Origin of the sequence: Leclercia sp. M-A074-M, assembly GCF_965195605.1 — a bacterium.
Taxonomy (GTDB): domain Bacteria; phylum Pseudomonadota; class Gammaproteobacteria; order Enterobacterales; family Enterobacteriaceae; genus Enterobacter.
Genome location: NZ_CBDAHM010000001.1, coordinates 168196 through 223261, shown reverse-complemented (window position 1 = coordinate 223261; position 55066 = coordinate 168196). Strand labels below are relative to the sequence as shown.

Genomic DNA, 55066 nt, shown 5'->3' with positions numbered 1-55066 from the left:
GGGGATTCGAACCCCCGATACGTTGCCGTATACACACTTTCCAGGCGTGCTCCTTCAGCCACTCGGACACCTCACCATATTGTCATCCCGTTGTTGCTGGGACGGGCGCTAATGTAAGGAAAAGCCTGACTTACGTCAATCAACTTTTTCAGTAAATTAGCGCGTTCAGACAAACTTCAGCCAACATGATTTTTAATTGCGCTGAAAGTGCCTTTTTTATCAGCAACGACCGCACTCGCAAAATTTGTTATGCTGCAATCCAGTTGATAATGAACATAAAACAGCGCAACAGAAGGCAATCGCAATGGATATTATTTTTTATCACCCAACATTTGATAACGCTTACTGGATAAAAACACTTTCGGCGGCGCTGCCAGGCGCCAGGGTTCGGGAGTGGAAGCGCGGCGATAACGAACCCGCAGATTATGCGCTGGTGTGGCACCCACCGGTTGAGATGCTGCAGGGGCGAAACCTGAAAGCGGTGTTTGCCCTTGGGGCAGGGGTGGACTCTATCCTCAGCAAGCTCAAGGCGCACCCGGAAATGCTGGCGGAGTCGATCCCCCTGTTTCGCCTGGAAGATACCGGCATGGGCCAGCAGATGCAGGAGTATGCGGTCAGCCAGGTGCTGCACTGGTTCCGCCGCTTTGACGATTATCAGGCGCTGAAACAGCAGGCCCGCTGGGAGCCGCTGGCCGACTATCAGCGCGAAGATTTTACTATCGGGATCCTCGGGGCCGGGGTGTTGGGATCGAAAGTGGCCGAAGCGCTGGCACCGTGGGGCTTCCCGCTGCGCTGCTGGAGCCGCACCCGCAAGCACTACCCTGGCGTCACCAGCTTTGCCGGGAAGGAAGAGTTACCGCAGTTTTTAGACGGCACGCGGGTGCTGATTAACCTGCTGCCGAATACGGCTGAGACGGTTGGGATCATTAATAAGGCGCTCATCAACCAGCTGGCGGACAACAGCTACCTGATGAACCTGGCGCGTGGCGTACACGTGGTGGAAGCCGATCTGCTGGCGGCACTGGAGAGCGGCAAGCTGAAAGGCGCGATGCTGGATGTCTACAGCAAAGAGCCGTTACCGGCGGACAATCCCCTGTGGGCGCACCCGCGCGTGGCCATGACGCCGCACATTGCGGCGGTGACGCGTCCGGCAGAAGCCATCGACTATATCGCCCGCACCATCTCGCAGCTGGAGAAGGGCGAACAGGTTACCGGGCAGGTCGACAGACAGCGCGGTTACTGAGTTATACCCGGCGATTGCCGGGTTTTTGCTGATAAACGCCCGTGATAACTGCTATCCTTTGGGAAACACGAGAGGAGAGAACGATGTACCCCGTTGACCTGCATATGCACACCGTCGCCAGTACCCACGCCTACAGCAACCTTCATGACTACATCGCCCAGGCAAAACAAAAAAACATTAAGCTCTTTGCGATCACCGATCATGGTCCGGATATGGCGGATGCGCCGCACTACTGGCACTTTGTGAACATGCGCATCTGGCCGCGGGTAGTGGATGGCGTTGGGATCCTGCGCGGCATTGAGGCCAACATCAAAAATACCCAGGGCGACATTGACTGTACCGGCCCGATGCTCACCTCTCTGGATCTGATCCTCGCCGGTTTCCATGAGCCGGTTTTCGCACCTCAGGATCAAGCCACCCATACCGAGGCGATGATCGCCACTATCGCCAGCGGTAACGTACATATCATCAGCCATCCGGGGAACCCGAAATACCCGATTGATATCCAGGCGGTCGCGCAGGCTGCAGCGGAGCATCGCGTGGCGCTGGAGATCAACAACTCCTCCTTTATTCACTCCCGTAAAGGGAGCGAAGCAAACTGCCGGGCAGTGGCGGCTGCGGTGAAGGAGGCGGGTGGCTATGTGGCGCTGGGCTCCGATTCCCATACCGCCTTCACGCTGGGCGATTTTAGCGAATGCCGCAAAATCCTCGACGCGGTGGACTTCCCGGAAGATCGCATCCTGAACGTCTCCCCGCGCCGGCTACTCGATTTCCTGGCGTCGCGTGGCATGGCGCCAATCAATGAATTTGCTGATTTTTAACTGTGTAATGGACTAAATAAATGAATGAGTTTTCCATCCTCTGTCGCGTACTGGGTTCTCTCTATTATCGCCAGCCGCAGGATCCGCTGCTGGTGCCGCTGTTTACCTTGATCCGCGAAGGCAAGCTGGCCCAGAACTGGCCGCTTGAGCAGGATGAATTGTTGCTGCGTCTGCAAAACAGCTGCGACATGCAGCAGGTCGCCGCCGACTACAATGCGCTGTTTGTTGGCGAGGAGTGCCGCGTGTCGCCGTATCGCTCTGCCTGGGAAGAGGGCGCTACCGAAGCCGAAGTACGCGCATTTCTCTCTGAACGCGGGATGCCGTTGACCGATACCCCAGCCGACCATCTCGGCACGCTGCTGCTGGCGGCCTCGTGGATTGAAGATCATGCGGCGGAAGATGAAAACGAGGCGCTGGAAACCCTCTTCGGGGAGTATATCCTGCCCTGGTGCGGGACGTTCCTCGGGAAGGTTGAAGCGCACGCCACCTCGTCCTTCTGGCGTACCATGGCCCCACTGACTCGCGATGCCATTGCCGCGATGTGGGATGAGCTACAGGAAGAGAATGAAGAGTGATTTAGATCACTATCTGTATGTAACAGCAAATATCAATCTGCATATTATGTGTTCCTGATCTCATTTCATGACCGCGTATCTGTTAAGATGCGCGCCATGAACATTCTACTTTCTATCGCAATCACGACAGGCATCCTCTCCGGTTTATGGGGCTGGGTTGCCGTCTCTCTCGGACTCCTCAGTTGGGCGGGCTTCCTTGGCTGCACGGCCTATTTCGCCTGCCCGCAGGGGGGCGTGAAGGGGCTGTTTATCTCGGCCTGTACGCTGATGAGCGGCGTGGCGTGGGCGATGATTATCATCCACGGCAGCGCGCTGGCACCCCATCTGGAAATCGTTGGCTACGTTATGACCGGCGTGGTGGCGTTTTTGATGTGTATCCAGGCGAAACATCTGCTGCTCTCGTTTGTGCCCGGCACCTTTATGGGCGCCTGCGCCACTTTTGCAGGGCAGGGGGAGTGGCGGCTGGTGGTGCCTTCGCTGGCGCTGGGACTGGTGTTTGGCTACGCCATGAAAAACAGCGGCCTGTGGCTGGCGGCGCGCAGGGAGAAAACGCGAAACGTCACGGCGTTGAGCGAATAAAAAAGGCGAGACCAGGGTCTCGCCTTTTTAATGCGCTTTCTGTCAGGATTCTGGCGGCGTCGACATCTCGCGGTATTTCACCAGAATATCGTTTTTCACTTCATTTTTGTTTTGCAGGTCCCACAATCCGCGATCGATACCGTCGTTAATCAGGAAGATCACCCCGGTTTCGATAGCAGACATCAGGCAGAGCATGACCGGCTCGTTAGAGGTATAACCGATTTCTCCCTCCAGCAGACGCTGGTAGTCGATGAAACGGAACACCCCGGCCTGCACTTCATACGAGAGAATGGTTTTGCTGGTGGTCACGGACGACAAAATTTCGCCGGTACTGACGTTGACCACACGCAGGTTCACCGCAATCTGGTCAAGCTGGTACTGCGTATCGCCGCCAATACCGAAATACCGGGCCCCCACACCGCCCGATTTCACGTTACTTTCGTAGCCGATAATCGAACCTTCAACCATCACGTTCGCCGCCGTGAGCGAATGCAACGGAATACGGTTGTTCATTGCCACGGTACCGTTATCCTGCGCAGCACGAATGATCTTACGTTCGTTGAGCAGGTTTTGCAGCCCCTGACGTTCCAGAGGAATAAACCAGCGAGAATCTTTTAACGCAGTGACCAGCATGGCGGTGGCGCTCTGCGGTACAGCCGTTGAGAAGTTACTTGCCGGATACGGTTTAAACTGCCCGGTTTCATCCTGAATATTATAAACCGACACGTAGATCTTACCCGTTGGCAATGGCAATTTGGTTAAATCACGATAGCTCTGGGCGCGAGGCATTAATGTCGGTTTCGCTGCTTCTTTCGGAGGAGCAGTTAAACAGCCGCTCAATAAGCACACTGCAACAAGGAGGAGAAAGCGCTGCATGATTATTATCCTTATCTCGACATTATTTAAAAGTCGGTAGAACCGCTTTGCAAGCCAGCAACCTGAATGGTGGACGTTTTCCCCGTTTTGCGGTCTGTCACGTTCAGCTGCATTTGTCCGTCCGCATTAGCGATGTCGACTATAAAGTCGCTGGTCACCATACGGCCGGGTTTGCCGGTGTTAATATTGGTCAGCAGCCCGCCCAGAACCTGGGCCTGGATTGCCTGGGTAAAGTTATCCAGCGCGCTCGGGGTTTCAAACCCGAAGTCGTCAGAATTTGGATCCGTATAAGAGTTTTGTGCCTGGGCCGAGTTTAAAAGAAAAGAACCGTTATTAGGGTTTCCACCAAAGTTCGGGTTGCGGAACTGGAAGGTCATATTTCCGGCCCAACTCAGAGATGGAATAAGCATTAAAGCTACAACTGCATGGACAACACGCATGGATGCCTCCGAATTAAAATTCGTCTGGTGCTAAATCGCCCGTACCCAGCAGAGCTTTATCGATCTGCAGGCGATTTAATGCCTCTTCGGTTTGAGCCAGAGCAAAGACCACATTTTTATCCAGGTCAGTTTTCGTGGGGTATAAAAAGGTCTGGAAAATAACGTCCTGATTAACCGTTATGGTGATCCAGCTTCCCCAACGTGCGCTGGGCCGTTCACTGATAGTTAAGTTACCGGGATAATCACTTTCCCATTTGTCGCTGAAGCCGCGATAAAAAGCATGGCCGACTGCGGAGACGGTGTGGTCAGTTAACAATCCCGGGATCTCTACTTCAACCGCATGAAGATTCCCGGCAGCAAGCCATAAGCCTGCTGCGGCAATCCAACTCACTGTGCGTTTCATAGGGTTAACGCCTGAGGTTATCATTTGCCCATGAAACCGCCTGAGTCCGGTTTTTGACAGCTATCTTCTTGAAAAGATTGTAAAGATGAGTCTTAACCGTATTTTCGCTGATAAATAACGAACGGGCGATTTCATTATTTGAAGCACCGATACGTAATTTATTCAGAATCTCTTTTTCGCGGTGGGTCAGCAAAGCGGACTCTGAACTGTTATAGCGATAATTTCCGGAGTGCGTTATGAGGTAGCTGGCAAGTTTCTGTGAAAAGTAACATTCACCACGCAGAACCCCCTGCAAGCCTTCAACCACGCGGGTTTCATCCTCATTGACGTAAAAGACGCCATTGATATGTGGCCAACTTTCAATATCCCTGAAGGGGTATTCTTCGGGCGTATTTAACAACAACACACGGATATTGTTGTTTTTCCTGCTTAAAATATCTTGCCAGTATTGGATAAGTTTTTTATCCGCTTCCATCATATCGAAAAGAATAATGCTGCCAGGCGCAATGTCATCGAAAGAGCGTTGAATGCTATGCAATTTTCCGCTCAACGTTAAACTATGCTTTAAATGCTGTAGTAAAGCTGTCGCTTGTAAAGAAGGTTTGGTCACTAACAATAAACTCTGACCATGCAAGCTATGGACTTCATTAAACATGATGAAACCCCTTTTTATGAAACACCTGGCAGTTGCCCCCAATATATTATTGGGGGCACCAGAAGTACTGACAGATGTTGCACTGCTGTGTGTAGAAGAAAGACCATATCCCTTAGAGAGAAGGGAAAATTAATTCGCAATGCCGAACTTCTGTTTTCAATCTAGCTTTAACGTTTTTTAAAGCAAGTGTTAAACGTGTAACAGGATGTAAAAATCAATATTACTTTGTAAAAAATGAGTTCATGAATTGATTAGAAATCATCAAAAAGTTGTACATTAAGATATTGGTGCACACATTTTAAAAGTCATACAAATTGTATTAAGTTATTGATTTTTATAGGTCATATAAATTTTAGGCTATTAGCGATAAGGTATGAGCCAGGGCAAAACGCTAAGCCTATTTTTACAATGTGTAAACGCCTTAAGAAATCACGGACTTTGTCACGCAATCATGGATATATTCCGTTTTCTCTCTTCTGGACCAGCGAAACGGCAAATCCACGCATTTGCGGTTTTCCATTTCTGCAAAGTGAAAATGGTCCTTGCTGACCCTCTGTAAAATCGTTGTATCGCCACGGTATTTAATTTTAATTAATACTTTGGGGTGAACGAAAGAATAAAAATACAACTGGCGGGTGAGATATTAAAATTGTTTCGGCAGACATACTCTTCATCGTAACGCCGGGTTAACAAAATATTTGCTCTTGTTAACGCAGTTATTATACCACCAGGTCCAGGGTGATAACATGAAGAACAAGTTGTTATTGATGTTGACATTACTGGGTGCACCTGGATTTGTTTTCGCAGCGACTGATTTAGCTTCGGCAGAATACAATTTTGCGGTTAATGAGCTGAGTAAATCCTCATATAACCAGGCTGCAATCATTGGACAAGCTGGCGTAAATAATAACGCTAACGTTCAACAACACGGCCAGAAATTGTTGTCTGTCGTTTCTCAGGAGGGCGGAAATAATCGGGCGAACATTGATCAATCAGGGAGTTATAACCTTGCCTATATTGATCAAAAAGGGAACTCGAACAATGCGAGTATTAATCAAGGTGCATATGGTAATACCGCAGTGATTATTCAGAAAGGTTCTGGTAATAAAGCGAATATTACGCAGTACGGTACGCAAAAAACGGCAGTTGTAGTACAGAGACAGTCGCAAATGGCAATTCGCGTAATCCAACGCTAGCTATTGAGCGATAATTAATCAATCCGATGGGGGCTTTACAATGAAACTTTTAAAAGTGGCAGTAATTGCAGCAATCGTGGTTTCTGGCAGTGCTATGGCTGGTTCTGTTCCACAGTGGGGTAATAACCATGGTGGTAATGGAAATAACAACGTCAGCCCAGAATCGCTGACCGTTTATCAATATGGTGGCCGTAACAATGTGGACGCTTTGCAAAGCGATGCCCGTGGCTCTGAAATCACCGTTCGTCAGAATGGCTTCGGTAACGATGCCGATCTGTCTCAGGGTGCTGACAGCAGCGAAATCAGCCTGACCCAGCGTGGCCAGGATAACGACGCAACCATCAGCCAGTGGAGTGGCCGTAACCTCTCTGCAACTGTAAGCCAGTCTGGTGGTCGTAACGAAGTCGATCTTCGTCAAACTATGAACGGCGCGTCTGCTAACATCACTCAGGTTGGCTTCGGCAACACCGTGACTGCTGGTCAGCACTAATACTGCCGCTGTACGTCGAAAAAACAGGGCTGAGGCCCTGTTTTTTTTTGGGGAGAAGATGATGAATACACTTTTATTACTTGCCGCGCTGACCAGTCAGATTACCTTTCAAACCACCACCGAAGGTGAGAACGTGACCATTATTCCTCAGGTGACCGTCACAGAACCGTGTTTATGCCAGGTGCAAATCCTCACCTCGCGCAGTGGCCCAGGCGGTCAGAGCACCTCGCGTCAACAAAACACCGTCTCATTACCGGCAAATAAAACGGTCAACCTTTCCCGTATGACCCTGAACTCCGGACCCAATGACAAGATAAACGTCATTGTGACGGTCTCGGATGGTAAGTCGTTGCATCTGTCGCAACAATGGCCTCCGTCGAAAGCCTGATGTTCAAAACATTCATGAAATCAATATATTGATTAAAGTAGCGCGGATGTTATTCCATTGTTATTCTCATGTTGCTGGTGTCGCCGATGCCAGTCGACAGCCCTCCATGAGGGGCGTTGTTTAAGCGTCAGGGACGATATCAATGAGGATTACAATGATGGTTTCGTCCCATATCACCCTGGCCGCAGCCTTTGTTGCTGCGGTTACGCTTACGCCAGTCTGCACGGCCAATGTTATCCATTTTATCGGCCGGATTGTCGAAGAGCCTTGTAACATCACCCCTGATGCGCGCGCCTTAACCGTCTCCTGTCCGCAAAATAATAGAATGTCTGTTCAACAGGTCAGCTATAAAGAGGCGCTTGACGGCAGGGTGAATGCCGCAGATCTCGCCACTGTCAGCATGAAGTACATCAATCCGGAAAAATCGCTCGCCATCGTGCAGGTTGATTACCGCTGAGGCAGGGCCGTTTTCTGTCAACCGGACTTCCACAACCCAACCTCTGCGATACACTTAAGAAAAAACGGTATGCAGAGGTTGATTATGTACTCCCGAATTGAAGTCTTTCATGGTGATATCACCACGCTGCATGTGGATGTGGTCGTTAACGCAGCCAATCCTTCATTAATGGGCGGTGGTGGCGTGGACGGGGCTATTCATCGGGCGGCAGGACCCGCCCTGCTGGAGGCGTGTAAGCTGGTTCGCCAGCAGCAGGGCGAGTGCGCCCCGGGGCAGGCGGTGATTACGCTTGCCGGAAACCTGCCCGCCAAAGCGGTGATCCACACCGTTGGCCCCGTCTGGCATGGGGGCGAACATCATGAAGCACGGCTCCTGGAAGAGGCCTACCGCAACAGCCTGAACCTGGCGGCGGCCAACGGTTATCAGACTCTCGCCTTCCCGGCAATCAGTACTGGCGTTTATGGCTATCCCCGCGCGGCGGCGGCTGAAATCGCCGTTAACACGGTTTCGGATTATCTCACCCTCAAGCCTCTGCCGGAGCGGGTATACTTTGTCTGCTATGATGAAGAAAATGCCCGACTATACAAGCGACTGCTTACCCAACGAGGACAGGAAACCGACGCATAACACGCGACTGGGACGCGCGATTGCACCGGTCAGCTCTTCACATCCTGGCCTTTGTGGGCTTCTCCCTCTTGATAACAGTCTTGACGCCTTCGCCTGCCGCTACCGGCTGGCGGAGATGGCGGAAAAGACGCTGGATGTGCAGTACTACATCTGGGAAGACGACATGTCTGGACGCCTGTTGTTTTCCGTCTTATTGTCCGCCGCCATGCGCGGCGTCCGCGTGCGCCTGTTGCTCGACGACAACAATACCCAGGGGCTGGACAGCATCCTGCGCCTGCTGGACGCGCATCCTAACTTTGATGTCCGGCTGTTCAATCCCTTTTCGTTCCGCTCCCTGCGCGCGCTGGGCTATCTCACCGATTTCGCCCGTCTCAATCGCCGGATGCACAACAAGAGTTTTACCGTGGACGGCGAGGTCACCATTATCGGTGGGCGAAACATCGGTGATGCCTATTTTGGCGCAGGTGAAGAGCCGCTCTTTTCCGATCTGGACGTGATGGCGACTGGCCCGGTGGTGCAGGATGTGGCCAACGATTTTGAGCGCTACTGGAACTGCGCCTCGGTCTCCACGCTCCAGCAGGTGCTGGAGCTTTCCGAGGCGGAAATTGAAGATAAAATTCATCCCCCCGAAGAGTGGTATCGCGACGACATCACCCGCCGATATCTGGATAAATTACAGTCCAGCGACTTTATTACCAATCTGGAAGCGGGCAATTTGCCGCTGATTTGGGCCAAAACCCGGCTACTCAGTGACGATCCGCGTAAAGGGCAGGGGCGGGCAAAACGGCACTCGCTGCTGCCGCAGCGCCTGATGGGGGTGATGGGCTCGCCAGTGCAGCAAATCGATATCATCTCCGCTTATTTTGTTCCGACCCGTGCGGGGGTGGCGCTGCTGCTACAGATGGTGCGCAAAGGGGTGAAAGTCGCCATCCTCACCAATTCGCTGGCAGCGAACGACGTCTCCGTTGTGCATGCCGGTTATGCCCGCTGGCGAAAAAAGCTGTTGCGCCACGGCATCGAGCTTTATGAACTAAAGCCCATTCAGGATGGCGTACCGCCGGCGCACGATCGCGGGATCACCGGGAACTCCGGCTCCAGCCTGCATGCCAAGACGTTCAGCGTCGACGGCGAGAAAGTGTTTATCGGTTCACTTAATTTTGATCCCCGTTCAACCATGCTCAATACCGAGATGGGCTTTGTCATTGAAAGCGAGAAGCTGGCAAGGATGATCCATACCCGGTTCGTGCGCAGCCAGCGCCATGAAGCCTGGCAACTCCGGCTGGATAAAATGGGCCGTCTGAACTGGATTGAGCGTAAGGAGGGGCAGGAGATCGTGCATAAAAAGGAGCCCAAAACCCGCTTCTGGCAGCGGATGCTGGTGCGTCTGGCCTACTGGCTGCCGGTAGAGTGGCTGCTGTAATGACGCGCCAGTTCAGCGACCGGCGCGCAACGGCTTAGCTGGTGACCTGCGGTGATTTTTCCGCTTTGGCGGCCGGTTTGCCGGAAAAGAGAAAGCGCAGCAGCGGAATACGCAGATGAATTTCGTATAGCGCAATGGCAATGCCTACCACAAACACCAGCCCACAGATAAAGCCAAGCAGATTTGAGCTGATATGCGGCGTAATGTAGGCGCCAAAGAAGAGCGTTAACGGATGGTGCACCAGATAAATGAACAGCGAGGCGTTGACGAAATAGGTGACGCGCGCCGATTTAAAGTTCAGCAGGCGGTGTCCCAGCGCAAAGACCACATTCACCATCCACAGCCCCAGCAGCATGGTGATCACGCTTTCGGTTTCATACATCCAGGCATCGCCGCTGCCATAACGCTGGTTGAGCAGATACGCGATAAATGCCAACAACGCCCCGAGGGCGCAGCCGCGTGACGGCGTGGTAAACAGCGCTTTCAGCTTCGGATGCACAAACGCCAGGGCGCCAATCAGGAAGAAGGGCAGGTAGAAGAGCGTCTGCATTACCACAAAATTAAACAGGCCGTCGCTGAGGATCGGTGACCAGACGAGTAAAAGCGTGCGGCGCAGCGCGGCATAGATGATACCCAGGATTAAAAACAGCACCGACAGCTTGCCCCAGGTGATATCGCCAAAAAAGGCGTCCGACCGGGCGCTGAGATGCTGGCGCATGCGGCTGAAGAGCCACAGGCTGACCGTGGTCATCACCACCAGCACCAGCAGGAACCACAGATGAGAGACCAGTTCCCAGGCGAGGGTGTTGTATTTATCGTACAGCGACAGGGTGTGCCAGCTATCCGCTTTGCCTTTGACATGTTGCAGCATGATGAATTGCGGCAGCGTCAGCAGGGGGATGGCGGTAAGCATCGGAATACCGACGCGCTCCACGCGCACTTTCCACCAGCGTTTAAGCGGGTAGCGCAAAAAAAGCATGTAAGAGAAGTAGCCCGAAATAACGAAAAAGACCTGCATCCGGAAGGAGTGGATAAAATCGTTAAACAGCGTCAGCCACCACGACGACTCCGCACTATTGACGTGCCAGACGTGGCTCGAATAAATCAAGGAAATGTGAAAAGGGATCCCCAGCAGCATGAGCCATGCCCGGATGGAATCAAGGAAATATTCGCGTTGTGCGGGTACGGTACTCATATAACGTTGCGCATTCTCAGACTTTTCGTCTTATCCCTAAGACCAATAGTGTTTACATTCGGTGCCAACCCTACACGAAGTCTGACACACTGTCTCCAGGATAAGCACGCAAAGTGAAAACGGGTTACTTTCACTTGCTTAAACCATGAGCCAGCACGCTGAACAAAGCGGTGATTATGTTGTCGGAATGCCTGATTTTCCATTAAAATGGATCGGATCGATATAAGCACACAAAGGGGGAAGTGCTTACTTATTATGAAACATAAACCACAAATGATGAAAATGCGTTGGTTAGGAGCGGCAGTCCTGTTGTCTCTGTATACCTCATCGGCCCTGGCCTTTACCATCGACGATGTCGCAAAACAGGCAAAATCGATGGCCAGTAAAGGGTACGAAGCGCCAAAAAGTAACTTACCCTCCGTTTTCCGCGACATGAAATATGCGGACTATCAGCAGATCCAGTTTAATCACGATAAAGCTTACTGGAATAAAATTAAAACCCCGTTCAAGCTCGAGTTTTATCATCAGGGGATGTACTTCGACACGCCTGTCACCATTAATGAAGTGACCGCTAACGCGGTACGCAAAATCAAGTACAGCCCGGACTACTTTAATTTCGGCAATGTGCAACACGATAAAGACACCGTGAAAGATTTAGGCTTCGCGGGCTTCAAAGTGCTTTATCCCATCAACAGTAAAGATAAAAACGACGAAATTGTCAGCATGTTGGGGGCAAGCTATTTCCGTGTGATTGGCGGCGGCCAGGTTTATGGCCTCTCTGCACGCGGTCTGGCGATTGATACCGCGCTGCCTTCCGGGGAAGAGTTCCCACGCTTTCGCGAGTTCTGGATCGAACGTCCAAAACCAACCGACAAACGCCTGACCATCTATGCGCTGCTGGATTCCCCGCGCGCAACGGGCGCCTATCGCTTTGTCATTATTCCTGGCCGCGATACGGTGGTCGACGTGCAGTCTAAAGTCTATCTGCGCGATAAAGTCGGCAAACTGGGCGTTGCTCCGCTGACCAGTATGTTCCTGTTCGGGCCAAACCAGCCTTCTCCTGCCACCAACTTCCGCCCGGAACTGCACGACTCTAACGGTCTGTCGATTCTTGCTGGCAACGGTGAGTGGATCTGGCGTCCGCTGAACAACCCGAAACACCTGGCGGTAAGCAGCTTCAGCATGGAGAACCCGCAGGGGTTTGGCTTGCTCCAGCGTGGCCGTCAGTTCTCCCGCTTTGAAGATCTGGACGATCGTTACGATCTGCGCCCAAGCGCCTGGATCACTCCGAAAGGCGAGTGGGGCAAAGGCAAAGTGGAGCTGGTAGAGATCCCAACCAACGACGAAACCAACGACAACATCGTCGCGTACTGGACGCCGGACCAGCTGCCGGAAGCCGGTAAAGAGATGAACTTCAACTACAGCATCACCATGAGCCGCGATGAAGACAAGCTGCATGCGCCGGACAACGCGTATGTTCTGCAAACCCGCCGCTCAACAGGGGATGTGAAACAGTCCAATCTGATTCGCCAGCCTGATGGCACCATCGCGTTTGTCGTTGATTTCACCGGCCAGGATATGAAGAGCCTGGCACCGGAAACCCCGGTCACCGCTCAGGCGAGCATTGGTGACAATGGTGAGATCGTTGAGAATAGCGTGCGGTATAACCCGGTCACCAAAGGCTGGCGTTTAACCCTGCGCATTAAAGTGAAAGACGCGAAACAGCCGACTGAGATGCGTGCCGCCCTGGTCAACGCCGATCAGCCGTTGAGTGAAACCTGGAGCTATCAGCTACCTGCCAATGAATAAGATAACTGAGTATATCGATGCCATGCCGCTGACCGATATCGAGAAGGCGGCACTGCCGAAGGGTGACATCAGCGCGGTTCACACCGCGCTGGATGCCGATCATCATCCGTTCACGCGTGAAGATGATACCCCGCTGGGCTCGGTTAAAAGCCGTCTCGAACAGGCCTGGCCCGATTCACTGGCTGAAGGCCAGCTGATCCGCGATGACGAAGGGCGCACCCAGCTTGAGGCGATGCCGAAAGCGACGCGCTCCTCCATGTTCCCGGATCCCTGGCGCACCAACCCGGTGGGCCGTTTCTGGGATCGCCTGCGCGGCCGCGACACCAATCCGCGCTATCTCTCTCGCCTCTCTAAAGAGCAGCAGGCCAGCGAGGAAAAATGGCGTACCGTTGGCAGTATTCGCCGCTACATCCTGCTGCTGTTGACCATCGCGCAGACCGTCGTCGCCACCTGGTACATGAAGACGATTCTTCCCTACCAGGGCTGGGCGCTGATCAATCCGGCCGATATGTTCGACCAGGATCTGCTGGTCTCGTTTATGCAGCTGCTGCCTTATATTCTGCAAAGCGGCATCCTGCTGCTGTTCGCCATCCTCTTCTGCTGGGTATCGGCCGGTTTCTGGACCGCGCTGATGGGCTTCCTGCAGCTGCTGATAGGCCGGGATAAGTACAGCATTTCGCACTCTACGGTGGGGGATGAACCCCTCAATCCTGAACACCGTACCGCGCTTATCATGCCTATCTGTAACGAAGATGTAGATCGCGTTTTTGCCGGCCTGCGCGCCACCTGGGAGTCGGTGAAAGCTACCGGTAACGCCGAACACTTCGACGTTTACATCCTGAGTGACAGCTACAACCCGGACATCTGCGTGGCAGAACAGAAAGCGTGGATGGAGCTTATTGCCGAAGTGCAGGGCGAAGGGCAGATCTTCTACCGCCGTCGTCGTCGTCGCGTGAAGCGTAAAAGCGGTAATATCGATGACTTCTGCCGTCGATGGGGCAGTCAGTACAGCTATATGGTGGTGCTGGATGCCGACTCGGTGATGACCGGTGAGTGTCTGACGGGCCTTGTGCGCCTGATGGAAGCGAACCCGAATGCCGGGATCATTCAGTCTTCGCCGAAAGCGTCGGGCATGGATACGCTGTACGCGCGTTGCCAGCAGTTTGCGACCCGCGTCTACGGGCCGCTGTTTACTGCCGGTCTGCACTTCTGGCAGTTGGGTGAGTCGCACTACTGGGGGCATAACGCCATTATCCGCGTGAAGCCGTTCATTGAGCACTGTGCGCTGGCGCCGCTGCCGGGTGAAGGCTCGTTCGCGGGCTCGATCCTGTCGCACGACTTCGTGGAAGCTGCGCTGATGCGCCGTGCCGGTTGGGGGGTGTGGATCGCCTATGACCTGCCTGGCTCCTATGAAGAGCTGCCGCCAAACCTGCTGGATGAACTGAAGCGTGACCGCCGCTGGTGTCACGGGAACCTGATGAACTTCCGTCTGTTCCTCGTGAAAGGGATGCACCCGGTACACCGCGCCGTCTTCCTGACCGGCGTAATGTCCTACCTCTCCGCGCCGCTGTGGTTTATGTTCCTGGCCCTGTCGACTGCCCTGCAGGTGGTACATGCCCTGACCGAGCCGCAGTACTTCCTGCAGCCGCGCCAGCTGTTCCCGGTCTGGCCGCAGTGGCGCCCTGAGCTGGCGATAGCGCTCTTTGCCTCGACGATGGTGCTGCTCTTCCTGCCGAAGCTGCTGAGTATTGTGCTCATCTGGTGCAAGGGCTCGAAGGAGTACGGTGGTTTCTTCCGCGTGACGCTCTCCCTGCTGCTGGAGGTCTTATTCTCCGTGCTGCTGGCGCCGGTGCGTATGTTGTTCCACACCGTCTTCGTGGTCAGCGCCTTCCTCGGCTGGGAAGTGGTCTGGAACTCGCCGCAGCGTGACGATGACTCTACGCCGTGGAGCGAAGCGTTTATGCGTCACGGTTCGCAGATGCTGCTCGGTCTGGTCTGGGCGGTGGGCATGGCGTGGCTGGACTTGCGCTTCCTGTTCTGGCTGGCGCCGATTGTCTTCTCGCTGATCCTCTCCCCGTTTGTGTCGGTGATTTCAAGCCGTTCGACGGTGGGTCTGCGCACCAAACGCTGGAAGCTGTTCCTGATCCCGGAAGAGTATTCACCGCCGCAGGTGCTGGTTGATACAGACAAGTATCTGGAGCTCAACCGCAGTCGTTCGCTGGAAGATGGGTTTATGCATGCGGTGTTTAACCCGTCATTCAACGCCCTGGCCATCGCTATGGCGACTGCCCGTCACCGTGCCAGCCGTGTGCTGGAGATCGCCCGCGATCGTCACGTTGAGCAGGCGCTGAACGAGACGCCAGAGAAGCTGAACCGCGACCGTCGTCTGGTGCTGCTAAGCGATCCTGTCACCATGGCGCGGATGCATCATCGTGTCTGGGCCGCCCCGGAGAAATACTCTTCGTGGGTGAACTATTACCAGACGCTGAAGCTGAATCCGCAGGCATTGAAAGCGAAGTGATGTGTCGGAAGGCGCTACGCTTACCCGGCCTACAAAATCTGTAGGCCCGTGCAAGCGCAGCGCCGCCAGGCAAATAAATACCGGCCCTGGAGCCGGTATTTTTATCTTTTGAGGTACTGGATGAGATTTTTCATCGTCATCACAATGGCGCTATTACTGAGCGGCTGCGGCAGTATCATTAGCCGGACGATCCCAGGTCAAGGACACGGCAATCAATATTACCCGGGCGTGCAATGGGATGTCCGTGACTCCGCATGGCGCTACCTGACGATACTCGATCTGCCGTTCTCCCTGGTCTTCGATACGCTACTGCTGCCCATCGACGCTCAGCACGGGCCCTATGAATAATTAACGTTCGTCCCACTCATCCGCTGCGGTTTGTCCCTCTTCGGTATCCAGCGGCGGCTCAAGCTGGAATTCACCCTCATCCCATTCATGCAGGGTGTTCTCTTCCAGCCACTCCTGACGCAGCTCAATCTCGTCATAATCGCCATCAAACACCGCCTGAGCCGCTTCGCCGCTCAGTACGGGCAGGCACTCGCCGTCTTCGCCGTCATCGGCAAAAAATTCGGCCTGCCACATAATGTCCCCATCCTGCATGACATATTTCTGGATATTGAGTTGCTCAATATTCGCGTCTTCTTCCTCAATGCCGGGATTATCGGCGAGAAACTCTTCGCGCGCGGCATCAATCGCTTCCTCTAAAGTGGCAAACATAGTCATCGGCGTCTCCCTGTGAATTGACGTGGTGTTCAGGGAAAGAATAGCTGATTCTCCATAATTGCAAGTATGAAAGCGGCAAAAGCCTTCACGCAGCGGTCTTAATCGGCGGCAGAGACCTTATCTGATTCCGGAATAGCCCTGGGTCGGCGCACGGCACGGGACAGACTGAACCACGAATAGATCGCGTTGAATAGCACCACGCAGGCGGTGACGATAAATACCGCGCGAAAACCGTAGCTGGCGGCAATACCGGCCCCCAGAAGAGGGCCGGTGACGTTGCCGATATCGCGGAACGACTGGTTGTAGCTGAAGATTCGTCCGGCAATCTGATTGGTAGAGTTATAGACCAGCAGGGTCTGCACCGCAGGCAGCAGGGCACCATCGGCCGCCCCGAGTAAAAAGCGCAGAACACCCAGCTGCCACGGGGATTGCACAAATGACATCGGGATGAGGAGCAGCACGGAGATCACCAGCGCGACGATCAGGATCCTTTCCGGACCAATCCGATCGCCCAGTTTCCCTAGTCGCGGGGCGCTGATCAGGGCGGCCACGCCGGGCACCGAGGCAATCATGCCGCTGATAAAGGCGATATTGCCCACATGCCCGGCCAGGTCGCGCACGTAGAGCGTCAGGATCGGCGCAATGGAGCCGGTAGCGACCTGAATAATCATGGTGGTGACAAACAGGCTGATGACCAGGCGAGGATTTTTAAGGGAGGCAAAGACCTCGCGGGCATGCAACATCTCTTTTTTCGGCACCGGGGTAAAATTTTCCCGGATGCAGAATAAGGTCACCAGGAAGCAGGCAAACAGTACCCCCGCGGTGATAAAAAATACTGGCCGCAAACCGTAGCTGTCCGCCATTAAACCCCCGGCCAGTGGGCCGAGCAGGGCGCCGCTTACCGCACCAGTAGAGAGTGTTCCCAGCGCCCAGCCGCTTTTATGGCGGGGGATCTGCGTGGCGATAAGCGCGTTAGCATTAGGCACAAAGCCGCCCAGCAGACCCAGTAGCGCGCGCAATACCAGAAACTGCCAGATGTTTTGCGCCAGCCCCATCAGCAGCATGATGATGGCCATTCCCAACGCCGAACGCAGCAGCATAATCTTGCGCCCTTTGCGGTCGGCCAGCCCGCCCCAGAAAGGGGAGGCGATAGCGGAGAAGAGAAACGTGATGCTGAATACTAGCCCGGACCACATATTGAGCGCGCTGTGGCCGCTGACGCCGAGTTGTTCTACGTAGAGCGGCAGAAAAGGCATCACCAGGCTAAAAGCGGCGCCCGTGAGAAAGCAGCCCAGCCAGGCAACCATAAGGTTCCGCTTCCAGTTTATTGGCGTTTCTGAGGGAGACATAGCTATCCGCGTTATGATGCGCGACGGCATCATTTATAAAAGAAGGTAATAAGCCTGCTAATTATGCGCCTGGGTGATGGTTGCTGCAATGACGGAGAGCATTATAAGCTTAAAGAGCAGTGCGGCCCGGAGGCCGCAGGGGAGGATTAATAGCGGGAAGGGACACCTTCCGGACGGGTTTTAAAGCGGCGATGCAGCCACATGTACTGTTCGGGCGCCAGCAGAATGCACTTTTCCACCACCTCATTCATCCACGCGGCAGTGGTTCTGGCATCATCCAGCGGCGGGGAGCACTCCGGTTCCAGCATCATCAGCTCGTAGCCCTTGCCGTCAGGTTTGCGACGCGGCACAAAAGGAACAATCGCCGCGTTCGACAGACGGGCCAGCGTCCATGTGCCGGTGGTGGTAGCTGCCTCGTCGACCGCAAAGAAGGGCACAAAGACGCTGGCGGTTGGGCCGTAGTCATGATCTGGCGCGTACCAGATCACCTCCCCGGATTTCAGGGCGCGGATCATCCCCTTGAGATCTTTACGGTCGATCATGCTCTTGTTGGAGCGCATCCGCCCCCAGGTCTGCAGCCAGTCGATCACCGGGTTGTCGTTCGGGCGATAGACGCCAATACCGGGCGCCTGCATGCCAAACATCCGCGCGCCGATCTCCAGCGTCAGAAAATGGACGCCGATCAGCAGAACGCCAGTTTTATTGGCCTGCAGATTGTGCACCGGATCCATGCCGGTGCCGGTCACTTCCGTCCAGCGCGCCATACGCTTATTGGACCAGAACCAGGCCATTCCGGTCTCCATCAGCCCCATGCCAACGGATTCAAAATTTTTCACTACCATGGTGTCGCGCTCGTGCTCGCTCATCTCCGGGAAACAGAGTTCCAGATTACGGCGGGCAATGCGGGCGCGGCGGGACATAAAGCGCATCGCCAGTCGACCCAGACCGCAGCCAAGACGGTAGATCAGCGGGTAGGGCAGCTGCACCAGTAACCATAATAAACCGATGCCAGTCCAGGTCAGCCAGTAACGAGGATGTAGAAGCGCAATGGAAAATTTAGGGAGTTGAGTCATGTCGTTCCTGTTTGTGATACGTCCTGTTGGCGTAGTGTCGCATTTTTCCATTGATAACCAAAATGCATCGCTATGGAATGGTCATGAATAGAGCAAATGTTATACCCTCGGCATTTTAACGTGAGAAATGTAGCGCAAAATGAAGGGATGTAAATTCCCAATGTTTGCTATATGATGCCGACCGATTTTCATTCTCATACGATTGCAGGAACCGTACACCATGCCAGTGTTACACAACCTCATTTCGAACGAAGAGCTGAAAGCGCGCATGTTGGCTGAAACCGAGCCGCGCACGACGATCTCGTTCTATAAATATTTCACCATCGTTAACCCGCAGGCTACCCGCGACGCGCTGTACAAGGCGTTAACCGCGCTGAACGTCTTTGGCCGTATCTATCTGGCCCATGAGGGCATCAATGCTCAGATCAGCGTGCCTGAAAGCAAGCTCGATGAGCTGCGCAGCTTCCTCTATGGCTTCGATCCGGCTCTGGACGGCCTGCGCCTGAATATTGCGCTGGACGATGATGGTAAATCCTTCTGGGTGCTGCGCATGAAGGTGCGGGAGCGCATTGTGGCGGACGGCATTGATGACCCGACCTTTGATGCCAGCGACGTGGGCGATTACCTGAAAGCGTCAGAAGTGAACGCCATGCTGGACGATCCTGACGCCGTGTTTATCGATATGCGTAACCACTATGAATATGAAGTGGGCCATTTCGAAAACGCACTTGAAATCCCGGCAGATACTTTTCGTGAGCAGCTGCCAAAAGCCGTTGAGATGATGCAGGAGCATAAGGACAAAAAAATTGTCATGTACTGCACCGGCGGGATCCGCTGCGAAAAAGCCAGCGCCTGGATGAAGCACAACGGCTTTAATAAGGTGTGGCATATCGAAGGCGGGATCATCGAGTATGCCCGTCGCGCCCGCGAGCAGGGGCTACCAGTGCGCTTTATCGGCAAGAACTTCGTCTTTGACGAGCGCATGGGTGAGCGCATCTCTGATGATGTGATTGCCCACTGTCATCAGTGCGGCACCGCCTGCGACACCCATACCAACTGCAAAAATGACGGTTGTCATCTGCTGTTTATTCAGTGTCCGGCCTGCGCTGAGAAGTTTAACGGCTGCTGCAGCGAGCTGTGTAGCGAAGAGAGCATGTTGCCTGAAGAGGAGCAGCGCCGCCGCCGTGCCGGGCGCGAAAATGGCAATAAGATCTTTAATAAGTCGCGGGGGCGTCTGAATACCCGCCTGGGCATTCCTGACCCGGAGTGACCCTGAAACCTTGCCCGGTCGCGTGACCGGGCGAGGGTATTATTTCTGCTGAACCCCTTCTACCGAAATGATCAGCTCTACGTCCTGCGACGCCGGGCCCAGATCGGTAGTGATGTTGAAGTCTTTCAGGTGAATTTTACCTGATGCCTCAAACCCGGCGCGTTTCCCGCCCCACGGATCGTCACCCTGACCAATCAGTTTTGCATCCAGCTTAACCGGTTTCGTTACGCCGTTCAGCGTCAGGTTGCCGGTAATATCCAGCCCGTCACCATCCTTTTTCACCTCGGTCGAGGTAAAGGTCGCCTGCGGGTATTTCGCCACGTTGAGGAAGTCTGCGCTGCGCAGATGCTTGTCGCGCTCGGCGTGGTTAGTATCGAGGCTGTTGGTGTTCAGGGTGACATTGACTTTATCATTCGCCGGATTGCTCTCATCAAAGGTAAATGAGCCATCGAAATCCTTGAATGTGCCGTACAGCCAGCTGTACCCCAGATGCTGAATACGGAAGTTCACAAAGGCGTGCTGGCCTTGTTTATCAATTTTGTAGTCCGCTGCCACGGCGGCGCCGGTGGTGAACAGCAGAGACGCTAAGGTTAATCCCAGCAGGCTTTTCTTCATTTTATGCTCCAGAGTCAGGGGACGCTTTGCCCAACATACGTGTCAGGGTGGCGTCTTTGTCGATAAAGTGATGTTTCATGGCGGCAAGTCCATGTAATACGGAGAGAATAACTACGCCCCAGGCCAGCCATAAATGCACGGATCCAGCCAGATCGGCCTGGGGGCCGGCATCGGCCAGCAGGGCGGGGACGTCAAACAGGCCGAAGACACTGATAGGTTTTCCGTCAGCGGTGGAGATCAAATAGCCGCTGATCAGGATGGCGAAAAGCAAGGCATACAGGGCGATATGGGCGGCGGCAGCGCTAATGCGCGTAAAGCGAGTCTGGCTTTTCAACGCCGGCGGAACAGGGGAGATATGGCGCCACAGCAGCCGCACCACCAGCGCCAGCATCAACATAAAGCCGATGCTTTTGTGCAGCTCCGGTGCCTGGTGATACCAGCCATCGTAATAGCTCAGGGTCACCATCCAGAGGCCAAGACCAAACATGCCGTAAACCGCAATCGCCATCAGCCAGTGCAGACTCATGGAAATAACGCCATAGCGTGTGGGGGAATTTCGCACCTGCATTTTGAGCACCATTATTAATTCGCAAGCGCTAAAAATGGCGTGAGCAAAACATTAATGCAAATGATATTTACACATATTCAATATTAATTTTATTTGTTCGATTATTTTGAATGAATATTAGAAATGATAGTCAATGGCGCTGTTAATGATTTGCTGGAGCGGCTGATTTTTGGCGGGTTGTGACATTTTTATGATGTTCAAATAATTTATGGGGAAATTATAGTTATTTTAAGAAATGTCAGTTTTTGTCAATGAATCTCATCAGAAAAATACAATGTAAAGAATATCGAGGACTGCTAACAGCGACCACAGCAAAATATAGAGCATCAGGTGCTCGCGAATATTATTGACCAGATAGTTAACGATACGACGCATGAGAAAACCGGTAAAAAGATGCATGAAAGGCTTCGGAAACCCGAAGCCTGACACCATTATCGGCTAAAGCGAGACAGGGAGAAAGGCGTGAGATCAAACGGCGGCGCGATATTCTGAGAGAATTGCGCGGCAATTTCACCCAGCACGCTGGCAAACTTGAACCCGTGCCCGCTCAGGCCGGTGATCAGCAGCGTATTATCATGACCCGGCAGGGTATCGATGATGAAATCTTCGTCCGGCGTGTTGTCATAGGTACAGGTTGCACCGTGTAACAGGCCGCCGATACCCGGCAGCACATTGCGCAGGAATTTGAATGCTTCAGAGCCATCCCCGGGGTAGGCGCCAAACGGCTTACGCTCTTCCGGCGAGTTAATCACCTGCCCGCCGTTATGTTTGCCGATCTTAAGGGCATCTTTTTCGGACGGGAAGCCGTAAAACTGGTCGCCGTCAGGCAGCTCGCCGGTAAAGGCTGGGAAGTGATTCTGATGGCTGTAGCGCCCGTCGGCCTGGAACCAGGAGAAAACTTTGCGTACCGGCTGCACCGGCAGGCCGGGAACCAGACGTGAAACCCAGGTGCCGGCGCTTACCAGCAGGCGGCTTGCGCTGTAGGGGCCTTCCGGGGTATCAACGGTGACACCGTCCTCATGATGGGTAATGGCGCTCACCGGGCAGTTAAACAATTGGGCGCAACCGGCCTCTTTGGCCAGCGCAATCCAGGTTTTAATCGCCAGTTCGCTGCGCAGTACGCCCGACCCGGATTCATACAGGCCGATATAGTCCGCCGGGACGTTGATCTCAGGCCAGCGCTTCATGATCGCTGCCGCGTCCAGTCGTTCAAGATTGAGGCTGAACTGGCGGGCGCTCTGTTCAACGGTCGCCAGAAATGGCGAGTCGGAGGGCCCAAGATTGACTACCCCCGTGCGTTCAAAGACCGGCTCACCGCTGATTTGCACCAGTTCATCCCACAGCGCCTGCGCCCGTAACACCAGCGGCACATAGCGTTCACCTTCGCCGTAAGCGTGGCGCATCAGACGGGTATCACCGTGGTGGCTCCCTTCGGTGTGGGGCGGCATATGGGCATCGATCATCAGTACGTTCTGACCGGCTCGCGTTGCGTAATAGCCTGCCGCCGCGCCGACAGATCCGCTGCCAATAATAATAAGATCGTATTTCATGAGGCTCTCTTTACGCGTTTCGTTGGTTAGCAGGGTAATTAAGAAGGCAGGGTTATACAAGGGAGAAATAAACGAGGCACCGTGAGGTGCCTGTTGGGTGAAAAAGTGTCGTGACGCTAGTGTCGCCGGTACTCATTTTCCTGGTAGTCACTGGATTCTATTTTTGCAATACCGGCTTCTAAAATAGAAATAAACTGGCGTGCGACATCTGTGGTTAACCACAACGTCTGCCCAACTTCCGCTTCTTCAGTGTCAGGATGATTTGGAGTCTGGTAGTGCAAACGCAGCATCAGTGCGTCGTAGCTATCTACAGTGCTGATATCCCAGCCTACAAGCGGATGGGTCTGGATGACTTCATTATTCTTTTCCATCATAACCCCCTGAATACGTGTTAAAAAGACAACGACTGTGAGGTTCAATGCGTGTTTTTCTGAAGCAATTTCAGTATATCAATAAATAAGGCTTCTGAAGGGAAAAAGAAACAGGCAGTCCCAAATATTTATGCGTTTTAGGATTGTTTGAACATTAAAACGTCATCTTGCTGATGATTTTTGACGAAGTCAGTCAGATTATTCGTGCTTTCACATAAAAAGAGGAAAAAAAGCCGGGGCGACCCGGCAAAAAAACACAATGAAGGAGAAAATTTAATCGGTAATAAACCAGTCGTCAGCGCTCTCCCAGGTTTCCTGTAAAATTTCGCTGATACGCTCTTTATCATCTTTTGCGCCACCGATGACCGAGAGATTGTTTGACCCCGCATAACGCACGGTGACGGCACCTTCGCGTTCGGGAAAGGAGTTGTTTATACGGCGGGATAATTCACCCGCCAGTGCGTCCAGCGCACCAGCAGGCAAAGGCGTTGTTCTGGCAATGGTCACTTCAATACGCATAATTGCCCCCTGTGTTATATACTGTGTATTTATACAGTCATATTGTTGAATTTACAACAGGGGGCAAACAATTTTTAACGCTTCACTGTCCACTGAACGGTTTCACCCGCGAGGAAGGGGATCAGGGTGTCGTCAGTCAGGGGGATGGATTCCACGACGCTGCTCTCTTCGCGCACCAGCTCAACAACGCCCTCATTCACCGGCAGACCGTAGAAACGCGGCCCGTTCAGGGAGCAGAACGCCTCGAAATGTTGCAGGGCATTCATCTCGTCAAAAACCTGCGCGTAGCTGGCAAGGGCGGTCGGGGCATTAAAGCAGCCTGCACAGCCACAGCTGGCCTCTTTACGATGACGGGCATGGGGCGCGGAGTCGGTGCCGAGGAAGGCGCGCGCAAAGCCGCTGGCAACCAGCTCGCGCAGCGCCTGCTGGTGGACATTGCGTTTGAGGATCGGCAGGCAGTAGAGGTGCGGACGCACGCCACCTACCAGCATATGGTTGCGGTTGAACATCAGGTGCTGCGGGGTGATGGTGGCCGCCAGGAGCTCGTTGCCATCGCGCACGTACTCCGCGGCATCTTTGGTGGTGATGTGTTCAAACACCACTTTCAGACCCGGCAGGCGCTGGCGCAGCGGCTCCATCACGGTTTCGATGAAACGCGCTTCACGGTCGAAAATGTCGATGTCGGCATGAGTCACTTCGCCGTGGACCAGCAGGGGCATCCCCAGTTTTTCCATGCGCTCGAGCACCGGCATAATCGCGTCAATGCTGGTGACACCGTGGCTGGAGTTGGTGGTGGCGTTGGCCGGATAGAGTTTGGCGGCGGTAAAGACCCCTTCGCTAAAGCCGCGCTCAATCTCATTCGCATCGAGCGTGTCGGTCAGATAACAGGTCATCAGCGGGGTAAAATCGTGACCGGCAGGCACGGCATCAAGAATGCGCTGGCGATAGGCGATCGCCGCATCGACCGTGGTGACCGGCGGCACCAGGTTTGGCATGACAATCGCGCGGCCATAAATTTCACTGGTATACGGCACGACGGTTTTCAGCATATCGCCATCGCGAAGATGGATATGCCAGTCGTCTGGGCGGCGGATTTTCAAAACCTGGGATTGTGCAGTCATGGATAGGCTCCGGCTGAGTGAGATGATTTTTGCCGGACACAAAGAATAGGGGGAAACGTTTTCGTTTGCACTCTTTTCTGTAAAAAAAGGCGCCGAAGCGCCTCACGGGTTAATCGACGAAGGGGATGACAATCTCACCCGGCTTCACTTCGATACCTTTTGCATATTTTTTCGCCAGTGCTTCGCCCTTGCTGTTGTCTTCGCTCAGGATATAAGCCGGCTGGTGATTAAAGTAGTTTTGCAGGGACTGATTCAGGTATGGCATCAGCGTCTGCAGAACCGGTTTCATCTTCTCCGGCGAGACCACGGCGTCGGTGATCTCCATCTGTTGCAGGTAGATGGCGCCCTGATCCTTATTGAAGACCGGCAACGCTTTTAACTTCAGCTTAATATTGGCTTTCTGGCTGCCGAACAGCGAATTCATGTCCAGACTGGCGTCGCCGGAGAGCATCACTTTGTTCGGCTCTTCGCGGCCAATCTGGCTGGCAAGATTGCTCAGGACGATATGCGCATCGGCGACGCCGGGCACACCGATATCTTTCGCAAAGTTATTGCGCTTCTGCAGGGCCTGGTTAATCTCCTGTTCACTGACCGTGTACTGGGTGAGCTGATTACAACCAACCAGCAGACCGCTGATGATCAACGCAGTAGCAATAACAATCTTTTTCATGGTTTTCCTCGACATACTGGCGCTTCAATCCTGACGCGCCAGTATGTCAGGGGAGTGTCCCTCAGACCAGCAGAATAAACTGATAACGGCGAAGAACAGGAAAAGTGCCTGAGTCCCGGTCAGGCTCCGGGCTCCAGCACGCCGGGTGCAGCGCGCTTGTGGCTGAACTGCCAGCCCAGCGCGAAGAAGGTGGTTACCCCAATCAAAGTCAGCATCACCCACGGCAGTTCAGGCTGGTTAAAGGCTTTCCCGGCATCGAACAGCCAGCCGCCCCCGGCATAGCCCAGCGCGCCACCAATCGCCAGACCGAGACGGCTGAAGCCCATATAGCTGCCCCGCGCGCGCGGATCGGCCAGCTCGGCGCTCAGCGTTTCACGGGCGGGTTCGGCGATGATGGAGCCGATATAGAAGGTGCAAATCAGCATAAACAGCTGTTGCAGGGAGCTCACCATCCCAATGGGCAGCATGCTCAGGGACATCAGCAGCAGGCCCGCCATCAAGCGATGCTCGAGGCGGAAGCGTTTTTCGCTCCAGCGAGCAATAGGGTAGAGGAGGGTGAGGGAGAGGCAGGCCTCAATGGCGTACATCCACTTCACCGCCGCCGGCGATCCGGCGATATCGTTAACCATGATCGGCAGCATCAGCATCACCTGTACGCCCAACATGTAATAGCCCGCCAGCGTCAGCACGTAGGTAATGAAACGTTTATCGCGCCAGACGCGGTCGAGCCCCTCCCGTACCGGCGCTTTGACGGTGGAGAGCTTCCAGGCGGGCAGCAGCCAGGCGTTAAAGGCCGCACACAGAATAAACAGCACCGCCCCAGTGGCGCAGACCAGCCGAAAATCGTACTGCAACAGCCAGCTTCCCAGCAGCGCACCCACCACCGCGCCCGCGCTGTCCTGCATCATCAGCAGCGAGAAAAAACGCCCGCGATGCCGGGGACGGATCAGCTTCACGACGAGCGCCGTGCGCGGCGGATCGAACAGCGTGCCGCCAAGCCCGGAAACAATACAGGAGACCCATAGCAGCCAGGGTTCATGGGCAATCGCCATCGTGGCAAAACCCGCCGCCCGCAGCAGCATGCCGGTGACAATCATCGGTTTCGCGCCAAAGCGGTCGGCAATCGCGCCGCCAAACACCCCCAGCCCCTGCTGGACAAACTGGCGCAGCCCCAGCGCAATGCCGACCATCAACGCTGCCCAGCCCATCTGATCGACAAAGCGAATAGAGATGAGGGGAAAAACGACAAAAAAGCCGAGTACAACCAGCATGTTATCAACAAGCAGGAAATATTTACCCAAGCTCCGGGCCTGTGAGATATGGGACATTTCCCCTCCAGGGAAATATACCCGTCATACTTCAGGTTGCCGGTGCGTTGGCCTCCTCGCTCACCCCTGTCACTTACCGGAGTAAGCTCCAGGGGATTCGCTGCGTCGCCGCCTTCCTGCAACTCGAATTATTTAGGGTATCAAGATAATGAGCGCGCTAATATTCTGCGGTGTCGGCAGGTTTTTTCCCACTACGCAGGCGACAATATTTTTTTATCAAAAAGGGGTTTTGATTGAGGGTTTTAATCGAAAAATGTGAAAAGTCTTCAAAATGGTATGTCACTGTTTTCCCAGAAGGCAGCAGCGCAGGTATAGTAAAGCTAACGGGTCAAAGTTGTAACATGAAGGAGTAGTATCCATGTTTGGCTATCGCAGTAATGTGCCGAAAGTACGCCTGACGACCGACCGGCTGGTGGTTCGCCTCGTGCATGAGCGTGATGCCTGGCGTCTGGCGGACTACTACGCTGAGAATCGTCAGTTTTTAAAACCCTGGGAACCCGTGCGGGATGAGAGCCACTGCTATCCTTCCGGCTGGCAGGCCCGGCTGAGCATGATCGCCGAGTTTCACAAGCAGGGCTCGGCGTTCTACTTTGCCCTGCTGGACCCCGATGAAAAAGAGATCATTGGCATCGCCAACTTCTCTAACGTAGTGCGGGGCTCGTTTCATGCCTGCTATCTGGGGTACTCCATCGGGCAAAAATGGCAGGGGCAGGGGCTGATGTTTGAAGCGCTGACCTCGGCAATCCGCTATATGCAACGTACCCAGCACATGCACCGCATTATGGCCAACTATATGCCGCACAATCAGCGCAGCGGCGGTCTGCTGGCGCGCCTCGGATTTGAAAAGGAGGGCTACGCCAAAGATTACCTGCTGATTGACGGCGAATGGCGCGATCATGTCCTGACGGCGCTGACAACCAAAGAGTGGAGCGCGGGGCGCTAAGGAACAGAGATGAAATATCAGTTAAGCGCCACTGAAGCGCGCGTCATTGGCTGCCTGCTGGAGAAGCAGGTCACGACGCCGGAGCAGTATCCGCTCTCGGTAAATGCGGTCACCCTGGCCTGCAACCAAAAAACCAACCGTGAACCGGTGATGAACCTTGCCGAACATGAGGTACAGGATCTGCTGGATGCGCTGGTGAAACGCCACTACCTGCGCACCGTCAGCGGCTTTGGCAATCGCGTCACCAAATATGAGCAGCGTTTTTGCAACTCCGAGTTTGGCGCCCTGAAGCTAAACTCCGCCGAAGTGGCGCTGATCGCCACCCTGCTGCTGCGCGGGGCACAGACCCCGGGCGAGCTGCGCACCCGGGCGGCGCGCATGCATGAATTCGCCGATATGCAGGAGGTGGAACAGACCCTCGAAGGCCTGGCGGCAAGAGAGGATGGCCCGTTTGTCCTGCGCCTGGCGCGGGAGCCGGGCAAGCGTGAAAGCCGCTATATGCATCTCTTCAGCGGAGAGGTTGAAACTGCCGCCGCCGCTGAGACAGTGGCTCCCGCCACGGAAGAAACCTTACTGGCCCGCGTTGAAGCGCTGGAAAACGAAGTCGAAGAACTGAAGCAGCGCCTCGATTCGCTGCTGGCACATCTGGGAGATTAACGGTGACAAAATTACGAGTGGGCGTGGTAGGGCTGGGGGGGATCGCCCAGAAAGCCTGGCTGCCGGTGCTGAGCGCCGCGTCAGACTGGACATTGCAGGGGGCCTGGTCACCCTCTCGGGATAAGGCGATCAGGATCTGTGAATCGCTGCGTATGCCTTACTATGAGTCGTTGCAGGAGCTGGCCCGCGCCTGTGATGCAGTCTTTGTCCATACTTCCACCGCCACCCATTACCAGGTGGTTAGCGAGCTACTGCATGCCGGGGTGCATGTCTGTGTTGATAAACCACTGGCGGACAATCTGGCCGACGCCGAGCGCCTGATTGAGCTCGCTGCACAGAAAAAACGCACCCTGATGGTCGGTTTCAACCGTCGCTTTGCGCCGCTCTATCAGCAGCTGAAAAATGGGCTTCAGGAGGCGGCATCCCTGCGGATGGATAAGCATCGCGCCGACAGCGTCGGCCCCAACGATCTGCGTTTTACCTTGCTGGATGATTATCTGCACGTGGTGGACACCGCGCTGTGGCTGGCGGGAGATAATGCGCGTCTCACCGGCGGCACGCTGCAAACCAACGAGCAGGGGGCGATGATCTATGCTGAGCACCATTTCAGCACGGGCAATATGCAGATCACCACCTCCATGCACCGCCGGGCAGGCAGCCAGCGGGAGTGGGTCCAGGCGGTGACGGACGGCGCGCTGCTGGACGTGACCGATATGCGCGAGTGGCGCGAAGAGCGGGGCGCTGGAGTGGTTACGCCGGCTATTCCTGGCTGGCAGAGCACCCTGGAGCAGCGTGGTTTTGCGGGCTGCGCGCGCCACTTTATTGAATGCGTGCAAAATCAGACGGTTCCTGAAACCTCGGGTGAACAGGCGATCCGTGCCCAGCGCATCGTGGAGAAGCTCTGGCGCGATGCCATGAGCGAATAACCCTCTGTAACATCTGCCCATAGCAATTCCTGTTTTTACGAGTAGACTAGGCGCGTTTTGCGTTTTCCAGGCCGGGTAAGCATAGCGATACCCGGCGAAATGACGCCTGCTTTGCAGGCGTTTTGTTTCAGGTAGTGGAAGCTCACGTTAATGAACCTATTAAAATCGCTGGCCGCCGTCAGCTCGATGACCATGTTTTCGCGCGTGCTGGGTTTTGCGCGCGACGCCATTGTGGCGCGGGTCTTTGGCGCAGGGATGGCCACTGACGCCTTTTTTGTCGCGTTCAAACTGCCCAACCTGCTGCGTCGAATTTTTGCCGAAGGCGCCTTTTCCCAGGCGTTCGTGCCTATCCTCGCGGAATATAAAAGTAAGGAGGGTGAAGACGCCACCAGGGTCTTTGTCGCGTATGTGTCGGGGCTGTTGACCCTCGCGCTGGCCATCGTCACCGTGATTGGGATGCTGGCGGCGCCCTGGGTGATCATGGTGACCGCCCCCGGCTTTGCCGATACCGCCGACAAGTTTGCCCTGACTACGCAGCTGCTGCGCATCACCTTTCCTTATATACTGCTGATCTCCCTGGCGTCGCTGGTCGGAGCCATCCTCAACACCTGGAACCGCTTCTCGGTACCGGCCTTTGCGCCCACCTTCCTTAACGTCAGCATGATCGGCTTTGCGCTGTTTGCCGCGCCGCATTTCCATCCGCCAGTACTGGCGCTGGCCTGGGCTGTGACGGTAGGGGGGGTACTCCAGCTGGCGTATCAGCTGCCGCACCTGAAGAAAATCGGCATGCTGGTCCTGCCGCGCATTAACCTGCGCGATGCCGGCGCGATGCGCGTGGTGAAGCAGATGGGGCCGGCGATCCTTGGCGTGTCGGTGAGCCAGATTTCACTCATCATCAACACCATCTTCGCCTCCTTCCTCGTCTCCGGGTCGGTTTCCTGGATGTACTACGCCGATCGCCTGATGGAGTTTCCCTCCGGGGTGCTGGGGGTGGCGCTGGGCACCATTTTACTGCCTTCACTCTCCCGCAGTTTCGCCAGTGGCAACCATGACGAATATTGCCGCCTGATGGACTGGGGGTTACGCCTCTGCTTCCTGCTGGCGCTGCCAAGCGCCGTAGCGCTGGGGATCCTGGCGAAACCGCTCACCGTCTCCCTGTTCCAGTACGGTAAATTTACCGCCTTTGATGCTGCCATGACCCAGCGGGCGCTGATCGCCTATTCCGTGGGACTGATGGGCCTTATCGTGGTGAAAGTGCTGGCCCCGGGCTTCTATTCGCGCCAGGACATCAAAACCCCGGTGAAGATCGCCATTGTGACGCTGATTATGACCCAGGTGATGAACCTCGCATTTATCGGTCCGCTGAAGCATGCCGGTCTGTCGTTATCCATCGGTCTGGCGGCCTGTCTCAACGCCGGGCTGCTCTACTGGCAGCTGCGTAAGCAGCAGATCTTTACCCCGCAGCCGGGCTGGTCGCGCTTCCTGCTGCGTCTGGTGATTGCGGTGCTGGTAATGGCGGCCGCGCTGGTGGGGATGCTCTACGTAATGCCGGACTGGTCGCTGGGCACCATGCCATATCGTCTGCTGCGCCTGATGGCGGTCGTGCTGGTGGGGGTAGTGGCCTACTTTGCCACCCTCGCGGTGCTGGGCTTTAAGGTGAAAGAGTTTGCCCGCCGCACGGCGTAATGCAAAAAAAGGGGAGCGCCTGTCGGTGCTCCCCATTCCTGTGGCTATCGCCTGATTAAATCGAAATTTTCTTTCCGCCGCTGCGTGAGCTGGCTGTCTGGCCATCGGCGCCATACAGTCCTGTCTCCTGATGCGGCTTAAGCACGGCAAGCGCCTGCTGGTTACGGAGGATCTGCCCTTCCAGTAACCACCCGTTGTGCTGATTCAGATCGCGCAGATGCTGCGTTTTTTCAGTAATAGTTTGCCAGCGTTCGACGACATCATCATTTGCACTATGGCGCGCGGATTGCTCGCTGCGTCGCTGCTGTTCAAGGTAGTCCAGCGTGGCCAGCAGTGAGCTTTTATCTTCTGTAATGCGCTGCAGCGCGCTGCCATGAACATTTCCGGCAGAGAGCTGCTGCTGTTCGGCGTCCATGACCGTTTTCAGGTCGTTCAACACGACCGTCATTTGATCCATTATTTCCGTCAGACGACTCATACAGTGGTTACTCTAAGAAACTTTGCGCATCCTGGATCAGCGCATCAGCGATTTTACTGGTATCCATTTTCAGCTCGCCATTGCGGATGGCGGTTTTCAGCGCTTCAACACGCTCCATGTTGATATCGTTGCTACCAGGCTGCATCAGTTTCGCCTGGGCATCGCTCAGCGTGACGCTGGTGCTGTTGGCGGTCGCCGATTTTTGCGGGCGAGTCTTTGCAGTGGCAGTGTCATTCATTTCGCGCGGTTGAACTGGGCTAACCGGCTTCAGGGGCGATGTACGATCAATGCTCATTATATTGTCCTCATCGAGGGTTCGCGGCGTTGGCGCCTGACATCATCATTAAGTTACTTCTATATCGGCAGCCGCCGCATAATCTTTAAAAAGATTATAGGTTAATCAGAATATTCCCATCAGAATCCACCGTTCCGCTCACCACCTGGCCCGAAGACATTCTCACCCGGGCGTTTTGCGCAACCGCCGCATTGTTTAGCGCCTGACCTTCACCGTTAACGCTAAAGCCGTCGCCGCTGGCGATAACCATCACCCGCTGCCCCGCTTTGATCCGCCAGGACTGACGCAGCATCGATAGCTGCAAAGGCTGCCCTGGCACCAGATCGCGCAGGCTGACGGCATTCTGCACCTGGTTAATGTCCAGGATGGCCCGGGGCGGAAGCTGATCCAGCCTGCCGCGCTTCAGCGTAACGCTGTCCGGCTGCAGGGCGGCACCCCGGGGGATACTCCGGGACGCGACAACATAATCGCCCGTGGCCTGAACTGCAACCTGTATAAATCGTTTTTCATTGCCACATCGGGCGGTAACGCTGACGTTGCCCCACAGCTTCGTATTGCCGAGAACGCTGAATGCAGGCGTCTCGCACGAAGGACGCATGCTGGCTGGCGTGCGAACCTGCACCGAAACCTCATCGCTGAACCCCGCCAGCCGCTGGGCAAAAAATGTTGTCAGCTGGGCATCAAGATCCTGCGCCTGCGTGAGGGCGCTCCAGAGGAGCAGGGTTGCGGTGAAACCACGTTTGAGTGCCATATCGCCCGTTACCGTCGGTTTAATGATGAGCAGAATTCTACCTGTAGGGGTTTGCCATCAACGCAATAAATAGCGACGCATTTTGTGCTTATTCCGTCGATGAAGTAGACGGGGTGAGATTTAAGCTATCCACTGAAATTTTGCCATCAGCGGAGGAGACATGCTCGATAAACTCGACGCCGCGCTACGTTTTCAGCAGGAAGCGCTCAACTTACGCGCCCAGCGTCAGGAGATTCTGGCCGCCAATATCGCTAACGCCGACACCCCCGGGTTTCAGGCGCGCGATATCGATTTTTCCAGTGAATTAAAGAAAGTGATGGAGCGCGGTCGGGCCGAAAATAGCGGTGTCGCCCTTGCGCTGACGTCTGCACGCCACATTCCCGCACAGACCGTGACCACCCCGAGTATCGATTTACTTTATCGCATTCCCGATCAGCCATCCCTGGACGGTAACACCGTCGATATGGACCGGGAGCGTACGCAGTTCGCCGATAACAGCCTGCAGTACCAGATGGGGCTGACCGTTCTCGGCGGGCAGATTAAAGGCATGATGAATGTTCTGCAGGGAGGCAATGGTTAATGGCCTTACTCAATATCTTTGATATCGCGGGTTCAGCCCTGACCGCGCAATCGCAACGACTGAACGTCGCCGCCAGTAACCTGGCGAACGCCGACAGCGTGGCGGGTCCGGACGGGCAACCTTATCGCGCCAAACAGGTGGTGTTCCAGGTCGATGCGGCACCGGGCGCCGCAACCGGCGGGGTAAAAGTCGCCAGCGTAATTGAGAGCCAGGCACCGGACAAACTGGTCTACGAGCCGGGCAACCCGCTGGCCGACGCCAACGGCTACGTCAAAATGCCGAACGTGGATGTAGTGGGCGAGATGGTGAACACCATGTCAGCGTCCCGCAGCTACCAGGCCAACGTTGAAGTACTGAACACCGTGAAGAGCATGATGCTTAAAACGCTCACTCTGGGCCAGTAAAGGAGAGATCAATGTCCATTGCAGTCAATGTCAATGACAGGTCGAGTGCCACAGGCGTCAGCGGCACCACCGGCAACAGTTCGCTTACCGGCAGCAACGCGTCCGATCTGCAAAGCAGCTTCCTGACGCTGCTGGTCGCACAGCTGAAAAACCAGGATCCAACCAACCCGATGCAGAACAACGAACTGACCACGCAGCTTGCGCAGATCAGTACGGTGAGCGGCATCGAGAAACTGAACACCACGTTGGGTTCTATTTCCGGGCAGCTCGACAGCAGCCAGTCGATGCAGGCCAGCACGCTGATTGGGCATGGCGTGATGATCCCGGGCTCCACCATTCTGGCAGGCAGTAGCAGCACCGACGGCACCAGCACCACCTCCACCACGCCGTTTGGTGTTGAGCTGCAGCAGAGCGCCGATAAAGTGACCGCCACCATCACCGACAGGAACGGTGCGGTGGTTCGTACCATTGATATCGGCGAACTGAAAGCGGGAGTACACACCTTTACCTGGGACGGCACGATGACCGACGGCAGCAGTGCGCCAAATGGTTCCTATAACGTTGCCATCTCCGCCAGCAGCGGCAGTACGCAGCTGGTGGCCCAGCCACTGCAGTTCGCGATGGTGCAGGGTGTGATCCGCAGCAGCAACGGTAACACGCTGGATCTGGGGACTTACGGTACAACTACGCTCGACGAAGTTCGGCAGATTATATAAGCCTTAACCTTTATCAGGAGTAACAAATGGCCTTTTCACAAGCGGTCAGCGGCCTGAATGCTGCAGCCACTAACCTCGACGTCATTGGTAACAACATTGCCAACTCCGCGACCTATGGCTTTAAGTCTGGTAGCGCGTCGTTCGCAGATATGTTCGCCGGTTCCAAAGTCGGTCTGGGCGTAAAAGTCGCCGGGATCACTCAGGACTTCAGCGACGGTACCACCACTAATACCGGTCGTGGTCTGGACGTGGCGATCAGCCAGAACGGTTTCTTCCGTATGCTCGACAGCAACGGTTCCGTCTATTACAGCCGTAACGGCCAGTTCAGCCTGGACGAAAACCGCAACCTGGTAAACATGCAGGGTCTGCAGGTGACCGGCTATCCGGCAGCGGGTAGCCCGCCAACGGTACAGACCGGCGCGAACCCGCAGCCGATCACCATTCCTAACAATCTGATGGCCGCTAAAGCGACCAGCACCGCAGCCCAGCAGATCAACCTGAACTCCACGGACAGCGTGCCTAACATCCCGTTTGACGTGACCAGTGCCAACCCGGATTCAGACAGCTTCAACAAGAAAGGCACCATCACCGTCTATGACAACCAGGGTAACGCCCACAACATGTATGTCTACTACGTGAAAACGGCGGACAACAAGTGGGATCTCTACACCCAGGACGGTAGCGCCGCGAACGGCCAGATCACCAAATCTGCCCAGATGAGCTTCGACCCCAACGGCAACCTGGAAGGGATCTATAACTACAGCCCAGCCGGTGTTTTGAGTGCGACGCCAAACGCCAATCCGGCCATTAACGTGACCACCGATCCGCTGAGCGGCGCGCTGCCGGTGACCTTCTCCCTGAGCTTCCTGAACTCCATGCAGCAGAACACCGGGGCGAACAACATCGTGGCGACCAACCAGAACGGCTACAAGCCGGGCGACCTGGTGAGCTATCAGATCAACGACGACGGTACCGTGGTAGGTAACTACTCCAACGAACAGAACCAGGTGCTGGGTCAGATCGTACTGGCAAACTTCGCCAACAACGAAGGTCTGCAGTCTGAGGGGAACAACGTCTGGTCTGCCACGCAGTCTTCAGGCGTGGCGCTGCTGGGCACCGCCGGTTCCGGTAACTTCGGTACCCTGACCAACGGCGCGCTGGAAGCCTCCAACGTCGACCTGAGTAAAGAGCTGGTCAATATGATCGTCGCGCAGCGTAACTATCAGTCGAACGCGCAGACCATCAAAACCCAGGATCAGATCCTCAACACGCTGGTTAACCTCCGCTAAGTGGCTGACGGGATAGCTTAATGGATCACGCAATATATACCGCGATGGGCGCCGCCAGTCAGACGCTCAATCAGCAGGCCGTCACCGCCAGCAACCTGGCGAACGCTTCGACGCCGGGCTTTCGCGCGCAGCTCAATGCGATGCGCGCCGTCCCGGTGGAAGGGCTCTCCCTGCCGACGCGTACGCTGGTGACCGCCTCCACCCCGGGAGCCGATATGACGCCCGGGCAGATGGATTACACCTCGCGCCCGCTTGATGTGGCGCTGCAGCAGGACGGCTGGCTGGCGGTTCAGACCGCAGACGGCGGCGAAGGCTACACCCGTAACGGGAACATCCAGGTGGACGCGGTCGGGCAACTGACCATCCAGGGACGTCCGGTTATTGGTGAAGGTGGCCCGATCACCGTGCCGGAAGGCTCGGAGATCACCATCGCGGCCGACGGCACCATCTCCGCCCTGAACCCGGGCGATCCGCCAAACACCGTCGCGCCGGTTGGCCGCCTGAAGCTGGTAAAAGCCGAAGGTTTTGAAGTGCAGCGTGGCGACGACGGCATGTTCCGTCTGACCCAGGCGGCGCAGGCTACCCGTGGCGCAACGTTACAGGCTGACCCGACCATTCGCGTCATGTCTGGCGTGCTGGAAGGCAGTAACGTTAAGCCAGTAACCGCGATGACCGACATGATCGCCAGCGCCCGCCGTTTTGAAATGCAGATGAAGGTGATTTCCAGCGTTGATGAAAACGCCGGTCGCGCCAACCAACTGCTGTCAATGAGTTAACAGGACTACTTATGATCAGTTCTTTATGGATCGCGAAAACCGGCCTCGACGCGCAGCAAACCAATATGGATGTCATCGCCAACAACCTGGCGAACGTCAGCACCAATGGGTTTAAGCGTCAGCGTGCGGTTTTCGAAGATTTGCTTTATCAAACCATTCGCCAGCCAGGGGCACAGTCTTCTGAACAGACTACGCTGCCTTCCGGTCTGCAGATTGGTACCGGTGTTCGCCCGGTAGCGACTGAACGTCTGCACAGCCAGGGCAACCTCTCCCAGACCAACAACAGCAAAGACGTGGCGATCAAGGGCCAGGGCTTCTTCCAGGTTCAGCTCCCGGACGGGACCTCTGCCTATACCCGTGACGGTTCGTTCCAGGTGGATCAGAACGGCCAGCTGGTGACCGCGGGCGGTTTCCAGGTGCAGCCGGCGATCACCATTCCGGCGAACGCCCTGAGCATTACCATCGGGCGTGACGGGATCGTGAGCGTGACCCAGCAGGGCCAGGCTGCGCCGGTGCAGGTTGGCCAGCTTAACCTGACCACCTTTATGAACGACACCGGTCTGGAAAGTATCGGTGAAAACCTGTACATCGAAACCCAGTCCTCCGGCGCACCGAACGAGAGCACGCCGGGTCTGAACGGTTCAGGTCTGCTGTATCAGGGGTATGTGGAAACCTCAAACGTCAACGTCGCGGAAGAGCTGGTGAATATGATCCAGGTTCAACGCGCGTACGAAATTAACAGTAAAGCAGTGTCGACGACCGACCAGATGCTGCAGAAACTGACGCAACTCTAAGGTGTAGCCCGGTGCGGTTCACGCCGCACCGGCTCCCTGTTTTCGAAGATGAAGGCAATGCAAAAACACGCGGCGATTCGTTATCCCATAGTGACTCTCCTGGCCGTTACCCTCAGCGGTTGCGCCTGGGTTCCGTCTCAACCTTTGGTGCAGGGTGCGACTTCCGCCCAACCCATTCCTGGCCCGACGCCGGTAGTGAATGGCTCAATTTTCCAGACCGCGCAGCCGATTAACTACGGTTATCAGCCGCTGTTTGAAGACCGTCGCCCACGTAATATCGGCGATACGCTGACCATCCAGCTACAGGAAAACGTCAGCGCCAGTAAGAGCTCGTCGGCGAATGCCAGCCGCGACGGGAAAACCAATTTTGGCTTCGACACTGTGCCACGCTATCTCGAAGGACTCTTCGGTAACGCGCGCGCCGATGCCGAGGCGTCTGGCGGCAACTCCTTTAACGGTAAAGGCGGCGCCAATGCCAGCAACACCTTTAGCGGCACGTTGACGGTAACCGTCGACCAGGTGCTGGCGAACGGCAATTTACATGTAGTGGGTGAAAAACAGATCGCCATCAACCAGGGCACGGAATTCATTCGCTTCTCCGGTGTGGTTAACCCTCGCACCATCAGTGGCTCCAACACCGTACCGTCCACTCAGGTGGCCGATGCGCGCATTGAGTATGTCGGCAACGGCTACATCAATGAGGCGCAGAATATGGGCTGGTTGCAGCGTTTCTTCCTTAACTTATCACCGATGTAATCGAGGTGACCTATGTTTAAATCCCTCTTCGGGTTCCTGCTGGTGCTGGTGGCGACATGTGCCCAGGCCGACCGTATTCGCGATCTCACAAGCGTACAGGGTGTGCGGGAAAACTCACTGATCGGTTACGGTCTGGTTGTGGGGCTTGACGGGACGGGTGACCAGACCACCCAGACGCCGTTCACGACCCAGAGTCTGAACAACATGCTCTCCCAGCTCGGCATCACGGTGCCCGCCGGGACCAACATGCAGCTGAAAAACGTGGCGGCGGTAATGGTCACCGCCTCTTTCCCGGCCTTTGCGCGCCAGGGGCAAACCATCGACGTGGTGGTATCCTCCATGGGGAATGCGAAAAGCCTGCGCGGCGGGACTCTGCTGATGACCCCCCTGAAAGGGGTAGATAGCCAGGTGTATGCCCTGGCGCAGGGTAACATCCTTGTCGGCGGGGCGGGTGCCTCCGCAGGCGGCAGCAGCGTGCAGGTCAACCAGCTTAACGGCGGCCGTATTACCAACGGGGCGGTTATTGAGCGTGAACTGCCGACCCAGTTCGGCAGCGGCAACACCATTAACCTGCAGCTGAATAATGACGACTTCACTATGGCGCAGCAGATTGCGGACACCATCAACCGCAACCGCGGCTACGGCAGCGCTACCGCGCTGGATGCCCGCACCGTGCAGATCCGCGTCTCCAGCGGCGGCAGTAACCAGGTGCGTCTGCTGGCGGATATCCAGAATATGGAAGTGAACGTCACGCCGCAGGATGCCAAAGTGATCATCAACTCCCGCACCGGCTCGGTGGTGATGAACCGTGAGGTGACGCTGGATAGCTGCGCCGTGGCGCAGGGCAACCTGTCGGTGACCGTCAACCGCTCGGCTAACGTCAGCCAGCCAGATACGCCGTTTGGCGGCGGTGAAACGGTGGTGACGCCGCAGACCCAAATCGATTTGCGTCAGAGCGGCGGCTCGCTGCAGAGCGTGCGCTCCAGCGCCAACCTGAACAACGTGGTACGTGCCCTGAACGCGCTGGGCGCCACCCCGATGGATCTGATGTCGATTCTGCAATCCATGCAGAGCGCGGGCTGCCTGCGCGCCAAACTGGAAATTATCTGATGCTGACCGATAGCAAACTGCTGAGCAGCGCGGCCTGGGATACCCAGTCGCTCAACGAACTGAAGTCTAAAGCGGGTAAAGATCCGGCGGGCAATATCCGCCCGGTTGCCCGCCAGGTGGAGGGGATGTTTGTCCAGATGATGCTGAAAATCATGCGTGAAGCCCTGCCAAAAGATGGCATCTTCAGCAGCGATTCCACGCGTCTGTACACCAGCATGTATGACCAGCAGATTTCGCAGCAGATGACTGCCGGTAAAGGGTTAGGACTTGCCGATGTGATCGTTAAGCAGATGGCGGCCGCGCAGGGCGTGCCGCCAGAAGAGGCACCGCAGCAGGTGCCGATGAAGTTCGATCTGGAAAGGGTCACCAGCTATCAAAACCAGGCTCTGACGCAGATGGTGCGTAAAGCGGTGCCGAAGGTGCCTGAGAGCAATGATGAACCCCTTACCGGCGACAGCAAAGACTTCCTGGCGCAGCTCTCCCTGCCGGCGCGTCTCGCCAGCCAGCAGAGCGGGGTGCCGCATCACCTGATCCTCGCCCAGGCGGCGCTGGAGTCGGGCTGGGGGCAACGGCAGATCCGTCGTGAGAACGGTGAGCCGAGCTTTAACATCTTTGGGGTGAAGGCCTCGGGGAGCTGGAAAGGGCCGACTACCGAGATCACCACCACCGAGTATGAAAACGGCGAAGCGAAGAAGATCAAAGCCAAATTCCGCGTCTACAGCTCCTATCTCGAGGCACTTTCAGACTATGTCGGCCTGTTGAGTCGTAACCCGCGCTATGCGGCAGTGACCCAGGCCGCGACGGCAGAGCAGGGTGCGCAGGCGTTGCAGAACGCGGGCTATGCCACCGATCCACAGTATGCCCGCAAGCTGACCAGCATGATCCAGCAGCTGAAAGCGATGGGTGAAAAAGTCAGCAAAGCCTACAGCAACGATATCGAAAATCTGTTCTGAAAGTTCTCAAGTCCGGCTGGGGCCTGCCGATAATCTCCAGCAGGACTCGTGTCTGAAAGTATAAAAGGAACCCCCATGTCCAGTTTGATCAACAGCGCCATGAGTGGCCTCAGTGCAGCACAGGCTGCGCTGAATACCGCCAGTAATAACATTTCGAGCTACAACGTGACGGGCTATACCCGTCAGACGACGGTGCTGAGTGCCTCAAACAGCACGCTGACGGGCGGCGGTTGGGTTGGCAACGGCGTGTATGTCTCTGGGGTACAACGCGAATATGATGCATTCATTACCAACCAGCTGCGCACCGCGCAGAACCAGAGCAGTGCCCTGACGACCCGCTACCAGCAGATGTCCAAAATTGACGACATTCTCTCTGGCAGCACCAACAGCCTGGCGACCACCCTGCAGGGTTTCTTTACCAGTCTGCAGACTCTGGTGAGCAACGCCGAAGATCCGGCGGCGCGCCAGACGGTACTGGGCAAGGCTGATGGTCTGGTGAACCAGTTCAAGGTGAACGATCAGTATCTGCGGGATCAGGATAAGCAGATCAACACCGCCATCGGTACCAGCGTTGATCAGATCAACAACTACGCTAAACAGATTGCCAACCTGAACGATCAGATTTCCCGCCTGACCGGCGTGGGTGCGGGCGCATCCCCGAACAATCTGCTCGACCAGCGTGACCAGCTGGTGAGCGAGCTGAACCAGATCGTGGGGGTTGAAGTCTCCGTTCAGGATAGCGGCACCTATAACGTCTCCTTTGGCAATGGCTACAACCTGGTTCAGGGCAGCACCGCTAATCAGCTGGCGGCCGTGAAGTCGAGCGCCGATCCATCCCGCACTACGGTGGCGTTTGTTGACGGCACCTCGGGCCCCGTAGAGATCCCGGAAAAACTGCTGACCAGCGGCTCTCTGGGCGGCATGTTGACTTTCCGTACCCAAGAGCTCGACGCGGCACGTAACACTCTTAACCAGCTGGCGCTCTCTTTCGCTAACGAGATGAACAGCCAACACGCAAAGGGCTTTGATCCAGAAGGTAACGCTGGCGGTGAGTTTTTTAAAATTGGTGCTCCCGCGGTACTGGGAAACACCAAAAATACCGGCTCGGCCTCCGTCACTGCCGCCATTAACGTGGCAGACAGCGCTAAAGTACAGGCTACCGACTACAAGATGGAGTTTGACGGCGGCAGCTGGAAGATCACCCGCCTCTCGGATAAAACCACGGTTAAGCCAGTTGATGACGGCAAAGGTAACTTGTCCTTTGATGGCCTGACGGTGAACGTATCGGGCACGGCGAATAACAAAGACAGCTTTATCGTTAAGCCTGTCGTCAATGCCATCGTCAATATGGATGTGGCGATTAGCGATGAGTCTAAACTGGCGCTGGCGTCTGACGCCACCGGCGGTGAAAGCGATAACCGCAACGGCCAGGCGCTGCTGGATCTGCAAAGTAGCAAAGTGGTCGGCGGCAATAAAACCTTTAATGATGCCTACGCCTCGCTGGTCAGTACCGTCGGCAGCAAAACCGCGACGCTGAAAACCAGCAGCACCACCCAGGCAAACGTGACGACGCAGCTGAGCAACCAGCAGCAGTCGATCTCCGGGGTTAACCTCGATGAAGAGTATGGCAACCTCCAGCGCTACCAGCAGTACTACCTGGCCAATGCCCAGGTGCTGCAAACTGCCAGCACGCTCTTTGACGCGTTAATCAATATTCGCTAAGGCCGAGGTGAACGATGCGTATTAGCACCCAGATGATGTACCAGCAGAACATGCGTGGGATCACCGACTCCCAGAGCAAGTGGCTGAGCTACGGTGAGCAGATGTCCACCGGTAAACGTGTTAACCGTCCTTCTGACGATCCTATCGCTGCGTCTCAGGCGGTAGTATTGTCCCAGGCGCAGGCCCAGAATGACCAGTTCAAGCTGGCCCGCTCTTTTGCTACACAGAAAGTGTCGCTGGAAGAGAACATTTTGGGGCAGGTCACCATAGCGTTGCAGGCTGCGCAGGAAAAGATTGTCTACGCAGGTAATGGCACATTGAGTGATAGCGATCGTAACTCGCTTGCTACCGATCTGCAGGGTATCCGCGATCAGCTGATGAACCTGGCAAACAGCACTGATGGTAATGGACGCTATATTTTTGCAGGTTATAAAACTGATGCGGCGGCATTCGATCAAGCGACCGGGACGTATAACGGCGGTACTACACCAATCAGCCAGCAGGTAGATTCTGCTCGTAGCATGCAAATCAGCCATACAGGTACTGCAGTGTTTGAATCCTTCACCAGCAATGCAGTGCCGGAACCCGCTGGGAGCAGCCAGGAAAAGAATCTTTTCAAAATTTTTGATAGCGCAATTGCAGCATTAAAAGTTCCTGTTGAAGGCGATCAGACGAAGGCCGACCAGTTTGCGGAAGATATCGATAAAGCAAACCGGGGTTTAAGGAATTCCCTTGATAATGTGCTTACCGTGCGCGCCGATCTGGGTGTCAAATTAAATGAGCTCGAATCACTTGATACGCTGGGTAGCGACCGTTCATTAGGCCTGTCGAAGCAGATGAGCGATCTGGTTGATGTCGACTGGAACGCTGCGATTTCCTCCTACACCATGCAGCAGGCGGCGCTTCAGGCATCTTATAAAGCATTCAGCGATATGCAGGGTATGTCTCTGTTCCAGTTGAATAAATAACTGACTTGACCTTTAGAACATGGCTTGAAACTGGTTATGTTCTGTATGCCCAATCCGTTTTGCGGATTGGGCTTTTTTTCAGGAATTTTGCAGGGCCGATGAGCGGGTGCGGACGTTTTCAGTCATACGGATAATCAGCGCCACGCCTGCTGTAAGGGTCGCCAGCGCAATAACGCCCGGCCAACCGGCCATGGTATAGAGCTGACTGCCGAGCGCGGAACCTAACGCCATCCCGATAAACACACCGGTAAAGAGCAGAGCGTTCAGACGGCCACGGGCCTGGGGCTCAAGGCTATAAACCAGGTTCTGGTGAGCCACCAGGCTCGACTGCAGACCGAGATCAAAACCTACCGCGGCAACGGCAATCAGGATCAGCTGGCCCTGTACACCTAATGCCGGCATGAAAAACATCAGGGCGAAGGAGACGGTTACCAGCGCGGCACCCAGCTGAGTGACTTTACCAGCGCCCAGTTTATCCGCCAGACCGCCAGCGAGTGGCGCGGCCAGAGCGCCTGCGGCACCGGCAATGCCATAGCCACCGGCAACGGCGCTGCCAAGACCGTAGTGTTCCATCAGCATCACCGCGAGGGTAGACCAGAAGGCGCTAAAGGCGATGGAGAGAAAACCCTGTGCCAGTGCGGCGCGGCGCAGAGCGGGGTAGCGACGCCACAGGTGTGCCATGGAGCGCATCAGCTGCGGATAACGCAGGTTCGACGGCACCGCGAAGCGGGGCAGAATAAACCACATTACGGCGGCGAGGATCGCAATACTGCCTGCCGCCAGCTGGTACATCACGCGCCAGCCAAAAGCTTCACCTACCACGCCGCTCACCGTACGGGAAAGCAGGATCCCCAGTAACAGGCCGGTCATCACCGTACCGACGGTTTTCCCCTGTTTACCCTCCGGGGCGAGGATCGCCGCAGCCGGAACGATATCCTGCGCCATGGTGGCGGTCATCCCAATCAGCAGGCTGACCAGCAGCAGGGAATGCATCTGAGCCGTCAGGCTACAGGCCAAAAGTAGCAATGCCAGCGCGATGCTTTTCACCACAATCAGGGTGCGGCGGTCATAGCGATCGCCAAGCGGCAGCAGGAAGAGGATCCCCAGCGCATAGCCTGCCTGCGTCAGGGTGGGCACCATTCCCATCCCTTCAATACTGAGATGCAAATCTGCGCCCATCAGCGGCAGTAGCGGCTGAGCATAATAGATGGCGGCGACGCTAAAGCCCGCGCCGATGGCAAGGATGAAAATTACCCAACGGCTGACGGCTGGGCTCAGGGTACTGGAGTTCATATGCAGTTCCTCATTTCGGGTGTGTCGCTATTCTTTATCACCACGCCTTGCGGTGGTAGCGGGCCCGGTGTTAAAACACTTATACGTGTAACGTATAACCGGATTAAAAATGAAACGTTCGGAACGTATAGACCGGGTAGAGCTGATGCGTACTTTTGTGCGCATCGTGGAGACGGGCTCTCTTTCTGCCGCAGCGGTGCAGATGGCGACCAGCCAGGCCACCGTCAGCCGTCGTCTGCAATCACTGGAGACGCTGCTGGGCGTGCGCCTGATCCTGCGAACGACACACGCCATGAAGCTGACGGATGACGGCGAACGCTGCTATCAACATGCCCGGCGGGTCATTGACAGCTGGTACGCGCTGGAGGATGAAGTCGGGCAAACAGAAGATGAGCCGGTCGGGGTGCTTCGCGTGCGTGCGCCGCATGCCTTTGGACAGGAGCAGTTGCTGGAGCCATTAACGGCGTTCCTGCTGCGCTATCCACGACTCAATGTGGAGTGGATGCTCAACGACCGCTCGGCTGATTTTTTAAGTGACAATATCGACTGCGCTATCCGGGTAGGGGCGGAGATCGACCCGGCTACGGTGTCGGTATTGCTGGCCGAGGTGCCGCGCAGCATTGTGGCGTCACCCGAGCTGCTGGCACGGTTTGCGCCAGTAGAAAAACCGGAAGATCTCTCCGCACTGCCCTGGGTGGCGCTCAATACTTTTTATCGTCAGCATGTTGAACTGTTCAGTGCGGAAGCCGCACAACCGCTGCGGGTGGCTATCTCCCCGCGCTTGAGTACCGACAGCCTCTACGTAGCGCGTAAAAGCGCGCTCACCGGGCTGGGTGTTGCCGTGGTCTCAAGCTGGACTGTCGAAGCGGATATCCGTGAGGGCAGGCTGATTCATCTGGTGCCTGACTGGCAGCCCGCCGCGTTGCCGGTTCATCTTGTCTATCCCTGGTCTCGCTACTATCCGGCACGACTGCGTCGTTTTCTGGAGATGATGAGAGAGGTGATGCCTGAAATCGCAGGGATGCGCAGGCCAGAACAGAGGCAATAAAAAAGCCGACCCGAAGGTCGGCTTTTGCGCTTAAGCAGGCTTATTCAGCCGGCTGTGGGCGCGTGGCTGGCGCAGTGGCGTGATGGGTGGCGCTGTGCCCCCCCGCAGAGCCTTTACCGTCAAATTCAAATGCCGGACGTACCCAGTCACTCTGGCGCGGCGCTTCCGGAACATATTCCGGTGCCGGCGCACGGGTCATCGGAGCCGTCGCGTGATGGGCTTCAGCGTGAACCTGAGCGGCTGGCGCTGGCTTCACTGCAGGAACCGGCTTCACTTCTGGCTCGTCGACGTGAGCGACGTCAGTGACTTCAGGTTCCACTTCAGCGGCCTCAACCGGTTCAACATCGATTTCAATCTCAGGTTGAACTTCCGTTTCTACTTCAACTTCCGCGACCGGCTGCGGCTCGACGGCTGCTTCGGTGGTTTCAGTCGTTTCAACGGCAGCGGCTTGTTCGACAGCAGGTTCAGCTACGGCAGCGTCCTCTGCAATCTGCTTCGCGACGACCGCATCGTCAGGAGTGACGATCTGCGGCTGTTCTGTCACTGGCGCAGCAATCACTTCCGGATGTGAAGTTTCAACTTCAGCCACCTGCGGCTCTGGGATCACAACGGCAGCAGCGTCAGCGATCGCTTCAACTTCGACTGGCGCAACAGGGAGCGCAGTTTCCTGAGCGACGGTCTGCTCTTCAAACTGTGGCTCCTGAGGGCGAGCTACCGGATAACGGATCCAGGCTTTACCTGATGCCATTTCTGGGGAGGCACAGGCAATAGCCAGCGGCATTGGCGACTGCAGCGGATAACGCTCGTCACGATAACGACGGCGACGCTGACCACTCACGCGCAGGTGACGCGGAGAGCGGCGTGAACGGCGCGGCATGCCGGCGTTTTCACGGCCTTCAGCATTTTCTTCCTGCTCAGGTGCGTTTTCAATCACCGCAGGCAGATCAACTTTAGCCAGCTCGGTACGCTGTGCAGGCTCGGCCTGTGGTGCGATCGCTTCAACCGCAGCTTCTTCAGCCTGAGACTGGAAACGCACTTTCTGGTTCATCTGACGCTGCTTACGGCGCGGCATCACCTGAACGCGTTCTTCCTGTTCAGTATCCTGAGCGGTCTCTTCGTCGCGATTCAGCGCTTTAACTTCCTGCTGGGCCTGACGTTTGTCATCGTTACGACGACGGTTACGTTCGCGGCGCGGCTGCTGCTCATCACGCTGTCTGCCTTTGTCAGACTCTTCGCTGACCGGCTGGCGAATTTCACGCTCTTCCGCGTTCTGCTGCGGCTTCTCGCGGCGGTTGCGACGGTTTTCGTCACGTCCTTCACGGCGCTCGCGACCTTCGCGGTTATCACGATTGTCACGGCTTTCGCTGCCTTCACGGCCTTCGTTGCTCTCTGAACGGTTATCGCGGCGCTCATTGCGGTCACGACGGTTGTTCTGACGCTTACGACGATCCGGGGAACGCTCCTGTTTCTCTTCTTTCTTCTCAACCGGTGCCGGGGCAGGCTGCGGCTCTTCACCCGCGAACATCTTCTTCAGCGCACTGAGGAAGCGGCTCAGCAGACCTGGCTGTTCAGCCGGTTGGCTCACTTCTGCCGCCGGTTTGGTTGCAGGTTTAGCCGCCACGGTCTCCTGCGCTGGCGCAGGCGGTGCTTCTGGCATCACAAACGCTGCCAGTGCAGGCTGTTCAGGCAGTTTACGCTCTGAGTACTCTTCCTCGGACGGCAGCGCCATCGCCTCTTCATGCAGCTTAGGCAGCATGTAGCTCAGGGTGGAGGTCTCTTCGCCTTTGCGCACGCGCAGCACGGAGTAGTGCGGGGTCTGCATCTGATCGTTAGGCACGATCACGCAGCGTACACCGCCCAGACGGGCTTCGATCGCACTTACCGCGGCACGTTTTTCGTTCAGCAGGTAGGAGGCAATCGGCACAGGCACAATGGCGTGAACTTCTTTGGTGTTCTCTTTCAGCGCCTCTTCTTCGATAAGACGCAGGATAGAGAGGGACAGCGATTCGTTGTCACGCACGGTGCCGGTACCGCTACAGCGTGGGCAGACGTGGTGGCTGGATTCACCCAGTGACGGGCTCAGACGCTGGCGGGACATCTCCAGCAGGCCAAAACGGGAAATATGGCTGATCTGGATACGTGCACGATCCTGACGCACCGCTTCACGCAGGCGGTTTTCCACCGCGCGCTGGTGACGTACCGGCGTCATGTCGATGAAGTCGATAACGATCAGGCCGCCCAGGTCACGCAGACGCAGCTGGCGGGCAATCTCATCGGCCGCTTCCAGGTTGGTGTTGAAGGCCGTCTCTTCGATATCGCCACCGCGGGTTGCACGGGCGGAGTTGATGTCGATGGCGGTCAGCGCTTCGGTGCTGTCGATAACGATAGAACCACCGGATGGCAGACGGACTTCACGCTGGAAGGCGGATTCAATCTGCGATTCAATCTGGTAGTGGCTGAACAGCGGGATCTCACCGGTGTACAGTTTGATTTTGCTGGTGAAATCGGGACGACCCAGCGCAGCGATATGCTGGCGGGCCAGCTCAAGCACTTTCGGGTTATCAATCAGAATTTCGCCAATGTCCTGACGCAGATAGTCGCGGAAGGCACGCACGATAACGTTGCTTTCCTGGTGGATCAGGAACGGAGCAGGGCGGCTTTCAGCGGCTTTCTGAATCGCTTCCCAGTGCTTCAGACGGAAGCCCAGGTCCCACTGCAGCGCTTCGGCAGATTTGCCCACGCCTGCGGTACGGACAATCAGACCCATGCCGTCTGGCAGCTCCAGGCTTGCCAGCGCCTCTTTCAGTTCGGTACGGTCGTCCCCTTCGATACGGCGAGAGATACCTCCCGCACGCGGGTTGTTTGGCATCAGCACGAGGTAGCTGCCTGCCAGGCTGATAAAGGTAGTCAGTGCAGCGCCTTTGTTGCCGCGCTCTTCTTTATCAATCTGGACAATAACTTCCTGACCTTCGCGCAGAACATCTTTGATGTTAGGACGGCCATGGGCATTATAGTTGGAAGGGAAGTACTCGCGAGCGATCTCTTTCAGCGGGAGGAAACCATGACGCTCGGCACCGTAATCGACAAATGCGGCTTCAAGGCTGGGTTCAATGCGGGTGATTTTGCCTTTGTAAATGTTCGCTTTTTTCTGTTCGTGTCCGGGACTTTCGATATCCAGATCGTACAGACGCTGCCCATCCACAAGGGCGACACGCAACTCTTCTTGCTGAGTTGCGTTGATTAACATTCTTTTCATCGTAACTTACTCATTATTCTTACATTGACGACTAAGCTGCGGGCAAGGTGACGCTTTCCGGGGTATGAACCGATGGCCTCGTGTCTATTCACGTCGCCAACCTCACGGTTGTCGCTCGCTTAAGAGGCGCAAAGTGTCGGTTGCCTGTATTTCATACGGAAATACAGCGCGATTATCAGGGGAATAGCCTGGGTAAAACTCTCCAGAGAAGATTCCATTTACCGGTAAGTACTGCAACCCGCAGCCCGCTAACTGTCTGAAAGATCAATACGTCTTACGCCATTGCTGCGTGGATGATCGGTCAGACAAAATTGGTCATTCCGTCGAGATCCTTACAAAACCCGGATTTAACGCGGAAAACAGCAGCATTATTCCATTGCTAACCGGGTTATAGCAAGATGACTTTTGCCAATTATCACCCGGTTACTCACAGTTTTTTCACTTCTCTCATACGATTGGTTTAATAACCATCAAATCGATTGCGTGAATGAAACAGTAACCGGGTAAAACTAAATATAAGCATAGAAAAATGAGTGGCGCTAATGGCTGCCGATAATTAGAATCGCCCCCCATGAAAACAGAGACTCCAGCCGTAAAAATGGTTGCCATTACCGATGATGAAGCGGGGCAACGTATCGACAACTTTTTGCGCACCCAACTGAAGGGTGTGCCAAAGAGTATGATTTATCGCATCTTGCGTAAGGGTGAGGTGCGTGTGAATAAGAAGCGCATCAAACCCGAGTACAAACTGGAAGCGGGTGATGAAGTGCGCATCCCGCCCGTGCGCGTAGCTGAGCGGGAAGAGGAGGCGGTGTCGCCGCATCTGAATAAAGTCGCCGCGCTGACGGAGGTGATCTTATATGAAGACGATCATATCCTGGTGCTCAACAAACCCTCCGGCATAGCCGTTCACGGCGGCAGCGGATTGAGCTTCGGCGTGATCGAAGGCCTACGCGCGCTGCGTCCCGAAGCCCGCTTCCTTGAACTGGTTCATCGCCTTGACCGGGACACCTCCGGCGTACTGCTGGTGGCGAAAAAGCGTTCGGCGCTGCGTTCGCTGCATGAACAGCTGCGTGAGAAGGGGATGCAGAAGGATTACCTCGCGCTGGTGCGCGGCCAGTGGCAGTCCCATGTCAAAGTGGTCCAGGCGCCGCTACTGAAAAACATTCTGCAAAGCGGTGAGCGTATCGTTCGCGTGAGTCAGGAAGGCAAACCGTCTGAAACCCGCTTCAAAGTCGAAGAGCGTTATGAATTCGCTACCCTGGTGCGCTGCAGTCCTGTGACCGGTCGTACTCATCAGATCCGTGTTCACACCCTGCATGCAGGTCACCCCATCGCCTTCGACGATCGCTATGGCGACCGTGAGTTTGATAAGCAGCTGGCGGGTACGGGCTTGTCTCGTCTGTTTCTGCATGCCGCCGCGCTGAAGTTTACCCATCCGGGTACCGGCGAGGTGATGCGTATCGAAGCGCCTATGGATGAGCATCTGAAGCGCTGCCTTAAAGTTCTGCGCGGTTAATTGCCGGGTGGCGCTGCGCTTACCCGGCCTGGGAAACCGTAGGCCCGTGCAAGCGTAGCGCCGCCGGGCGAAGCAGTAGGCTAGGCCATTAACGGGTTGTAATGCTCCCGACGCAGCATCTGGCACAGCGCAATCAGCGGTAATCCCACCAGCGTGTTCGGGTCGCGCCCGTCCAGCCTCTCAAACAATGCAATCCCCAGCCCTTCGCTCTTAAAGCTGCCCGCGCAGTTTAACGGACGCTCTTTACGGACGTAGTCATCAATCTCTTGTTCGCTGAGATGGCGGAAGTGCACGTCGAAGGGCTCACATTCCGTCTGCAAATGGCCTGTTGAGCTGTTATAGAGAGCAAGGCCGGTATAGAACGTGACGATATTGCCGCGGGCTTTCAACAGCTGCTGACGCGCCTTCTCTTCGGTATGCGGTTTACCCGTGATAGCGCCATCCAGGACGCAAACCTGATCGGAACCTATAATAAGATGGTCAGGAAATTGCGCTGCCAGGCTTTTTGCTTTTTCCTGCGCCAGACGTACCACCAGATGCCGTGGCGATTCACCGGGTTGTGGGCTTTCATCCACGTTCGGCGCGGCGCATTCAAAGGGTACGCCAAGTTTTTCCAGCAACACGCGGCGGTAGGGTGAAGTCGAGGCGAGAATAAGATTTGGCATATTTTTTTCACCAGATATAGCGTATCGATGCCAGCCATTTTAAACTACAGGCCGCAATGTGTGCGAATAATTGGCAAAAGGCAGCCTGAGGTTGCCTTTTTCTTTGACTCTATGACGTTACAAAGTTAATATGCGCGCCCTATGCAAAAGGTAAAATTACCCCTGACTCTTGATCCGGTTCGTACGGCTCAAAAACGCCTCGATTACGAAGGTATTTATACCCGTGACCAGGCTGAACGTATTGCCGAATCCGTAGTCAGTGTGGACAGTGATGTGGAATGCTCCATGTCGTTCGCTATCGATAACCAGCGCCTCGCCGTATTAACCGGTGATGCAAAGGTTTCGGTTACGCTCGAGTGTCAGCGTTGCGGGAAACCGTTCCCACTTCATGTTCACACAACATATTGTTTCAGTCCGGTTCGTTCAGACGAACAGGCTGAAGCACTCCCGGAAGCGTATGAGCCGATTGAGGTTAACGAATTCGGTGAAATCGATCTGCTGGCGTTAGTTGAAGATGAAATCATCCTCGCTCTGCCAGTGGTTCCGGTGCATGATTCTGAACACTGTGAAGTGTCCGAGGCGGACATGGTCTTTGGGGAACTGCCTGATGAAGCGCAAAAACCAAACCCATTTGCCGTATTAGCCAGCTTAAAGCGTAAGTAATTAAGGAGTAAGGTCCATGGCCGTACAACAGAATAAACCAACCCGTTCCAAACGTGGCATGCGTCGTTCCCATGACGCGCTGACCGCAGTTACCAGCCTGTCTGTAGACAAGACTTCTGGTGAAAAACACCTGCGTCACCACATCACTGCTGACGGTTTCTACCGCGGCCGCAAGGTTATCACTAAGTAATCACGCGTTTGCGTGATTAGGCTTAGTGAGGGTTTCCCCGTGCAAACGGGGATATACCGAACCAGGCTGCGACGATACCTTGACACGTCTAACCCTGGCGTTAGATGTCATGGGGGGCGATTTTGGCCCTTCCGTGACAGTGCCTGCAGCATTGCAGGCACTGAACTCTAATTCGCAACTCGCTCTCCTTTTAGTCGGTAATCCCGACGCTATCACGCCATTACTCGCAAAAGCTGACTTCGAACAACGTTCACGTCTGCAGATTATTCCTGCCCAGTCAGTTATTGCCAGTGATGTCCGGGCCTCACAGGCGATCCGCAGCAGCCGCGGAAGTTCAATGCGCATCGCGCTTGAACTGGTTAAAGAGGGCCGCGCACAAGCCTGCGTCAGCGCCGGCAATACCGGCGCGTTGATGGGGTTAGCAAAATTACTGCTCAAACCGATTGAAGGTATTGAGCGTCCCGCGCTGGTGACGGTACTGCCGCATCAGCAGAAGGGCAAAACGGTAGTGCTGGATTTAGGCGCGAACGTCGATTGCGACAGCGTTATGCTGGCGCAGTTTGCCGTCATGGGCTCGGTGCTGGCAGAGGAAGTGGTGGGGATTTCTCATCCCCGCGTTGCCTTATTAAATATTGGCGAAGAAGAGACCAAGGGTCTCGACAGCATCCGTGATGCAGCGGAGTGGCTAAAAAAAGAGCACTCCATCAACTATATTGGATATCTCGAAGCCAACGAATTATTGACCGGGAAGACGGATGTACTGGTGTGTGACGGCTTTACAGGAAACGTTACATTAAAAACCATGGAAGGGGTGGTGAGGATGTTTCTTTCTCTGCTTAAATCGCAGGGAGAGGGTAAAAAAAGGTCATGGTGGCTGATTTTATTAAAGCGTTGGTTACAAAAGAGCCTGGCGCGGCGATTCAGTCACCTCAACCCCGACCAGTATAATGGCGCCTGTCTGTTAGGATTGCGCGGCATTGTGATTAAGAGTCACGGTGCGGCCAATCAGCGAGCGTTTACCGTCGCCATTGAACAGGCAGTGCAGGCGGTGCAGCGACAAGTCCCACAGCGGATTGCCGCTCGCCTGGGATCTGTATTAGCAAAAAGTGACTGAGCGTACATGTATACGAAGATTTTAGGTACCGGCAGCTATCTGCCAAAGCAAGTGCGAACCAACGCCGATCTGGAAAAAATGGTAGATACGTCTGACGAGTGGATCGTCACACGTACAGGTATCCGCGAACGTCGTATTGCCGCGCCAGATGAAACAGTTTCCACCATGGGCTATGAAGCCGCCCAGCGCGCGCTGGAAATGGCGGGTGTCGATAAAGACGACATCGGTCTGATTATCGTTGCGACCACTTCCGCCACGCATGCCTTCCCAAGCGCTGCGTGCCAGGTGCAAAACATGCTGGGCATTAAAGGCTGCCCGGCGTTTGACGTTGCCGCTGCCTGCGCAGGCTTTACCTATGCGCTGAGCATTGCCGATCAATATGTAAAATCTGGCGCAGTGAAATATGCGCTGGTCATCGGCGCGGATGTTCTGGCTCGCACCTGCGATCCAAACGATCGCGGGACGATCATTATTTTTGGTGATGGTGCGGGGGCTGTCCTGTTAGGACAATCTGAAGAGCCGGGCATCATCTCAACGCATCTGCATGCTGACGGTCGCTACGGCGAACTGTTAACGCTGCCAAATGCGGATCGTGTCAACCCGGACAGCGCCATCTACCTGACTATGGCAGGTAACGAAGTCTTCAAAGTGGCAGTGACCGAACTGGCACACATCGTTGACGAGACGCTGGAAGCCAATAATCTGGAGCGTTCCGCTCTTGACTGGCTGGTGCCGCATCAGGCTAACCTGCGCATTATCAGCGCCACAGCCAAGAAACTCGGCATGTCGATGGATAACGTTGTGGTGACGCTGGATCGTCATGGCAATACGTCTGCAGCATCAGTACCGTGCGCGTTTGACGAAGCGGTGCGCGATGGACGAATTCAACGGGGCCAACTGGTCTTGCTCGAGGCCTTCGGTGGCGGTTTCACCTGGGGTTCTGCGCTGGTTCGTTTCTAGAAAGGATAAAAAAATGACGCAATTTGCTTTTGTATTCCCCGGCCAGGGTTCTCAGGCCGTGGGAATGTTATCTGGATTGGCGGAGCAGTTTCCGGTAATCGAAGAGACTTTTCGTGAAGCTTCTGATGCGCTGGGCTACGACCTTTGGGCGCTGACCCAGCAAGGGCCAGCCGAAGAGCTGAATAAAACCTGGCAGACGCAGCCTGCGTTGCTGACCGCATCGGTCGCACTGTGGCGCGTATGGCAGCAGCAGGGTGGCAAAACGCCAGCGCTGTTGGCCGGTCACAGCCTGGGTGAGTATTCTGCGCTGGTTTGTGCGGGTGTGATTGCGTTTGCGGATGCTGTGCGTCTGGTTGAGATGCGCGGCAAATTCATGCAGGAAGCGGTGCCGGAAGGCACGGGCGGCATGTCAGCCATTATTGGTCTGGATGATGCTTCTATCGCAAAAGCGTGTGAAGAATCCGCAGAAGGCCAGGTCGTTTCACCGGTGAACTTCAACTCCCCGGGCCAGGTGGTTATCGCCGGCCATAAAGAGGCGGTTGAGCGTGCAGGCGCAGCCTGTAAAGCCGCGGGCGCCAAACGTGCGCTGCCGCTGCCGGTGAGCGTACCGTCCCACTGCGCGCTGATGAAGCCTGCTGCAGACAAGCTGGCCGTTGAGCTGGAAAAAATCACCTTCAGCGCACCGACCATTTCAGTGGTCAATAACGTTGATGTGCAATGTGAAACCGCGCCTGAGGCCATCCGCCACGCGCTGGTTCGCCAGCTCTACAGCCCGGTTCAGTGGACGAAAACCGTTGAATTTATGGCAGCGCAGGGCGTAGAGCATCTGTATGAAGTGGGCCCGGGTAAGGTCCTCACCGGTCTGACTAAACGTATTGTTGATACCCTGACTGCATCGGCGATTAACGAGCCTGAAGCACTGTCAGCGGCACTTGCGCAGTAAGAAGAGGAATACCATGAGTTTTGAAGGAAAAATCGCACTGGTCACCGGCGCAAGCCGTGGTATTGGTCGTGCTATCGCTGAAATCCTCGTCGCGCGTGGCGCGACAGTGATCGGCACCGCTACCAGCGAAAATGGCGCGCAGGCTATTAGTGACTATCTGGGAGCGAACGGTAAAGGTCTGATGTTGAATGTGACCGATCCGGCATCTATCGAATCTGTTCTGGGAAATATTCGCGCAGAATTTGGCGAAGTGGATATTCTGGTCAATAATGCCGGAATCACTCGTGACAACTTACTGATGCGAATGAAAGATGATGAGTGGAACGATATTATCGAAACCAACCTGTCATCTGTGTTCCGTCTGTCAAAAGCGGTAATGCGAGCTATGATGAAGAAGCGTCATGGGCGTATTATCACTGTCGGTTCTGTGGTTGGTACCATGGGAAATGCTGGTCAGGCAAACTACGCTGCGGCGAAAGCAGGCCTGATCGGTTTCAGTAAGTCGCTGGCGCGCGAAGTTGCGTCCCGCGGAATTACTGTAAACGTTGTTGCTCCGGGCTTTATTGAAACGGACATGACGCGTGCGCTGACCGATGAGCAGCGTGCGGGTACGCTGGCGGCAGTTCCAGCGGGTCGTTTAGGCGACCCTAAAGAAATCGCCAGCGCGGTTGCATTTTTAGCCTCTGACGAAGCGAGTTACATCACTGGTGAGACTCTCCACGTCAACGGCGGAATGTACATGGTTTAATCACGATCGAA

At 55.5% G+C, this 55066-nt stretch carries 60 protein-coding genes and 1 tRNA gene (1 of these 61 cut by a window edge); 37 read left to right on the top strand and 24 right to left on the bottom strand.

Annotated features, from left to right (window positions below):
* Window positions 1–76 (bottom strand) — tRNA-Ser (locus tag ACOKCT_RS01210) (it extends 12 nt beyond the left edge of the window).
* Between the two features lie 228 nt (window positions 77–304).
* Here ACOKCT_RS01210 and ghrA point away from each other — a divergent pair.
* The 4 genes from ghrA (at window position 305) to ACOKCT_RS01190 (ending at window position 3218) form a co-directional block, all read left to right on the top strand.
* Window positions 305–1243 (top strand): glyoxylate/hydroxypyruvate reductase GhrA, encoded by a 939-nt coding sequence (ghrA, locus tag ACOKCT_RS01205; RefSeq protein WP_103179041.1) that lies wholly within the window; start codon window positions 305–307, stop codon window positions 1241–1243.
* An 83-nt stretch (window positions 1244–1326) separates the two neighbouring features.
* Window positions 1327–2064: a phosphatase gene (locus ACOKCT_RS01200; RefSeq protein WP_103179042.1), complete on the top strand. Its 738-nt coding sequence runs from the start codon at window positions 1327–1329 to the stop codon at window positions 2062–2064.
* 20 nt (window positions 2065–2084) lie between these two features.
* Window positions 2085–2639, top strand: coding sequence for a TorD/DmsD family molecular chaperone (locus tag ACOKCT_RS01195; RefSeq protein WP_103179043.1), 555 nt, complete (start codon window positions 2085–2087; stop codon window positions 2637–2639).
* Between the two features lie 96 nt (window positions 2640–2735).
* Window positions 2736–3218, top strand: coding sequence for a DUF1097 domain-containing protein (locus ACOKCT_RS01190; RefSeq protein ID WP_201304715.1), 483 nt, complete (start codon window positions 2736–2738; stop codon window positions 3216–3218).
* A 42-nt stretch (window positions 3219–3260) separates the two neighbouring features.
* Here ACOKCT_RS01190 and csgG read toward each other — a convergent pair whose 3' ends face one another.
* Genes csgG through csgD form a run of 4 tightly spaced genes read right to left on the bottom strand, consistent with a single transcriptional unit; the run spans window position 3261 to window position 5592 of the window.
* Window positions 3261–4094: a curli production assembly/transport protein CsgG gene (gene csgG / locus ACOKCT_RS01185; protein WP_039032323.1), complete on the bottom strand. Its 834-nt coding sequence runs from the start codon at window positions 4092–4094 to the stop codon at window positions 3261–3263.
* 26 nt (window positions 4095–4120) lie between these two features.
* Window positions 4121–4534, bottom strand: coding sequence for a curli production assembly/transport protein CsgF (gene csgF / locus ACOKCT_RS01180; protein ID WP_103179044.1), 414 nt, complete (start codon window positions 4532–4534; stop codon window positions 4121–4123).
* Between the two features lie 13 nt (window positions 4535–4547).
* Window positions 4548–4937, bottom strand: coding sequence for a curli production assembly/transport protein CsgE (gene csgE / locus ACOKCT_RS01175; protein WP_103179045.1), 390 nt, complete (start codon window positions 4935–4937; stop codon window positions 4548–4550).
* Window positions 4938–4941: 4 nt separating this feature from the next.
* Complete coding sequence (gene csgD, locus ACOKCT_RS01170) at window positions 4942–5592, bottom strand: biofilm master transcriptional regulator CsgD (RefSeq protein ID WP_103179046.1); 651 nt, start codon at window positions 5590–5592, stop codon at window positions 4942–4944.
* Between the two features lie 746 nt (window positions 5593–6338).
* Between csgD and csgB the strand changes: the two genes are divergently transcribed.
* The 6 genes from csgB to ACOKCT_RS01140 all read left to right on the top strand — a co-directional run bounded on the left by csgB (window position 6339) and on the right by ACOKCT_RS01140 (window position 10170).
* Window positions 6339–6788, top strand: a complete 450-nt coding sequence (csgB, locus tag ACOKCT_RS01165) for a curli minor subunit CsgB (RefSeq protein ID WP_103179047.1) — start codon at window positions 6339–6341, stop codon at window positions 6786–6788.
* Window positions 6789–6828: 40 nt separating this feature from the next.
* Window positions 6829–7278 (top strand): curli major subunit CsgA, encoded by a 450-nt coding sequence (csgA, locus tag ACOKCT_RS01160; protein WP_420193075.1) that lies wholly within the window; start codon window positions 6829–6831, stop codon window positions 7276–7278.
* A gap of 61 nt (window positions 7279–7339) precedes the next feature.
* Window positions 7340–7666 carry a curli assembly chaperone CsgC gene (gene csgC / locus ACOKCT_RS01155; protein WP_103179049.1) on the top strand — a complete coding sequence of 109 codons (327 nt, stop codon included), beginning with the start codon at window positions 7340–7342 and terminating at the stop codon, window positions 7664–7666.
* A gap of 154 nt (window positions 7667–7820) precedes the next feature.
* Complete coding sequence (locus tag ACOKCT_RS01150; RefSeq protein ID WP_233210502.1) at window positions 7821–8123, top strand: type 1 fimbrial protein; 303 nt, start codon at window positions 7821–7823, stop codon at window positions 8121–8123.
* A gap of 84 nt (window positions 8124–8207) precedes the next feature.
* Entirely contained in the window at window positions 8208–8750 is a 543-nt protein-coding gene (gene ymdB / locus ACOKCT_RS01145) for an O-acetyl-ADP-ribose deacetylase (RefSeq protein WP_103179050.1), read from the top strand.
* The gene (locus ACOKCT_RS01140; RefSeq protein ID WP_197431847.1) at window positions 8686–10170 is read left to right on the top strand and encodes a phospholipase D family protein; all 1485 of its coding nucleotides are present in this window, start codon (window positions 8686–8688) and stop codon (window positions 10168–10170) included. Before ymdB ends, ACOKCT_RS01140 begins: the two co-directional genes overlap by 65 nt.
* 34 nt (window positions 10171–10204) lie before the next feature.
* On the opposite strand, the gene mdoC is transcribed toward ACOKCT_RS01140, so the two are convergent.
* Complete coding sequence (gene mdoC, locus ACOKCT_RS01135; protein WP_159339152.1) at window positions 10205–11365, bottom strand: glucans biosynthesis protein MdoC; 1161 nt, start codon at window positions 11363–11365, stop codon at window positions 10205–10207.
* Between the two features lie 273 nt (window positions 11366–11638).
* Here mdoC and mdoG point away from each other — a divergent pair, with 273 nt between their 5' ends.
* From mdoG to ACOKCT_RS01120, 3 genes are all read left to right on the top strand, one after another.
* Window positions 11639–13174, top strand: a complete 1536-nt coding sequence (gene mdoG, locus ACOKCT_RS01130; protein ID WP_139156330.1) for a glucans biosynthesis protein MdoG — start codon at window positions 11639–11641, stop codon at window positions 13172–13174.
* Entirely contained in the window at window positions 13167–15695 is a 2529-nt protein-coding gene (gene mdoH / locus ACOKCT_RS01125; RefSeq protein ID WP_103179055.1) for a glucans biosynthesis glucosyltransferase MdoH, read from the top strand. Before mdoG ends, mdoH begins: the two co-directional genes overlap by 8 nt.
* 120 nt (window positions 15696–15815) lie before the next feature.
* Window positions 15816–16043 (top strand): YceK/YidQ family lipoprotein, encoded by a 228-nt coding sequence (locus ACOKCT_RS01120; protein ID WP_103179056.1) that lies wholly within the window; start codon window positions 15816–15818, stop codon window positions 16041–16043.
* On the opposite strand, the gene ACOKCT_RS01115 is transcribed toward ACOKCT_RS01120, so the two are convergent.
* From ACOKCT_RS01115 to ACOKCT_RS01105, 3 genes are all read right to left on the bottom strand, one after another.
* Complete coding sequence (locus tag ACOKCT_RS01115; protein WP_103179057.1) at window positions 16044–16418, bottom strand: MysB family protein; 375 nt, start codon at window positions 16416–16418, stop codon at window positions 16044–16046.
* Window positions 16419–16516: 98 nt separating this feature from the next.
* On the bottom strand, window positions 16517–17767 hold the full coding sequence (gene mdtG, locus ACOKCT_RS01110) for a multidrug efflux MFS transporter MdtG (RefSeq protein WP_103179058.1): 1251 nt from the start codon (window positions 17765–17767) through the stop codon (window positions 16517–16519).
* 146 nt (window positions 17768–17913) lie between these two features.
* Window positions 17914–18840, bottom strand: a complete 927-nt coding sequence (locus ACOKCT_RS01105; RefSeq protein WP_325940133.1) for a Kdo(2)-lipid IV(A) acyltransferase — start codon at window positions 18838–18840, stop codon at window positions 17914–17916.
* A 220-nt stretch (window positions 18841–19060) separates the two neighbouring features.
* Between ACOKCT_RS01105 and ACOKCT_RS01100 the strand changes: the two genes are divergently transcribed.
* Window positions 19061–20110 (top strand): rhodanese-related sulfurtransferase, encoded by a 1050-nt coding sequence (locus ACOKCT_RS01100; protein ID WP_325940132.1) that lies wholly within the window; start codon window positions 19061–19063, stop codon window positions 20108–20110.
* 39 nt (window positions 20111–20149) lie between these two features.
* On the opposite strand, the gene ACOKCT_RS01095 is transcribed toward ACOKCT_RS01100, so the two are convergent.
* From ACOKCT_RS01095 to mdtH, 9 genes are all read right to left on the bottom strand, one after another.
* Window positions 20150–20725 (bottom strand): YceI family protein, encoded by a 576-nt coding sequence (locus ACOKCT_RS01095; RefSeq protein ID WP_103179061.1) that lies wholly within the window; start codon window positions 20723–20725, stop codon window positions 20150–20152.
* Window position 20726: 1 nt separating this feature from the next.
* Complete coding sequence (locus tag ACOKCT_RS01090) at window positions 20727–21293, bottom strand: cytochrome b (RefSeq protein ID WP_103179062.1); 567 nt, start codon at window positions 21291–21293, stop codon at window positions 20727–20729.
* A gap of 261 nt (window positions 21294–21554) precedes the next feature.
* Entirely contained in the window at window positions 21555–21668 is a 114-nt protein-coding gene (locus tag ACOKCT_RS01085; protein ID WP_103181065.1) for a YceO family protein, read from the bottom strand.
* 56 nt (window positions 21669–21724) lie between these two features.
* Window positions 21725–22843 (bottom strand): N-methyl-L-tryptophan oxidase, encoded by a 1119-nt coding sequence (solA, locus tag ACOKCT_RS01080; protein ID WP_159339151.1) that lies wholly within the window; start codon window positions 22841–22843, stop codon window positions 21725–21727.
* Between the two features lie 116 nt (window positions 22844–22959).
* A complete protein-coding gene (bssS, locus tag ACOKCT_RS01075; RefSeq protein WP_103179063.1) occupies window positions 22960–23214 on the bottom strand; it encodes a biofilm formation regulator BssS in 255 nt (84 codons plus the stop codon).
* A 273-nt stretch (window positions 23215–23487) separates the two neighbouring features.
* Complete coding sequence (gene dinI / locus ACOKCT_RS01070) at window positions 23488–23733, bottom strand: DNA damage-inducible protein I (RefSeq protein ID WP_103823692.1); 246 nt, start codon at window positions 23731–23733, stop codon at window positions 23488–23490.
* 74 nt (window positions 23734–23807) lie between these two features.
* The gene (gene pyrC / locus ACOKCT_RS01065) at window positions 23808–24854 is read right to left on the bottom strand and encodes a dihydroorotase (protein WP_180209142.1); all 1047 of its coding nucleotides are present in this window, start codon (window positions 24852–24854) and stop codon (window positions 23808–23810) included.
* A gap of 109 nt (window positions 24855–24963) precedes the next feature.
* Window positions 24964–25524 carry a lipoprotein gene (locus ACOKCT_RS01060; protein ID WP_103179066.1) on the bottom strand — a complete coding sequence of 187 codons (561 nt, stop codon included), beginning with the start codon at window positions 25522–25524 and terminating at the stop codon, window positions 24964–24966.
* 119 nt (window positions 25525–25643) lie between these two features.
* Window positions 25644–26852: a multidrug efflux MFS transporter MdtH gene (mdtH, locus tag ACOKCT_RS01055; RefSeq protein ID WP_103179067.1), complete on the bottom strand. Its 1209-nt coding sequence runs from the start codon at window positions 26850–26852 to the stop codon at window positions 25644–25646.
* Window positions 26853–27210: 358 nt separating this feature from the next.
* Between mdtH and rimJ the strand changes: the two genes are divergently transcribed.
* The 4 genes from rimJ (at window position 27211) to murJ (ending at window position 31064) form a co-directional block, all read left to right on the top strand.
* Window positions 27211–27795: a ribosomal protein S5-alanine N-acetyltransferase gene (gene rimJ, locus ACOKCT_RS01050; protein WP_103179068.1), complete on the top strand. Its 585-nt coding sequence runs from the start codon at window positions 27211–27213 to the stop codon at window positions 27793–27795.
* A gap of 9 nt (window positions 27796–27804) precedes the next feature.
* Window positions 27805–28452 carry a YceH family protein gene (locus ACOKCT_RS01045; protein WP_103179069.1) on the top strand — a complete coding sequence of 216 codons (648 nt, stop codon included), beginning with the start codon at window positions 27805–27807 and terminating at the stop codon, window positions 28450–28452.
* A gap of 2 nt (window positions 28453–28454) precedes the next feature.
* On the top strand, window positions 28455–29378 hold the full coding sequence (locus ACOKCT_RS01040; protein WP_214421831.1) for a Gfo/Idh/MocA family protein: 924 nt from the start codon (window positions 28455–28457) through the stop codon (window positions 29376–29378).
* 150 nt (window positions 29379–29528) lie between these two features.
* Window positions 29529–31064 (top strand): murein biosynthesis integral membrane protein MurJ, encoded by a 1536-nt coding sequence (murJ, locus tag ACOKCT_RS01035; protein WP_103179071.1) that lies wholly within the window; start codon window positions 29529–29531, stop codon window positions 31062–31064.
* A 55-nt stretch (window positions 31065–31119) separates the two neighbouring features.
* Here murJ and flgN read toward each other — a convergent pair whose 3' ends face one another.
* The 3 genes from flgN to flgA all read right to left on the bottom strand — a co-directional run bounded on the left by flgN (window position 31120) and on the right by flgA (window position 32588).
* Window positions 31120–31542 (bottom strand): flagella biosynthesis chaperone FlgN, encoded by a 423-nt coding sequence (gene flgN / locus ACOKCT_RS01030; RefSeq protein WP_103179072.1) that lies wholly within the window; start codon window positions 31540–31542, stop codon window positions 31120–31122.
* A 7-nt stretch (window positions 31543–31549) separates the two neighbouring features.
* Window positions 31550–31837 (bottom strand): flagellar biosynthesis anti-sigma factor FlgM, encoded by a 288-nt coding sequence (flgM, locus tag ACOKCT_RS01025; protein WP_103179073.1) that lies wholly within the window; start codon window positions 31835–31837, stop codon window positions 31550–31552.
* A 94-nt stretch (window positions 31838–31931) separates the two neighbouring features.
* The gene (flgA, locus tag ACOKCT_RS01020; RefSeq protein ID WP_214421832.1) at window positions 31932–32588 is read right to left on the bottom strand and encodes a flagellar basal body P-ring formation chaperone FlgA; all 657 of its coding nucleotides are present in this window, start codon (window positions 32586–32588) and stop codon (window positions 31932–31934) included.
* Window positions 32589–32748: 160 nt separating this feature from the next.
* On the opposite strand from flgA, the gene flgB reads away from it, so the two are divergent.
* The 11 genes from flgB to flgL all read left to right on the top strand — a co-directional run bounded on the left by flgB (window position 32749) and on the right by flgL (window position 42656).
* Window positions 32749–33168 carry a flagellar basal body rod protein FlgB gene (gene flgB, locus ACOKCT_RS01015; RefSeq protein ID WP_103179075.1) on the top strand — a complete coding sequence of 140 codons (420 nt, stop codon included), beginning with the start codon at window positions 32749–32751 and terminating at the stop codon, window positions 33166–33168.
* Window positions 33168–33572: a flagellar basal body rod protein FlgC gene (flgC, locus tag ACOKCT_RS01010; protein ID WP_103179076.1), complete on the top strand. Its 405-nt coding sequence runs from the start codon at window positions 33168–33170 to the stop codon at window positions 33570–33572. Before flgB ends, flgC begins: the two co-directional genes overlap by 1 nt.
* Window positions 33573–33583: 11 nt before the next feature.
* A complete protein-coding gene (gene flgD / locus ACOKCT_RS01005) occupies window positions 33584–34288 on the top strand; it encodes a flagellar hook assembly protein FlgD (RefSeq protein WP_103179077.1) in 705 nt (234 codons plus the stop codon).
* A gap of 26 nt (window positions 34289–34314) precedes the next feature.
* The gene (gene flgE, locus ACOKCT_RS01000) at window positions 34315–35577 is read left to right on the top strand and encodes a flagellar hook protein FlgE (RefSeq protein ID WP_156654275.1); all 1263 of its coding nucleotides are present in this window, start codon (window positions 34315–34317) and stop codon (window positions 35575–35577) included.
* 20 nt (window positions 35578–35597) lie between these two features.
* Window positions 35598–36353 carry a flagellar basal body rod protein FlgF gene (locus ACOKCT_RS00995; protein ID WP_180209147.1) on the top strand — a complete coding sequence of 252 codons (756 nt, stop codon included), beginning with the start codon at window positions 35598–35600 and terminating at the stop codon, window positions 36351–36353.
* 11 nt (window positions 36354–36364) lie between these two features.
* Window positions 36365–37147: a flagellar basal-body rod protein FlgG gene (flgG, locus tag ACOKCT_RS00990; RefSeq protein ID WP_032617536.1), complete on the top strand. Its 783-nt coding sequence runs from the start codon at window positions 36365–36367 to the stop codon at window positions 37145–37147.
* Between the two features lie 57 nt (window positions 37148–37204).
* Complete coding sequence (gene flgH, locus ACOKCT_RS00985) at window positions 37205–37903, top strand: flagellar basal body L-ring protein FlgH (protein WP_039028917.1); 699 nt, start codon at window positions 37205–37207, stop codon at window positions 37901–37903.
* 12 nt (window positions 37904–37915) lie between these two features.
* On the top strand, window positions 37916–39013 hold the full coding sequence (locus tag ACOKCT_RS00980; protein WP_103179080.1) for a flagellar basal body P-ring protein FlgI: 1098 nt from the start codon (window positions 37916–37918) through the stop codon (window positions 39011–39013).
* On the top strand, window positions 39013–39966 hold the full coding sequence (gene flgJ, locus ACOKCT_RS00975) for a flagellar assembly peptidoglycan hydrolase FlgJ (RefSeq protein ID WP_420193074.1): 954 nt from the start codon (window positions 39013–39015) through the stop codon (window positions 39964–39966). Before ACOKCT_RS00980 ends, flgJ begins: the two co-directional genes overlap by 1 nt.
* Window positions 39967–40041: 75 nt before the next feature.
* On the top strand, window positions 40042–41688 hold the full coding sequence (gene flgK, locus ACOKCT_RS00970) for a flagellar hook-associated protein FlgK (RefSeq protein WP_156654276.1): 1647 nt from the start codon (window positions 40042–40044) through the stop codon (window positions 41686–41688).
* A 14-nt stretch (window positions 41689–41702) separates the two neighbouring features.
* Window positions 41703–42656, top strand: coding sequence for a flagellar hook-associated protein FlgL (gene flgL, locus ACOKCT_RS00965; RefSeq protein WP_214421833.1), 954 nt, complete (start codon window positions 41703–41705; stop codon window positions 42654–42656).
* A gap of 78 nt (window positions 42657–42734) precedes the next feature.
* Here flgL and ACOKCT_RS00960 read toward each other — a convergent pair whose 3' ends face one another.
* Window positions 42735–43949, bottom strand: a complete 1215-nt coding sequence (locus tag ACOKCT_RS00960) for an MFS transporter (RefSeq protein WP_103179084.1) — start codon at window positions 43947–43949, stop codon at window positions 42735–42737.
* Window positions 43950–44058: 109 nt separating this feature from the next.
* Between ACOKCT_RS00960 and ACOKCT_RS00955 the strand changes: the two genes are divergently transcribed.
* A complete protein-coding gene (locus tag ACOKCT_RS00955; RefSeq protein ID WP_159339146.1) occupies window positions 44059–44997 on the top strand; it encodes a LysR family transcriptional regulator in 939 nt (312 codons plus the stop codon).
* 40 nt (window positions 44998–45037) lie between these two features.
* Here the strand turns inward: ACOKCT_RS00955 and rne are convergent, their stop codons facing one another.
* Window positions 45038–48253 carry a ribonuclease E gene (gene rne / locus ACOKCT_RS00950; RefSeq protein WP_420193073.1) on the bottom strand — a complete coding sequence of 1072 codons (3216 nt, stop codon included), beginning with the start codon at window positions 48251–48253 and terminating at the stop codon, window positions 45038–45040.
* 571 nt (window positions 48254–48824) lie between these two features.
* Here rne and rluC point away from each other — a divergent pair.
* Window positions 48825–49772: a 23S rRNA pseudouridine(955/2504/2580) synthase RluC gene (gene rluC / locus ACOKCT_RS00945; protein ID WP_103179087.1), complete on the top strand. Its 948-nt coding sequence runs from the start codon at window positions 48825–48827 to the stop codon at window positions 49770–49772.
* 80 nt (window positions 49773–49852) lie between these two features.
* Here the strand turns inward: rluC and ACOKCT_RS00940 are convergent, their stop codons facing one another.
* On the bottom strand, window positions 49853–50437 hold the full coding sequence (locus ACOKCT_RS00940; RefSeq protein WP_156654281.1) for a Maf family protein: 585 nt from the start codon (window positions 50435–50437) through the stop codon (window positions 49853–49855).
* Between the two features lie 141 nt (window positions 50438–50578).
* Here ACOKCT_RS00940 and yceD point away from each other — a divergent pair, with 141 nt between their 5' ends.
* The 6 genes from yceD (at window position 50579) to fabG (ending at window position 55055) form a co-directional block, all read left to right on the top strand.
* The gene (gene yceD, locus ACOKCT_RS00935; RefSeq protein WP_103179089.1) at window positions 50579–51100 is read left to right on the top strand and encodes a 23S rRNA accumulation protein YceD; all 522 of its coding nucleotides are present in this window, start codon (window positions 50579–50581) and stop codon (window positions 51098–51100) included.
* 16 nt (window positions 51101–51116) lie between these two features.
* Window positions 51117–51290, top strand: a complete 174-nt coding sequence (gene rpmF, locus ACOKCT_RS00930) for a 50S ribosomal protein L32 (RefSeq protein ID WP_003857964.1) — start codon at window positions 51117–51119, stop codon at window positions 51288–51290.
* Window positions 51291–51369: 79 nt separating this feature from the next.
* Complete coding sequence (plsX, locus tag ACOKCT_RS00925) at window positions 51370–52404, top strand: phosphate acyltransferase PlsX (protein WP_201304714.1); 1035 nt, start codon at window positions 51370–51372, stop codon at window positions 52402–52404.
* A gap of 6 nt (window positions 52405–52410) precedes the next feature.
* Entirely contained in the window at window positions 52411–53364 is a 954-nt protein-coding gene (locus tag ACOKCT_RS00920; protein ID WP_103179091.1) for a beta-ketoacyl-ACP synthase III, read from the top strand.
* Window positions 53365–53377: 13 nt separating this feature from the next.
* A complete protein-coding gene (gene fabD, locus ACOKCT_RS00915; RefSeq protein WP_103179092.1) occupies window positions 53378–54307 on the top strand; it encodes an ACP S-malonyltransferase in 930 nt (309 codons plus the stop codon).
* A 13-nt stretch (window positions 54308–54320) separates the two neighbouring features.
* Entirely contained in the window at window positions 54321–55055 is a 735-nt protein-coding gene (gene fabG, locus ACOKCT_RS00910) for a 3-oxoacyl-ACP reductase FabG (protein ID WP_420193072.1), read from the top strand.
* Window positions 55056–55066: the final 11 nt, after the last annotated feature.

What these genes read in the sequence shown, in the direction of transcription:
- pyrC (WP_180209142.1), bottom strand. Translation starts at nt 24,854, where the DNA reads ATGACTGCACAATCCCAGGTTTTGAAAATCCGCCGCCCAGACGACTGG.
- flgK (WP_156654276.1), top strand. Translation starts at nt 40,042, where the DNA reads ATGTCCAGTTTGATCAACAGCGCCATGAGTGGCCTCAGTGCAGCACAG.
- mdoC (WP_159339152.1), bottom strand. Translation starts at nt 11,365, where the DNA reads ATGAGTACCGTACCCGCACAACGCGAATATTTCCTTGATTCCATCCGG.
- ghrA (WP_103179041.1), top strand. Translation starts at nt 305, where the DNA reads ATGGATATTATTTTTTATCACCCAACATTTGATAACGCTTACTGGATA.
- csgA (WP_420193075.1), top strand. Translation starts at nt 6,829, where the DNA reads ATGAAACTTTTAAAAGTGGCAGTAATTGCAGCAATCGTGGTTTCTGGC.
- csgB (WP_103179047.1), top strand. Translation starts at nt 6,339, where the DNA reads ATGAAGAACAAGTTGTTATTGATGTTGACATTACTGGGTGCACCTGGA.
- flgG (WP_032617536.1), top strand. Translation starts at nt 36,365, where the DNA reads ATGATCAGTTCTTTATGGATCGCGAAAACCGGCCTCGACGCGCAGCAA.
- ACOKCT_RS01090 (WP_103179062.1), bottom strand. Translation starts at nt 21,293, where the DNA reads ATGCAGGTGCGAAATTCCCCCACACGCTATGGCGTTATTTCCATGAGT.
- csgD (WP_103179046.1), bottom strand. Translation starts at nt 5,592, where the DNA reads ATGTTTAATGAAGTCCATAGCTTGCATGGTCAGAGTTTATTGTTAGTG.
- mdoH (WP_103179055.1), top strand. Translation starts at nt 13,167, where the DNA reads ATGAATAAGATAACTGAGTATATCGATGCCATGCCGCTGACCGATATC.
- ymdB (WP_103179050.1), top strand. Translation starts at nt 8,208, where the DNA reads ATGTACTCCCGAATTGAAGTCTTTCATGGTGATATCACCACGCTGCAT.
- ACOKCT_RS01085 (WP_103181065.1), bottom strand. Translation starts at nt 21,668, where the DNA reads ATGCGTCGTATCGTTAACTATCTGGTCAATAATATTCGCGAGCACCTG.
- csgC (WP_103179049.1), top strand. Translation starts at nt 7,340, where the DNA reads ATGAATACACTTTTATTACTTGCCGCGCTGACCAGTCAGATTACCTTT.
- ACOKCT_RS00920 (WP_103179091.1), top strand. Translation starts at nt 52,411, where the DNA reads ATGTATACGAAGATTTTAGGTACCGGCAGCTATCTGCCAAAGCAAGTG.
- ACOKCT_RS01200 (WP_103179042.1), top strand. Translation starts at nt 1,327, where the DNA reads ATGTACCCCGTTGACCTGCATATGCACACCGTCGCCAGTACCCACGCC.
- ACOKCT_RS01120 (WP_103179056.1), top strand. Translation starts at nt 15,816, where the DNA reads ATGAGATTTTTCATCGTCATCACAATGGCGCTATTACTGAGCGGCTGC.
- ACOKCT_RS00980 (WP_103179080.1), top strand. Translation starts at nt 37,916, where the DNA reads ATGTTTAAATCCCTCTTCGGGTTCCTGCTGGTGCTGGTGGCGACATGT.
- murJ (WP_103179071.1), top strand. Translation starts at nt 29,529, where the DNA reads ATGAACCTATTAAAATCGCTGGCCGCCGTCAGCTCGATGACCATGTTT.
- bssS (WP_103179063.1), bottom strand. Translation starts at nt 23,214, where the DNA reads ATGGAAAAGAATAATGAAGTCATCCAGACCCATCCGCTTGTAGGCTGG.
- ACOKCT_RS01150 (WP_233210502.1), top strand. Translation starts at nt 7,821, where the DNA reads ATGATGGTTTCGTCCCATATCACCCTGGCCGCAGCCTTTGTTGCTGCG.
- rpmF (WP_003857964.1), top strand. Translation starts at nt 51,117, where the DNA reads ATGGCCGTACAACAGAATAAACCAACCCGTTCCAAACGTGGCATGCGT.
- fabG (WP_420193072.1), top strand. Translation starts at nt 54,321, where the DNA reads ATGAGTTTTGAAGGAAAAATCGCACTGGTCACCGGCGCAAGCCGTGGT.
- ACOKCT_RS01140 (WP_197431847.1), top strand. Translation starts at nt 8,686, where the DNA reads ATGAAGAAAATGCCCGACTATACAAGCGACTGCTTACCCAACGAGGAC.
- flgE (WP_156654275.1), top strand. Translation starts at nt 34,315, where the DNA reads ATGGCCTTTTCACAAGCGGTCAGCGGCCTGAATGCTGCAGCCACTAAC.
- mdtH (WP_103179067.1), bottom strand. Translation starts at nt 26,852, where the DNA reads ATGTCCCATATCTCACAGGCCCGGAGCTTGGGTAAATATTTCCTGCTT.
- ACOKCT_RS01095 (WP_103179061.1), bottom strand. Translation starts at nt 20,725, where the DNA reads ATGAAGAAAAGCCTGCTGGGATTAACCTTAGCGTCTCTGCTGTTCACC.
- ACOKCT_RS01195 (WP_103179043.1), top strand. Translation starts at nt 2,085, where the DNA reads ATGAATGAGTTTTCCATCCTCTGTCGCGTACTGGGTTCTCTCTATTAT.
- flgM (WP_103179073.1), bottom strand. Translation starts at nt 31,837, where the DNA reads ATGAGCATTGATCGTACATCGCCCCTGAAGCCGGTTAGCCCAGTTCAA.
- mdtG (WP_103179058.1), bottom strand. Translation starts at nt 17,767, where the DNA reads ATGTCTCCCTCAGAAACGCCAATAAACTGGAAGCGGAACCTTATGGTT.
- flgA (WP_214421832.1), bottom strand. Translation starts at nt 32,588, where the DNA reads ATGGCACTCAAACGTGGTTTCACCGCAACCCTGCTCCTCTGGAGCGCC.
- flgH (WP_039028917.1), top strand. Translation starts at nt 37,205, where the DNA reads ATGCAAAAACACGCGGCGATTCGTTATCCCATAGTGACTCTCCTGGCC.
- dinI (WP_103823692.1), bottom strand. Translation starts at nt 23,733, where the DNA reads ATGCGTATTGAAGTGACCATTGCCAGAACAACGCCTTTGCCTGCTGGT.
- flgL (WP_214421833.1), top strand. Translation starts at nt 41,703, where the DNA reads ATGCGTATTAGCACCCAGATGATGTACCAGCAGAACATGCGTGGGATC.
- rne (WP_420193073.1), bottom strand. Translation starts at nt 48,253, where the DNA reads ATGAAAAGAATGTTAATCAACGCAACTCAGCAAGAAGAGTTGCGTGTC.
- ACOKCT_RS01115 (WP_103179057.1), bottom strand. Translation starts at nt 16,418, where the DNA reads ATGACTATGTTTGCCACTTTAGAGGAAGCGATTGATGCCGCGCGCGAA.
- fabD (WP_103179092.1), top strand. Translation starts at nt 53,378, where the DNA reads ATGACGCAATTTGCTTTTGTATTCCCCGGCCAGGGTTCTCAGGCCGTG.
- rluC (WP_103179087.1), top strand. Translation starts at nt 48,825, where the DNA reads ATGAAAACAGAGACTCCAGCCGTAAAAATGGTTGCCATTACCGATGAT.
- ACOKCT_RS00960 (WP_103179084.1), bottom strand. Translation starts at nt 43,949, where the DNA reads ATGAACTCCAGTACCCTGAGCCCAGCCGTCAGCCGTTGGGTAATTTTC.
- solA (WP_159339151.1), bottom strand. Translation starts at nt 22,843, where the DNA reads ATGAAATACGATCTTATTATTATTGGCAGCGGATCTGTCGGCGCGGCG.
- csgG (WP_039032323.1), bottom strand. Translation starts at nt 4,094, where the DNA reads ATGCAGCGCTTTCTCCTCCTTGTTGCAGTGTGCTTATTGAGCGGCTGT.
- ACOKCT_RS01045 (WP_103179069.1), top strand. Translation starts at nt 27,805, where the DNA reads ATGAAATATCAGTTAAGCGCCACTGAAGCGCGCGTCATTGGCTGCCTG.
- flgJ (WP_420193074.1), top strand. Translation starts at nt 39,013, where the DNA reads ATGCTGACCGATAGCAAACTGCTGAGCAGCGCGGCCTGGGATACCCAG.
- rimJ (WP_103179068.1), top strand. Translation starts at nt 27,211, where the DNA reads ATGTTTGGCTATCGCAGTAATGTGCCGAAAGTACGCCTGACGACCGAC.
- flgN (WP_103179072.1), bottom strand. Translation starts at nt 31,542, where the DNA reads ATGAGTCGTCTGACGGAAATAATGGATCAAATGACGGTCGTGTTGAAC.
- flgB (WP_103179075.1), top strand. Translation starts at nt 32,749, where the DNA reads ATGCTCGATAAACTCGACGCCGCGCTACGTTTTCAGCAGGAAGCGCTC.
- mdoG (WP_139156330.1), top strand. Translation starts at nt 11,639, where the DNA reads ATGATGAAAATGCGTTGGTTAGGAGCGGCAGTCCTGTTGTCTCTGTAT.
- ACOKCT_RS01190 (WP_201304715.1), top strand. Translation starts at nt 2,736, where the DNA reads ATGAACATTCTACTTTCTATCGCAATCACGACAGGCATCCTCTCCGGT.
- csgE (WP_103179045.1), bottom strand. Translation starts at nt 4,937, where the DNA reads ATGAAACGCACAGTGAGTTGGATTGCCGCAGCAGGCTTATGGCTTGCT.
- flgD (WP_103179077.1), top strand. Translation starts at nt 33,584, where the DNA reads ATGTCCATTGCAGTCAATGTCAATGACAGGTCGAGTGCCACAGGCGTC.
- ACOKCT_RS01060 (WP_103179066.1), bottom strand. Translation starts at nt 25,524, where the DNA reads ATGAAAAAGATTGTTATTGCTACTGCGTTGATCATCAGCGGTCTGCTG.
- yceD (WP_103179089.1), top strand. Translation starts at nt 50,579, where the DNA reads ATGCAAAAGGTAAAATTACCCCTGACTCTTGATCCGGTTCGTACGGCT.
- ACOKCT_RS00940 (WP_156654281.1), bottom strand. Translation starts at nt 50,437, where the DNA reads ATGCCAAATCTTATTCTCGCCTCGACTTCACCCTACCGCCGCGTGTTG.
- ACOKCT_RS00995 (WP_180209147.1), top strand. Translation starts at nt 35,598, where the DNA reads ATGGATCACGCAATATATACCGCGATGGGCGCCGCCAGTCAGACGCTC.
- ACOKCT_RS00955 (WP_159339146.1), top strand. Translation starts at nt 44,059, where the DNA reads ATGAAACGTTCGGAACGTATAGACCGGGTAGAGCTGATGCGTACTTTT.
- ACOKCT_RS01105 (WP_325940133.1), bottom strand. Translation starts at nt 18,840, where the DNA reads ATGACTCAACTCCCTAAATTTTCCATTGCGCTTCTACATCCTCGTTAC.
- flgC (WP_103179076.1), top strand. Translation starts at nt 33,168, where the DNA reads ATGGCCTTACTCAATATCTTTGATATCGCGGGTTCAGCCCTGACCGCG.
- ACOKCT_RS01100 (WP_325940132.1), top strand. Translation starts at nt 19,061, where the DNA reads ATGCCAGTGTTACACAACCTCATTTCGAACGAAGAGCTGAAAGCGCGC.
- csgF (WP_103179044.1), bottom strand. Translation starts at nt 4,534, where the DNA reads ATGCGTGTTGTCCATGCAGTTGTAGCTTTAATGCTTATTCCATCTCTG.